Origin of the sequence: Paenibacillus sp. F411 (assembly GCF_017582705.1) — a bacterium.
In the GTDB taxonomy this organism is placed as follows: Bacteria; Bacillota; Bacilli; order Paenibacillales; family Paenibacillaceae; genus Paenibacillus_AQ; species Paenibacillus_AQ algicola.
Genome location: NZ_JAGFIP010000012.1, coordinates 1 through 57,671, shown reverse-complemented (window position 1 = coordinate 57,671; position 57,671 = coordinate 1). Strand labels below are relative to the sequence as shown.

General features: G+C 48.2%; 56 protein-coding genes, 2 tRNA genes and 1 pseudogene (1 of these 59 running past the window's edge). 15 read left to right on the top strand and 44 right to left on the bottom strand.

The window, feature by feature from the left end; genetic code table 11:
* A protein-coding gene (locus JJQ72_RS13225; RefSeq protein WP_138225375.1) for a CoA-binding protein crosses the window boundary here: on the bottom strand, positions 1-394 show its 5' portion. It extends 29 nt beyond the left edge of the window; 394 of the gene's 423 nt are visible here — the first part of the coding sequence; the start codon lies at positions 392-394; its stop codon lies beyond the left edge, outside the window.
* Between the two features lie 57 nt (positions 395-451).
* The gene (aroA, locus tag JJQ72_RS13220; RefSeq protein WP_208203975.1) at positions 452-1,744 is read right to left on the bottom strand and encodes a 3-phosphoshikimate 1-carboxyvinyltransferase; all 1,293 of its coding nucleotides are present in this window, start codon (positions 1,742-1,744) and stop codon (positions 452-454) included.
* Between the two features lie 140 nt (positions 1,745-1,884).
* Here aroA and JJQ72_RS13215 point away from each other — a divergent pair, with 140 nt between their 5' ends.
* Positions 1,885-2,196: a rhodanese-like domain-containing protein gene (locus JJQ72_RS13215; protein WP_138225373.1), complete on the top strand. Its 312-nt coding sequence runs from the start codon at positions 1,885-1,887 to the stop codon at positions 2,194-2,196.
* A 76-nt stretch (positions 2,197-2,272) separates the two neighbouring features.
* Here the strand turns inward: JJQ72_RS13215 and JJQ72_RS13210 are convergent, their stop codons facing one another.
* Positions 2,273-2,788 (bottom strand): shikimate kinase, encoded by a 516-nt coding sequence (locus JJQ72_RS13210; RefSeq protein ID WP_208203974.1) that lies wholly within the window; start codon positions 2,786-2,788, stop codon positions 2,273-2,275.
* Between the two features lie 185 nt (positions 2,789-2,973).
* On the opposite strand from JJQ72_RS13210, the gene JJQ72_RS13205 reads away from it, so the two are divergent.
* A complete protein-coding gene (locus JJQ72_RS13205; protein ID WP_138225371.1) occupies positions 2,974-3,282 on the top strand; it encodes a hypothetical protein in 309 nt (102 codons plus the stop codon).
* Here the strand turns inward: JJQ72_RS13205 and gndA are convergent.
* On the bottom strand, positions 3,279-4,688 hold the full coding sequence (gene gndA / locus JJQ72_RS13200; RefSeq protein ID WP_138225370.1) for an NADP-dependent phosphogluconate dehydrogenase: 1,410 nt from the start codon (positions 4,686-4,688) through the stop codon (positions 3,279-3,281). The genes JJQ72_RS13205 and gndA overlap by 4 nt on opposite strands.
* A 212-nt stretch (positions 4,689-4,900) precedes the next feature.
* Positions 4,901-5,497 (bottom strand): hypothetical protein, encoded by a 597-nt coding sequence (locus tag JJQ72_RS13195; RefSeq protein WP_138225369.1) that lies wholly within the window; start codon positions 5,495-5,497, stop codon positions 4,901-4,903.
* 198 nt (positions 5,498-5,695) lie between these two features.
* Here JJQ72_RS13195 and JJQ72_RS13190 point away from each other — a divergent pair, with 198 nt between their 5' ends.
* Positions 5,696-6,319 (top strand): DUF1054 domain-containing protein, encoded by a 624-nt coding sequence (locus tag JJQ72_RS13190; protein ID WP_138225368.1) that lies wholly within the window; start codon positions 5,696-5,698, stop codon positions 6,317-6,319.
* A 207-nt stretch (positions 6,320-6,526) separates the two neighbouring features.
* Entirely contained in the window at positions 6,527-8,002 is a 1,476-nt protein-coding gene (locus JJQ72_RS13185; protein WP_208203973.1) for an aminotransferase class I/II-fold pyridoxal phosphate-dependent enzyme, read from the top strand.
* A 106-nt stretch (positions 8,003-8,108) separates the two neighbouring features.
* On the opposite strand, the gene JJQ72_RS13180 is transcribed toward JJQ72_RS13185, so the two are convergent.
* Together JJQ72_RS13180 and JJQ72_RS13175 are read right to left on the bottom strand one after the other, a co-directional pair.
* On the bottom strand, positions 8,109-8,402 hold the full coding sequence (locus tag JJQ72_RS13180) for a DUF1292 domain-containing protein (RefSeq protein WP_208203972.1): 294 nt from the start codon (positions 8,400-8,402) through the stop codon (positions 8,109-8,111).
* A gap of 134 nt (positions 8,403-8,536) precedes the next feature.
* Positions 8,537-9,091, bottom strand: coding sequence for a copper amine oxidase (locus JJQ72_RS13175; RefSeq protein WP_138227685.1), 555 nt, complete (start codon positions 9,089-9,091; stop codon positions 8,537-8,539).
* 193 nt (positions 9,092-9,284) lie between these two features.
* On the opposite strand from JJQ72_RS13175, the gene JJQ72_RS13170 reads away from it, so the two are divergent.
* Positions 9,285-10,022: an MBL fold metallo-hydrolase gene (locus JJQ72_RS13170; protein ID WP_138225365.1), complete on the top strand. Its 738-nt coding sequence runs from the start codon at positions 9,285-9,287 to the stop codon at positions 10,020-10,022.
* Between the two features lie 121 nt (positions 10,023-10,143).
* Here JJQ72_RS13170 and JJQ72_RS13165 read toward each other — a convergent pair whose 3' ends face one another.
* The 3 genes from JJQ72_RS13165 to JJQ72_RS13155 form a co-directional block, all read right to left on the bottom strand.
* Positions 10,144-10,587 carry a GNAT family N-acetyltransferase gene (locus JJQ72_RS13165; protein ID WP_208203971.1) on the bottom strand — a complete coding sequence of 148 codons (444 nt, stop codon included), beginning with the start codon at positions 10,585-10,587 and terminating at the stop codon, positions 10,144-10,146.
* A 297-nt stretch (positions 10,588-10,884) separates the two neighbouring features.
* Positions 10,885-11,148, bottom strand: coding sequence for a hypothetical protein (locus JJQ72_RS13160; RefSeq protein WP_208203970.1), 264 nt, complete (start codon positions 11,146-11,148; stop codon positions 10,885-10,887).
* A 99-nt stretch (positions 11,149-11,247) separates the two neighbouring features.
* Positions 11,248-11,319 (bottom strand) — tRNA-Val (locus JJQ72_RS13155).
* A gap of 109 nt (positions 11,320-11,428) precedes the next feature.
* On the opposite strand from JJQ72_RS13155, the gene JJQ72_RS13150 reads away from it, so the two are divergent.
* Positions 11,429-11,956: a L,D-transpeptidase gene (locus tag JJQ72_RS13150; RefSeq protein WP_208203969.1), complete on the top strand. Its 528-nt coding sequence runs from the start codon at positions 11,429-11,431 to the stop codon at positions 11,954-11,956.
* A 128-nt stretch (positions 11,957-12,084) separates the two neighbouring features.
* Here the strand turns inward: JJQ72_RS13150 and JJQ72_RS13145 are convergent, their stop codons facing one another.
* From JJQ72_RS13145 to JJQ72_RS13100, 10 genes are all read right to left on the bottom strand, one after another.
* Entirely contained in the window at positions 12,085-12,468 is a 384-nt protein-coding gene (locus JJQ72_RS13145; protein WP_138225361.1) for a VOC family protein, read from the bottom strand.
* A gap of 154 nt (positions 12,469-12,622) precedes the next feature.
* Complete coding sequence (locus tag JJQ72_RS13140; protein WP_208203968.1) at positions 12,623-15,361, bottom strand: alpha-mannosidase; 2,739 nt, start codon at positions 15,359-15,361, stop codon at positions 12,623-12,625.
* A gap of 20 nt (positions 15,362-15,381) precedes the next feature.
* Positions 15,382-18,510, bottom strand: coding sequence for a beta-galactosidase (locus tag JJQ72_RS13135; RefSeq protein WP_208203967.1), 3,129 nt, complete (start codon positions 18,508-18,510; stop codon positions 15,382-15,384).
* Positions 18,507-19,826, bottom strand: a complete 1,320-nt coding sequence (locus tag JJQ72_RS13130; protein ID WP_138225358.1) for a glycoside hydrolase family 125 protein — start codon at positions 19,824-19,826, stop codon at positions 18,507-18,509. The genes JJQ72_RS13135 and JJQ72_RS13130 overlap by 4 nt, the downstream gene beginning before the upstream one ends.
* 138 nt (positions 19,827-19,964) lie before the next feature.
* Positions 19,965-20,882 (bottom strand): carbohydrate ABC transporter permease, encoded by a 918-nt coding sequence (locus tag JJQ72_RS13125; protein WP_138225357.1) that lies wholly within the window; start codon positions 20,880-20,882, stop codon positions 19,965-19,967.
* Between the two features lie 47 nt (positions 20,883-20,929).
* A complete protein-coding gene (locus JJQ72_RS13120; protein WP_138225356.1) occupies positions 20,930-21,868 on the bottom strand; it encodes an ABC transporter permease in 939 nt (312 codons plus the stop codon).
* An 84-nt stretch (positions 21,869-21,952) separates the two neighbouring features.
* Positions 21,953-23,446, bottom strand: a complete 1,494-nt coding sequence (locus tag JJQ72_RS13115) for an ABC transporter substrate-binding protein (protein ID WP_208203966.1) — start codon at positions 23,444-23,446, stop codon at positions 21,953-21,955.
* Between the two features lie 133 nt (positions 23,447-23,579).
* The gene (locus JJQ72_RS13110) at positions 23,580-25,091 is read right to left on the bottom strand and encodes a response regulator transcription factor (protein ID WP_138225354.1); all 1,512 of its coding nucleotides are present in this window, start codon (positions 25,089-25,091) and stop codon (positions 23,580-23,582) included.
* A gap of 6 nt (positions 25,092-25,097) precedes the next feature.
* Positions 25,098-26,906 (bottom strand): cache domain-containing sensor histidine kinase, encoded by a 1,809-nt coding sequence (locus tag JJQ72_RS13105; protein ID WP_138225353.1) that lies wholly within the window; start codon positions 26,904-26,906, stop codon positions 25,098-25,100.
* Positions 26,907-27,052: 146 nt separating this feature from the next.
* On the bottom strand, positions 27,053-27,520 hold the full coding sequence (locus tag JJQ72_RS13100) for a general stress protein (RefSeq protein ID WP_138225352.1): 468 nt from the start codon (positions 27,518-27,520) through the stop codon (positions 27,053-27,055).
* A 140-nt stretch (positions 27,521-27,660) separates the two neighbouring features.
* On the opposite strand from JJQ72_RS13100, the gene JJQ72_RS13095 reads away from it, so the two are divergent.
* Complete coding sequence (locus JJQ72_RS13095; RefSeq protein ID WP_138225351.1) at positions 27,661-27,999, top strand: L,D-transpeptidase; 339 nt, start codon at positions 27,661-27,663, stop codon at positions 27,997-27,999.
* Between the two features lie 140 nt (positions 28,000-28,139).
* Positions 28,140-29,216, top strand: a complete 1,077-nt coding sequence (locus JJQ72_RS13090) for an AI-2E family transporter (protein WP_138225350.1) — start codon at positions 28,140-28,142, stop codon at positions 29,214-29,216.
* Positions 29,217-29,312: 96 nt separating this feature from the next.
* Here the strand turns inward: JJQ72_RS13090 and JJQ72_RS13085 are convergent, their stop codons facing one another.
* The 4 genes from JJQ72_RS13085 to JJQ72_RS13070 form a co-directional block, all read right to left on the bottom strand.
* Positions 29,313-29,708 (bottom strand): hypothetical protein, encoded by a 396-nt coding sequence (locus JJQ72_RS13085; protein WP_138225349.1) that lies wholly within the window; start codon positions 29,706-29,708, stop codon positions 29,313-29,315.
* Positions 29,709-29,714: 6 nt separating this feature from the next.
* Complete coding sequence (gene ung, locus JJQ72_RS13080) at positions 29,715-30,407, bottom strand: uracil-DNA glycosylase (protein WP_208203965.1); 693 nt, start codon at positions 30,405-30,407, stop codon at positions 29,715-29,717.
* A 110-nt stretch (positions 30,408-30,517) separates the two neighbouring features.
* Entirely contained in the window at positions 30,518-30,970 is a 453-nt protein-coding gene (locus tag JJQ72_RS13075; protein WP_175415244.1) for a hypothetical protein, read from the bottom strand.
* A gap of 157 nt (positions 30,971-31,127) precedes the next feature.
* Positions 31,128-31,505, bottom strand: coding sequence for a hypothetical protein (locus tag JJQ72_RS13070; protein WP_208203964.1), 378 nt, complete (start codon positions 31,503-31,505; stop codon positions 31,128-31,130).
* A gap of 1,310 nt (positions 31,506-32,815) precedes the next feature.
* Between JJQ72_RS13070 and JJQ72_RS13065 the strand changes: the two genes are divergently transcribed.
* The gene (locus JJQ72_RS13065) at positions 32,816-33,043 is read left to right on the top strand and encodes a DNA-binding protein (RefSeq protein WP_138225344.1); all 228 of its coding nucleotides are present in this window, start codon (positions 32,816-32,818) and stop codon (positions 33,041-33,043) included.
* Positions 33,044-33,608: 565 nt separating this feature from the next.
* Here the strand turns inward: JJQ72_RS13065 and JJQ72_RS13060 are convergent.
* The 7 genes and pseudogenes from JJQ72_RS13060 to JJQ72_RS13030 form a co-directional block, all read right to left on the bottom strand.
* Positions 33,609-34,061 (bottom strand): hypothetical protein, encoded by a 453-nt coding sequence (locus JJQ72_RS13060; protein WP_208203963.1) that lies wholly within the window; start codon positions 34,059-34,061, stop codon positions 33,609-33,611.
* A 53-nt stretch (positions 34,062-34,114) separates the two neighbouring features.
* Positions 34,115-34,294: a hypothetical protein gene (locus JJQ72_RS13055; protein WP_208203962.1), complete on the bottom strand. Its 180-nt coding sequence runs from the start codon at positions 34,292-34,294 to the stop codon at positions 34,115-34,117.
* A 567-nt stretch (positions 34,295-34,861) separates the two neighbouring features.
* Positions 34,862-35,746 (bottom strand): IS3 family transposase, encoded by an 885-nt coding sequence (locus JJQ72_RS13050; protein WP_347880753.1) that lies wholly within the window; start codon positions 35,744-35,746, stop codon positions 34,862-34,864.
* 44 nt (positions 35,747-35,790) lie between these two features.
* Positions 35,791-36,117, bottom strand: coding sequence for a transposase (locus JJQ72_RS13045; protein WP_208203960.1), 327 nt, complete (start codon positions 36,115-36,117; stop codon positions 35,791-35,793).
* Positions 36,118-36,185: 68 nt separating this feature from the next.
* Positions 36,186-36,587, bottom strand: a complete 402-nt coding sequence (locus JJQ72_RS13040; RefSeq protein WP_208203959.1) for an FRG domain-containing protein — start codon at positions 36,585-36,587, stop codon at positions 36,186-36,188.
* 641 nt (positions 36,588-37,228) lie between these two features.
* Complete coding sequence (locus tag JJQ72_RS13035; protein ID WP_208203958.1) at positions 37,229-37,741, bottom strand: hypothetical protein; 513 nt, start codon at positions 37,739-37,741, stop codon at positions 37,229-37,231.
* 667 nt (positions 37,742-38,408) lie between these two features.
* Positions 38,409-39,495 (bottom strand): annotated as a pseudogene (locus tag JJQ72_RS13030) (transposase).
* Between the two features lie 434 nt (positions 39,496-39,929).
* On the opposite strand from JJQ72_RS13030, the gene JJQ72_RS13025 reads away from it, so the two are divergent.
* Positions 39,930-40,238: a hypothetical protein gene (locus tag JJQ72_RS13025; protein ID WP_138225342.1), complete on the top strand. Its 309-nt coding sequence runs from the start codon at positions 39,930-39,932 to the stop codon at positions 40,236-40,238.
* 415 nt (positions 40,239-40,653) lie between these two features.
* Positions 40,654-41,460, top strand: a complete 807-nt coding sequence (locus JJQ72_RS13020; RefSeq protein ID WP_138225341.1) for a hypothetical protein — start codon at positions 40,654-40,656, stop codon at positions 41,458-41,460.
* A gap of 105 nt (positions 41,461-41,565) precedes the next feature.
* On the opposite strand, the gene JJQ72_RS13015 is transcribed toward JJQ72_RS13020, so the two are convergent.
* The 8 genes from JJQ72_RS13015 to JJQ72_RS12980 form a co-directional block, all read right to left on the bottom strand.
* Entirely contained in the window at positions 41,566-42,069 is a 504-nt protein-coding gene (locus tag JJQ72_RS13015; RefSeq protein ID WP_138225333.1) for a DUF4352 domain-containing protein, read from the bottom strand.
* 116 nt (positions 42,070-42,185) lie between these two features.
* Complete coding sequence (locus JJQ72_RS13010) at positions 42,186-42,821, bottom strand: hypothetical protein (RefSeq protein WP_138225332.1); 636 nt, start codon at positions 42,819-42,821, stop codon at positions 42,186-42,188.
* A 79-nt stretch (positions 42,822-42,900) separates the two neighbouring features.
* The gene (locus JJQ72_RS13005) at positions 42,901-43,650 is read right to left on the bottom strand and encodes a helix-turn-helix domain-containing protein (protein ID WP_138225331.1); all 750 of its coding nucleotides are present in this window, start codon (positions 43,648-43,650) and stop codon (positions 42,901-42,903) included.
* Entirely contained in the window at positions 43,647-44,591 is a 945-nt protein-coding gene (locus JJQ72_RS13000) for a tyrosine-type recombinase/integrase (protein WP_208203957.1), read from the bottom strand. The genes JJQ72_RS13005 and JJQ72_RS13000 overlap by 4 nt, the downstream gene beginning before the upstream one ends.
* A 145-nt stretch (positions 44,592-44,736) precedes the next feature.
* A tRNA-Leu gene (locus JJQ72_RS12995) sits at positions 44,737-44,822 on the bottom strand.
* Positions 44,823-44,897: 75 nt separating this feature from the next.
* Positions 44,898-45,734: a YitT family protein gene (locus tag JJQ72_RS12990; protein ID WP_138225329.1), complete on the bottom strand. Its 837-nt coding sequence runs from the start codon at positions 45,732-45,734 to the stop codon at positions 44,898-44,900.
* 241 nt (positions 45,735-45,975) lie between these two features.
* The gene (locus tag JJQ72_RS12985) at positions 45,976-46,836 is read right to left on the bottom strand and encodes a manganese catalase (protein WP_138225328.1); all 861 of its coding nucleotides are present in this window, start codon (positions 46,834-46,836) and stop codon (positions 45,976-45,978) included.
* Between the two features lie 131 nt (positions 46,837-46,967).
* A complete protein-coding gene (locus JJQ72_RS12980) occupies positions 46,968-47,177 on the bottom strand; it encodes a hypothetical protein (protein WP_138225327.1) in 210 nt (69 codons plus the stop codon).
* 171 nt (positions 47,178-47,348) lie between these two features.
* On the opposite strand from JJQ72_RS12980, the gene JJQ72_RS12975 reads away from it, so the two are divergent.
* The gene (locus JJQ72_RS12975; protein WP_208203956.1) at positions 47,349-47,783 is read left to right on the top strand and encodes a hypothetical protein; all 435 of its coding nucleotides are present in this window, start codon (positions 47,349-47,351) and stop codon (positions 47,781-47,783) included.
* Between the two features lie 368 nt (positions 47,784-48,151).
* Here the strand turns inward: JJQ72_RS12975 and JJQ72_RS12970 are convergent, their stop codons facing one another.
* From JJQ72_RS12970 to JJQ72_RS12960, 3 genes are all read right to left on the bottom strand, one after another.
* On the bottom strand, positions 48,152-49,834 hold the full coding sequence (locus JJQ72_RS12970; RefSeq protein WP_208203955.1) for an extracellular solute-binding protein: 1,683 nt from the start codon (positions 49,832-49,834) through the stop codon (positions 48,152-48,154).
* 62 nt (positions 49,835-49,896) lie between these two features.
* Positions 49,897-50,787: a carbohydrate ABC transporter permease gene (locus JJQ72_RS12965; protein ID WP_208203954.1), complete on the bottom strand. Its 891-nt coding sequence runs from the start codon at positions 50,785-50,787 to the stop codon at positions 49,897-49,899.
* A gap of 22 nt (positions 50,788-50,809) precedes the next feature.
* Complete coding sequence (locus JJQ72_RS12960) at positions 50,810-51,733, bottom strand: ABC transporter permease (RefSeq protein WP_208203953.1); 924 nt, start codon at positions 51,731-51,733, stop codon at positions 50,810-50,812.
* A gap of 390 nt (positions 51,734-52,123) precedes the next feature.
* Between JJQ72_RS12960 and JJQ72_RS12955 the strand changes: the two genes are divergently transcribed.
* From JJQ72_RS12955 to JJQ72_RS12945, 3 genes are all read left to right on the top strand, one after another.
* Positions 52,124-52,867, top strand: coding sequence for a cache domain-containing protein (locus tag JJQ72_RS12955; protein ID WP_208203952.1), 744 nt, complete (start codon positions 52,124-52,126; stop codon positions 52,865-52,867).
* A gap of 411 nt (positions 52,868-53,278) precedes the next feature.
* Positions 53,279-54,436, top strand: a complete 1,158-nt coding sequence (locus tag JJQ72_RS12950) for a helix-turn-helix domain-containing protein (RefSeq protein WP_208203951.1) — start codon at positions 53,279-53,281, stop codon at positions 54,434-54,436.
* Positions 54,437-54,463: 27 nt separating this feature from the next.
* A complete protein-coding gene (locus JJQ72_RS12945; protein ID WP_208203950.1) occupies positions 54,464-55,951 on the top strand; it encodes a sulfatase in 1,488 nt (495 codons plus the stop codon).
* A gap of 241 nt (positions 55,952-56,192) precedes the next feature.
* On the opposite strand, the gene JJQ72_RS12940 is transcribed toward JJQ72_RS12945, so the two are convergent.
* Both JJQ72_RS12940 and JJQ72_RS20885 read right to left on the bottom strand, forming a co-directional pair.
* The gene (locus JJQ72_RS12940) at positions 56,193-57,098 is read right to left on the bottom strand and encodes a hypothetical protein (protein WP_208203949.1); all 906 of its coding nucleotides are present in this window, start codon (positions 57,096-57,098) and stop codon (positions 56,193-56,195) included.
* A gap of 65 nt (positions 57,099-57,163) precedes the next feature.
* Positions 57,164-57,313: a transposase family protein gene (locus JJQ72_RS20885; RefSeq protein WP_208203948.1), complete on the bottom strand. Its 150-nt coding sequence runs from the start codon at positions 57,311-57,313 to the stop codon at positions 57,164-57,166.
* Positions 57,314-57,671: the final 358 nt, after the last annotated feature.

The window sequence follows — 57,671 nt, the reverse complement described above, 5'->3', positions numbered from 1 at the left end:
CGACCTTGATGCAGCGGTCCATAATGACCGTCATCCCGTTCTCCTGCGCGATCCGGGCTGCTTCTTCGCTCCAGATGCCCTGCTGAAGCCACAGCACCTTGGCGCCGATCGCTGCCGCTTCCTGAGCCACTTCAGCGCAGTACTCACTTCTGCGAAACACGTTGACGATGTCTACGGGCTCCTTAATGTCTGCCAGAGAAGGATAGCAGGTTTCTCCGAGGATGTGCTCCGCGCCGGGATTCACCGGAATGATCCGGTACCCCCGGCTTTGCATGGCCATCGACACCAGATGCGAGGTTCGATCCGGCTTGTCAGACAAGCCAACAACAGCGATGCTGCCCGCATTAGCAAGTATATTGCCAATCTCTTCCCGGGCTGGATTCTGAAATGCCACGTGTCATCCCGCCTTTCTTGCGCTCAGGCTGCGGCCTTCGCGTCCGTCGTTACGTTATTATTCTACCCATTCTACATTTGCGCCAAGCGCCTTGAGATGGTCGAAATACTGGGGATACGATTTGGCCACATGATGTGCATCCTTGATTCTCAGCGGCTGGCTTGCACGGAGGCCGACCACGGTCAGTGCCATAATGACGCGATGATCATAATGCGCATTGATCTCCACTCCGCCTTCCACGCCCTCCGGCCGGCCATGGACGATGATTTCCGACTGCCGTTCTTCGACACGGGCACCGGCTTTGGTAAGCTCGGCCAAATAATCCGTGATGCGGTCACATTCTTTGTAGCGAAGATTCTCTACATTGTAGAAACGGGATGTCCCTTCAGCAAAAACAGCTGCCGCCACCATAGCCAGCACGGCATCCGTTGCGGTATCGCCGTCAAACTCCAAGCCTTGAAGCCGGGCATTGCCCTGTACGCGTACATCGTTATTCTCATGCGTCAGCGGAACCTGCATAGCCTTCAGCACATCAATAATGGCGCGCTCTCCCTGCTTGCTGTCCGGCGACAGATTGCGAATCGTCACATCCGACTGAGTAACCGCGGCGGCCGCCAGCACGGCGGCCGAACCCGGGTAGTCGCCCTGCACAGTATACGTCTTCGCCTGGTAGGCTTGTCCGCCAGGTACACGGAACTTGCTGTAATCCTCACTCGCTTGAATCACAATTCCTGCCTGCTCCAGCACCTCCAGCGTCTGGCCGATGACTACCTTGGACTTCAGATCACCGGTCACGGTAATCTCGCTATCGCCCTCCAGCAGCGGAGTCAGGAACAGCAAGGAGCTTAAATACTGCGAGCTGACCTCGCCAGACACCGTAATCGAACCGCCCTGCGGCTTGCCGCCGCGGATGGTCATCGGCAGCCGGCCCCCGTGATGCTCAATCTCAACCCCCAGCTGACCTAAAGCGTCAATCAGGTCATCATGGGGACGCTTGCCCAAAGAATCCGGATACGTATTCACAAAATGTACTTCTTCGGTCAGTGCCGCAATTCCCATCAAGAAGCGAAGAACTGCTCCCGCGTTACCTACATTCAGCTCCTTCACGTTCTTGGGATGCTTGCCGAAGCCGGTAATGACCGCTTTCTCTTCATCCTCTTCAAGAACAGCCCCCAGATCCTGAATACAGCGTCTCATCGCGTCGCTGTCCTCACTGCGGGCCGGGTAATAAATGGTGCTTGTTCCTTCTGCCAGTGCGGCTACGAGCAGATAGCGGGTCGTATAGTTTTTGGAGGACAAGGCTCCAATAGAACCGCTCAATGCAGCGGTCGGTCTCACAATAACGTCCATGTTATGTAATCTCTCCTTTTGACAATAATAGTACAGGTTATAAAGGTGGCACAAGACAGGAAATTGACAGGCAAAACGCAGCTTCGGTATCATAGAACAAGCAAATAACAGACCCATTACAGAAAAGAGGTTCTTTGAATATGAGTTCTATTCCCCAGATTACTCCCTCCGAGCTGCGCAGCCGCTTGGACAATGGAGAGAAGCTTTACATGATTGATGTCCGCGAGGACGATGAAGTAGCACAGGGCATGATTCCCGGTGCGAAGCATATTCCCATGGGTGAAATCCCGGACCGAATCCAGGAAATTCCGGCTGATCAGGAAGTGATCTTCATCTGCCGCAGCGGCGGCCGCAGCCAGCGCGTATGCGATTACCTGAGCCAGCAAGGACTGGACAAGCTTGTTAATATGCAGGGCGGCATGCTGGAGTGGAACGCCGACGACAACGAATAGGGCGCGGCTACCCCAATGAATTACGCAAGGCAGGAATCTCTGGATTCCTGTCTTTTGTTATACGCTCGTATGCATCTTAAACGCGGTAATGCATTAAAATCTGCCGGCCTGCCTCTTCAGCGGAAATCCCAGTCGTATCCACCGTCAAATCCGCAAACCGGTAGCAGTCTTTCCGCTCTTCCAGGATAGTTCTGACCTTTAGCTCCAAGTCTCCTCCCGCCAGCAATGGCCTTCCCTGATCTTCCCGCACGCGTTCCACAATGCTCTCCGCCCCGGCGGTCAATGCTGCAACCCAGCCCTGGCGCTTCATCAATTCACAGTTGCTCTCTGAAAGCACAGCCCCGCCTCCGGTTGCAATAACCCGCTTGCTGCAGGACAGCACCTTCGCAAGGACGGCCGACTCCAGATTCCGAAACGCCGGCTCTCCATCCTCAGCGAATAGATCAGGAATACGCTTCCCGGCGGCCACTTCAATCTCATGATCCAGATCGACAAACTCATAACCCAGCTGTTCCGCGATCCAGCGGCCTGCGGTGCTTTTGCCAGTGCCCATCATCCCGATCAGGACGATGCTGATGTTACGCTGCTCCATAGGCTCCCCCCATCTGTTAGTCTAGCAGTTTCAAGTTTTTCATTATCATACCATAGGGCCAAAAGACTGGACAATGACCTCCGCATCTAGTTTTATACCGAGCAGGAAGTCTATCTTTCCTCGTATTGTCATATACCTAATAGCAGTAGCACTAGATTCGCTCAGAGTCAGGAGTGATTAAGAGTATGAATGAACCAGAATCTGCAGGTCCACTGGGACCGTCGAGGCGACTGAACCTTATTCAGAAGCCCACACATCCTCTATGCCGCGAAGACATCATGTGGGTGCTGCATTATGCGCATAAAAAAGTGACTTCGCTCGATCCTGCAGCGCAGGAGCTTACGAAGTCACAGTTACTGCAAAGCTATTCAGGCTATTGCCGGGCGGTCCTGCTGCTCATGGACAGCCGCGGAGCGATCCACACCTGCAGTGAGGAAATCCGCGCCTGTCTGGCTGACATCCTGAACGGCCTTAGCACTGAAAGCTGGTCTTAGTCCATCCAGTTGAAGTGGAATACGCCTTCCTTGTCCACACGCTTGAACGTGTGAGCGCCGAAGTAATCCCGCTGCGCCTGAAGCAGGTTCGCAGGCAGGTTCGCAGAGCGGTAGCTGTCGTAGTAAGCCAGCGCACTGGAGAAGCCCGGCACCGGAATACCCATGGATACAGCAGATGCTACCACTTTACGCCAAGCGCTTTGGTAGTTCTCGATGATGTCCTTGAAGAACGGATCCAGCAGCAGGTTGTTCAGCTGTGGGTCGTTATTGTAGGCATCTGTGATGTTCTGAAGGAAACGGGAACGGATGATGCAGCCGCCGCGCCAGATTTTGGCCAGCTCGCCGTATTGCAGATCCCAGTTGTACTCGTCCGAAGCCGCACGCAGCTGGGCAAAGCCCTGTGCGTAGGATACGATCTTGGAGGCAAACAGAGCTTTGCGGACATTTTCCACAAATTCAGCTTTGTCTCCGGAGAACTTCTCGGCCTGAGGACCGCTCAGAATCTGGCTCGCCTGAACACGCTCTTCTTTCATCGCGGACAGGAAGCGGGAGAATACAGACTCCGTGATCATGGACAAAGGCACGCCCAGGTCCAGGGAGCTCTGGCTTGTCCATTTGCCGGTGCCCTTCTGTCCGGCCGTATCCAGAATGAGGTCAACCATCGGCTTGCCGGTTTCCTCATCATATTTGGAGAAAATGTCAGCGGTGATCTCGATCAGGTAGCTGTCGAGCTCGCCCTTGTTCCATTCCGTGAAGATTTCATGAAGCTCCGGAGCTTCCATGCCCAGTACATCCTTCAGCAGCTGGTAAGCTTCGCAGATCAGCTGCATATCGCCGTACTCGATGCCGTTGTGGACCATCTTCACATAATGTCCTGCGCCGTCCGGCCCGATATATGTACAGCAAGGCTCGTCGTTTACTTTTGCAGAAATAGCCGTAAGGATCGGCTCTACCAGCTCATAAGCGCTCTTCTGACCGCCTGGCATGATGGAAGGCCCCTTCAGTGCTCCTTCTTCTCCGCCGGATACGCCGGCTCCGATATAACGGAAGCCCTTCGCTTCCAGCTCCTTGTTGCGGCGAACGGTATCCGGGAAGTAGGCGTTGCCGCCGTCGATAATAATATCGCCCTGATCCAGGTGAGGCAGCAGCTGCTCAATTGTAGCGTCAGTAGCTTGTCCTGCCTGTACCATAATAAGAATACGGCGCGGAGTTTCCAGCGACTCCACAAATTCCTCCACAGAGAAGGTCCCTGTCAGGTTCTTGCCTTCCGCTTCCTTCAGCAGGTCCTCCGTCTTTTGCGGGGAACGGTTATATACGGAAACCGTGAAGCCTCTGCTCTCAATATTAAGAGCCAAATTCTTGCCCATTACAGCAAGGCCAATGACACCAATCTGTTGCTTTGCCATTTGTTGGTTCTCCATCCTTTGCTCTAAATTTGTAGTCTCACAGTGCCGATTCATACACCGTTTTGTTTACAACACTCTTATATTAACGTTTTTCTGCGGAGAAGTGAACCCCTGCTGCCAAAGGCCGCGCGAAAACACCCCTGGTGACCGGAGGTGTTTTTCGTGTATTCATATTTGATGGATCATACGCATAGGCTTAACGCAGTTCAGAATTACCATTCCAGCCGGAACAGCTCCAAAGCAAGCTCCTCCAGCTTTTGCCTGCAGTCTGCCGCCGCTTTAGCATCCCCGGATTGAAGGGCATTATACAGCTTCTCAAGCTCGTCGTCCGTCTCCAGTCTGCAGAGCAGCAGCCGCTGCTCACCTTCCCTGGACTCGAACATCCGGATCATCTCCTGCTCCGTCATGGGAGTGCCTTTTTGATACAAGACTCGCTGGCGGTACCCGGAGATCTCGACCAGGCGGATGACTTCTCCGAATAAAATATTCTCAATGAGGATTTGCCGATCCTTGAATCGCTTCACAACGGCGTGGCCGCGAGTGTTCTCAATCAGCTTCTCCATCCACTCCGACAGCTTGGGGTCCTTGATCATGTAATCCCCGACCAGCTTAAAGCCGCTTCCTGTCCGCTGGAATTTCAGCTTCACGAGCTTCCTTCCGGTGCGGATCGAAATGACAAACTGGGCTTCATTCTCACTCCAGTAAAGCGAATACCCCTCCTGAATCAAATCCTTGATCAGCTCCTGGATATGCCGGCGTTCAAACCGGAGCTCCAGATTGCAATACTCTACTTCCTCGCTCTTATTCACGGCACTCCCTCCTTGGTACTCCTGCGCTTTGTCCATTTGCGGGTGCGGCCCTTATCATGTCTTACGATTTTGACGAAAGTCTTATCTATATCTTATACTTCATCTTATGTAACGGTACCTTGGTTTATTGACTATTTTTGAGCCGTTCTTAGAGGACTTCAACGTTTCACCACTAATATACAGGAAGGCTGTTGACGTATGAGCTTTACCGGATTTGATGCGAAAGATTTTGATGTATTTACTGTTCCCGGCCTGGAGGCCCGGATGGATGCGCTGATTGAAAACGTGCGCCCGAAGCTTGAAGCCCTTGGCGCAGAGCTCGCGCCTTTCGTATCGGCAATCTGCGGGGAGGAAATGTTCGTTCATGTGGCGAAGCATGCCCGGCGCACTGTCAATCCCCCTGTGGACACCTGGGTGGCCTGGGCGGCAGGGAAGCGGGGATATAAGGCGCTGCCGCATTTTGAAGTGGGCATGTTCGAGTCCCATGTGTTTGTCATTTTCGCGATTATTTACGAGAGCCCGAACAAAACGGTGTTTGCCGGGCACCTGGAGCAGCAGCTGCCGGAGATCCGCAAGCAGCTGCCACAGAGCTTTTACTGGTCCACCGATCATATGAAGCCTGAAGGCACCCCGCATGAGCAAATGGACAGCGAGGCATTTGCCGAGCTCATCCGGAAGCTGAAGCAGGTGAAGAAGGCCGAGGTGATGTGCGGGCTGCGCATTCCTCGGGAGGAGGCCTCCCGAATGAACGGCGAGGAGCTGTCCGGTGTGATTCAGAACACCTTCGAAACGTTACTGCCGCTGTACAGGCTGTCTTTCTAAATGTAGACATGCCGGGCTTGCATCCTTGCGAGCCCGGCTTTTGATTGATATTCAAGGCAGACGCCAATACTGTTACTGGGGGACAAGGACTGCAGCGAGCTCGGTCGGGGCACCACGCCTCCAAAAGCTTTGCTTGCATTCCCCCCCTATTTTGCTATACTCAATTTTGTTTAAATCTCTAGATACAGAAAGGTTGTGACAGCTTCCATGGACCATAGCGTAACACCGCTCTTTACCGCACTGAAGGAGCATGCGGGAAACAATCCGGTGCAGTTTCACATTCCAGGACATAAGAAGGGCCTGGGAACCGATCAAGAATTTCGGGCGTTTATCGGCGATAATGCCCTTTCCATAGATTTAATTAATATCGCTCCCCTCGATGATCTTCATCAGCCGACAGGCGTCATCGAGCAGGCGCAGAAGCTTGCCGCCGATGCATTTGGCGCAGACTACACCTTTTTCAGTGTCCAGGGCACGAGCGGTGCCATCATGACGATGATTATGTCCGTCTGCTCTCCCGGGGACAAAATTATCGTGCCGCGCAATGTGCATAAATCGGTGCTGTCCGCGATCATTTTCAGCGGGGCCAAGCCGGTGTTTGTGTCTCCGGCACAGGATCATAATGTGGGCATTGACCACGGCATTACGATCAGCTCGGTCCGCAAGGCTCTGAAGCGTCATCCTGACGCCAAAGCGGTGCTCGTCATCAACCCGACGTATTTCGGTGTCAGCGCGGATCTCAAGGAGATTGTGGATCTGGCGCACAGCTATCATATTCCCGTGCTGGTTGATGAAGCCCACGGGGTGCTTATTCATTTTCACGAGGACCTGCCGATGTCTGCCATGCAGGCCGGCGCCGATATGGCGGCGACCAGTGTCCACAAGCTGGGCGGCTCCATGACGCAGAGCTCCGTGCTGAATGTAAATACCAAGAACGGGTACATTAATCCGTTCCGGGTTCAGACCATTATCAGTATGCTGACGACGACCTCAACCTCGTACATTCTGCTGGCTTCCCTGGATACCTCCAGACGCAACCTGGCGCTGCACGGACGAGAGATGGCTTCCAGAGCGATTGAGATGGCCCAGCATGCCCGCCGCTCCATCAATGAGATTGAAGGTCTTTACTGCTTCGGAGACGATATTCTGGGCGGAGAGGCCACCTACAGCCTTGATCCTACCAAGGTCACGATCCATGTCCGCCATCTGGGAATTACCGGCTATGAAACAGAGAACTGGCTCAGGGAGAAATACAACATTGAGGTGGAGCTCAGTGATATGTACAATATCCTGTGCCTGATTACACCGGGTGACACGCCGGATACGGTAGAGACGCTCATAACGGCTTTGAAAGAGCTGTCTCAGGAGCATCACAATCGGAATGAAATTAACGAGCTGATCGTCAAGGTACCGGAGATTCCCCAGCTCTCACTCATTCCGCGCGACGCCTTCTACGGGGATACCGAGGTCATTCCGTTTAAAGAATCTGCCGGCCGGATTATTGCCGAATTCATTTATGTGTATCCGCCGGGAATCCCGATCCTCCTCCCTGGAGAGGTCATTTCCCAGGACAACATCGATTACATCACAGATCACGTCGATGTCGGGCTGCCGGTAAAAGGTCCGGAGGATCGCAGCATTCAGAACGTCAAGGTCATTATTGAGGCCGATGCAATCTTCTAATTGACACTCATCTTTGCCGGATGCAGGCGCGACGCCTTGCACGTAATACAAACAAACAGCGGTGCTCAGGATCATCTCCCGAGCACCGCTGTTTAGTTTGCAAGCCCTATTCCTGAGCGGCAACGAGCTCGTTATAAGCCTCTTCTACCGCGTTCCATTCGTCTTCATCTTCAATGTTATAGAGAACCATTTCCTCGTCCTCTTCTTGCATACGCAGGATCACGCCGTCTGCTCCCGGATTGTTGCGCTCCAGCAGAAGAGCGTACAGCTTCTCGCCCACGTCGAACGTTTCCACCAGAACCATTTCCATTTCCTTGCCCTGTTCATCGGTCAAGGTCAGTACGAATTCCTCGGCGTCTTGGTCATGATCATGGTCATGTCCATGTGTGTGATCACTCATTGAATGTTAAACCTCACTTCAATTAAATTATCAATCCTTGGTATGGTAACACGGAAGCCGGGACCAGGTCAATTTCAGGCAGAGCCCCGCTTGATCACTGCGAGGTCCATCGGGTGAACCTACAATGATCGGGCTTATTTCAGCACAGTAATGATTTTTTCGGCAACCTTTTCATAGCCCGAGCTTCCCGTCAGTTTGACATAGAAGCCTACCGAATATTTGCCGACGGTATCGAAATCGTACGTAAAGTCATAGGTCCGAAACCAGAAATTATCCTTACCCTGCAGGTTGCTCTGAGACTGAATATCCTTGATGCTGCCTGAAGGATCTTCAATCGCTACCTTGACGGACTCCACATCATCATGCACGGAATCCACCTGGCTGAACACGTTAAACTTTAATTTGCCCCGGTTCACGTTCCCGAATGCCGTATCTCCCTTGAACAGAAAGATATGTACATTCGGCTTCACGACCTGTACCTTGCCGGCACTTTTATCCCAGTCTGAGGCTGCATTCATATCCCGCAGCGGCACATAAATCTTATTATCAATCAGATAGGCACCATCCTTCAGCTCCCGACCGTTCATCAACACCCGGATCTTGTCCTGAATCGAATCTGCAAACAACAGCGTGCTTCCGCTCATTAACGTGATGACCAGAGCTGCGGCTGTGATTTTTTTCCAACCCAGCTTTACCCTCATGTCCATTAATCCCCTCCATTGATTCTCGCTGATACATGTGTATACTACACGACAAAAAGTAAAGTTGCGGAGAACCACATAATTTATGTGTATTTTCCCGGGAATGGTGCAGAAGACGCTGATTAGGTACAATATCAGTATGTCCAATCGCATGAAATGGATAAGAAGGAGGAGGATTCCATTGACCTTGAAATTGCAAATGCTAGGTACCGGCAGCGCTTTTTCCCGAAAGTATTTCAACAATAATGCATTGATCTTTGATGAGAACTTTACACTCATGGTCGACTGCGGCGTCACCGCACCTACGGCCCTCCATCAGCTGGGACGCTCCTGGGACTCTATTGATGCCGTGCTAATCACGCACACCCACGCCGATCATGTAGGAGGACTGGAGGAGCTCGCGTTCCAGATGAAAATGAGATACCAGCGTAAAATCCCGCTGTACCTTGCAGAGCCTCTGGCAGGCCCGCTGTGGGAACACACCCTGAAAGGCGGTCTGTACCAGGAAAAATATATTGAATCGCTGGAGGATGTGTTCACCGTCATTCCGCTGCCGGTAGGGACCCCTGCCGATCTCTCGCCCGGCATCACCGTGGAGCTGATTCATACCCGGCATATCCCCGGAAGGGACAGCTATTCCTTGTATCTCAATGGCCGCGTCTTTTATAGTGCCGATATGACCTTTGATCCCCAGCTGCTGCACCAGCTGGTCACGGAGCGCCGCTGCGATACGATTCTGCACGAGTGTCAGCTGGAGGGAGAAGGACAGGTGCATACCACGCTTTCCGAGCTGCTGAGCCTGCCGGAGGAGCTGCAGTCCAACATCCATCTCATGCATTATGCCGACAACATGGAGCAGTTCCGCAACTCCACCGGCCCGATGAAGTTTCTGGAGCAGCACCGCGTGTATGAGCTGTAGCGGCTGACTGGCTACAATCCACTAAGGCAAGAAAAGCCTGCCCTCCGCGTTAGGAGGACAGGCTTTTCTTCGGTTTCACGTCAGGCCCCTGATGCAGCACGCATGCAGTCTTGACAAGACCCTACAGCTCCTTCACCATGCGTACATGCGGAATTCCGGCATCATCGAAAGGCTCGGTAGAGGTGGTAGTATAGCCCAGCTTGGCATAGAAGCCTTCCGCTTGACACTGGGCATCCAGTACGGAGGATTCCAGCTTCAGCTCCCGCGCTGCATTTTCCATAGCCAGCACGAGCACCCGGCCGAGCCCCTGGGTACGGAACTTCTGCCGTACAGCAATTCGCTGCATTTTGGCTGCATCCTTGTTGTAACGAATGACGCGCCCGGCTGCGGCAAACTCCCCGTCATATTTAATCAGGATATGCTGGGCTTCAGCATCCAGGTTGTCGTATTCATCAATCTCCAGGTCCTCAGGAACCTTCTGCTCCTCCACGAACACTTCCTTGCGGATTGTGAGCGCAGCCCTGAGCTCTTCCTCTGTCGATACATTAATGATTTCTGCTGCCATGTTCTGCACCTCTTTCACGCCCTGCTTGTTCTATTAGCGGTCATTGTAAATGTCTGTGTATACAGCTGAACCATTATACAAAACAATTGATTTTCTGTATAGTGAAAGGAACAGCTTCATTGAAGGAGGAGATATTTATGGGTCTTGGAGGCACGATTCTGGCTGCGGTTGTCATCGCCGTGATCCTGATTGTTCCGATGTTTTACACCATCAAAAAAGGCTACTCCCGGAAATGGGACGAGGAATAGCTTCACCATTCCTCGTCCTTTCTCATTCGTACAGAGTGCCTTCATATCATTATCGTCCCTGCAGCGGGCTTGACGGCTTCAGCGTCGGCTCCTGAATCAGCCGCTCCCCTCTCCCGCCGGACGGGTACACGTCCTCACGTACCGAACGCTCATACACATCCTTATGCACCGGTGACGACGGAGCCTCCAGCAGCGGCAGCGTGTCCGCCCTGCTTGGAATATTGCACCCGGCCAGAAGCAGCATGCAGCCCAGCGCTATGACTGTACCGGCTTTGCGAGCCGACAAGCTGTCGTCTTTATTCTTCAACATCATCCCTCCTGCTCACGCTACCTGCTAAGGCTAGCATTGACTAGTAAAGGGAATTTTATAAACAAAAAAACCTTGATTTCTCAAGGTTTCCTTCTCTTCATATAGGACGGACGGGGATCGAACCCGTGACCCCTACCCTGTCAAGATAGTGCTCTCCCGCTGAGCTACCGTCCTTCAATAAAATATATAATAGCATGATCGCTATCTATAAAGCAATATATTTTTTTGAGGGCACCATTCATTTCTTCGCGCATATACTGGAGGGCGAAAGAGGTGAGTGCTCATGCTACGGCTATGGTATTACAGTCTGATCTGGGCTCTGCTCCTGGCTGCAGGAGTACCCGGTGTTTCCAGCGGCTTCGCTGCAGCAGAGGCTGCAGAAGCGTCTGCTGTTCCGAAGCTAAGCAGTACTTATGCGCTGCACGAGCAGTTCATCCTGATCGAGAAATCGACCAACACACTGACGTACTTCGAAAACGGAAAGGCGGTGAAAAGCTTTAAGGTCGCCACAGGAAAGAAGCCATCCTTCACCCCAGAGGGCTTGTTCTTGATTCACGAGAAGGTGAAGAACCGCGCCTACTACAAAGAGAAGATCAAGGGTGGAGCCCCTGACAATCCGCTCGGTGCGCGCTGGCTCGGCCTGAATGTCAAAATAAACGGCAAGCTCAGCTACGCCTACGCCATCCACGGCACGAACAATCCCTCCTCCATCGGCACATATTCATCCGCAGGCTGTATTCGAATGCATAATGAAGATGTCATCTGGCTGTATGACACGGTGAAGATGAATACTCCTGTACTTATAAGATAAATACCTTCCCATCTTCGGAAATCGGAAAAGACTGCAGCAGCGGAGTACGACATGATCGCCTTGTACTCCAGCTGCTGACCGTCCTGCTCCTATAGAAGCCGCAAAGAAACGCGTCGCTGGCGCGCTGTTTATGAGCCGTAAGGCGCACCAAACTCCAGAATGTTCCGATCGGGATCCAGCACATAAATCTGAGCAAAGCCGGCCACACTGTCCGGCCGAGCTTCATAAGGGATGCCCTGCTCCTCCAGCCATGCTTTTGTGTCAGAGTGACTCTTGACCCAGAATGCAAAATGGCCGTCTACCGTATCAATCCCCCGCTCCCTTAATGTATCTCCGCCTGGATGCTCCAGCAAATGCAGCTGCTGATCTCCGACCGCATACCAGACTCCAGTGGAATTAAAGGGAGGCCGAGGAATCTCCTGCAGCATCAGCTTCTCTGAATAAAAGGCCCTGGCGATGTCTAAGCTTCGGACGGCCAGGCTGACATGATGTAATCCGTTGAAATGAATCATTTCTTGTCCTCCATGGATCATTGTATTCCTTTTCATTATAGCGAATTACAGGGGCGCTGTCCTTGTCCAGTGAGGGTGCAGTTACGTCCCCTTTATCCTACATAAAGAGGGCCGCCTCCCGGAGAATGCATTCTCCCGAAAGGCAGCCCTGTTTTTACTTCGAAGAAGCCTGAACACCAACCGTCACAATCTCATACGGCTTAACCGTCAGCTGCAGCGGCTGTGTGCTGCTGAAGACCTGCTGCTCTTCCTGCTTCTGCTCCAAAATCGTCGTTTGGTACGCAGCAGCTTCTGCAAGCGCGGTGCCAAGCTCCAGCTCTGCGGCTTCGCCGCCCAGGTTGAACCAGCGAAGCATCCAATCCCCGGAATCCCGGTTCATCTTCAAGGAAGAGAACGCCAGCTGCGGATGCTCCCAGGTAAACATGGAATAGCTGGCTGGCAGCTTTCCTTCATGGACCCCGGTCTGAACCGCTGCCCATGGCACCTGGAACTGGTAAGCCTGCGCAAAAGCGCCGTCCTGAATGCCGCTGCCCTGATGTGGAATGACCTCCAGATGGACGGTGGACTCCCCGATGCATTGAGCTTCCGGCGTCGGGAAGTAGCCCCAGTCGCCCAGCTCGCCTACGGCGCGAAGCAGCGTAACGGCAATCGTATTGCGGCCGTCCCGCAGCACTTCATATTCGTTAAGGCCCAGGTTCGCTACCGTCAGGCCGGCACCCTCACCGCTGACATCCACGAAGGCCTGCTGATGTGCTGTATTGCTTGGATTCTCCCACTCTGCTGCCGGCTCGTTGCTGCGCTCCGCCACCTCAAACATAGAGTCCGCCCGGTGAACCGCGGTCTGCAGATCTGTCGGGAACCACACACGCAAGCGATGATCCTTACTCTGATTATTGAAGGTAACCGACATTTGCACGCCTTTAGCGTCACGCTCCAGTGTAATCACCGTCTTCAGCTTCAGCGTAACGGTCTCGCTTGCACGCTGTGCTTTCCGCTCCGGATAATAAATGAGCTCAATCTGCTCCTGCAGCAGCTTGTCATCCGCCGATACCGGTATATCCCACTCATGCATCACTAGAAGGGAAGCACGGAACGGAGTATCCTCAATGACCGTAATTTGTGCTTCAAGCCCTTTTGTACTCAGAGCTTCTTCCCCTTCCGGCTGCTTGAACATATACTCGTTACCAATGTCGCCTGTGTTCTCAAATATCCCTTGATCACGGTATACCTGTCCACTCAGCTTATCGGTCAGGGTAAAGGAGCCGTCTGCATTCAGCTCGACCTTCAAGGCATCATTCTCCATGATCCGGTCGCTGCGGAATAGCGAGCTGTCATGAGACGAGGCGGCTGCGCCTTTGACCAGCGCCAGCGTTTGATAGCCCAGTGCCGGTACATTGGCAGCGTAAAGGGTAACCTTCACCCGGCGGCACATATACGGCTGACGGAAGCGGTCATCCGGCAGATCATAGCCGAATTGCAGCCCCAGATCCTCCAGCGTAAAGAGAACCGGCCGTCCTTGCTCGTCCACAACCGTCATCCCGGAAAGATCTACCTGCTTCATGCGCTCTGCGGTTTCCTTCAAAGAATAGCCATCGCGGAAATAGAGCCGCTCGGCATCCAGCGTTACCGTCACGGTACCGGTTCTCTTCCAGCCTGTGGTGTTAAAGACGACGAATGGCACCGCGCCCTCACCCCATTGGGAGAATGCCGAGGTATCAATGACGTTCGCGATCGCGGCCTTGCTGTCGTCCGCGATATTCTCCGCTACATGGCGGCTCTTCTCGAAACGGGTCACCATCTCGCGGTGCACCTCATCGACACTGCAGCCGCAAATGCTGTCATGCGGATGATTCTGCATCAGTGTCTTCCACGCATAGGTAAACAGATGATGCGGGTATTCTTGTCCTGCCAGGCTTGCCATAGAAGCGAGCGGCTCCGCTACCTTCTCCAGCATGCTCTGTCCGGTCTGGTTCATCTGCTTCAGATATACCCGGGCGGAGGCTGTATTTACCAAGGTCCCCCAGCCGTCGGTACGCTGGCTGCGCAGCTCGCCTTCTACGGTGGACAGCTCTTGGCCCAGATGCTGCCGCAGCTCATCCAGATACTGATCAAAGGTAGAGTGTACAAATTCCGTATCATGATACAGCTTGCCCGCCGTCTGGATCGCTTCCGGCAGATCGGTCTGGATCGGCTGATGGTCACAGCCGTTCATGTATAGCAGCTGACCCGTCGATGCATATTTCTCCGCATCTGCCAGCTTTCTTTCCCAGTAAGCCTTCGCTTCCTCTTCATCTGCCGGCACCTCATTACCGTTGCTGTACCAGTTGGCAAACAGAATTCCGAGTACCTTCGAGCCGTCCGGACCCTGCCAGGTCAGCTCGGAGAAGGAGGATTCATAGCCGCCGTCCGATACGGTATTATTGAATCCGGTAGGCTTGACGCCGCGCCCGAAGAACGCGTTGTCGATGCCGGACTGCACCATCAGCTGCGGCGTTTGGCCGGCTAAGCCGAAGGTATCTGGAAAGTATCCGATTTTGGACACCGAACCGTATTTAGCCGCATCCTCATGGCCAATCTGCATATTCCGCACGTTCGCTTCACTGCTTGTCAGAAATGCATCCTGCAAAATATACCATGGACCGATCTGAATGCGGCCATCATGAATGAGCTGATCCAGCTGCTCTTTTTTCTCCGGCCGCACCTGCAGGTAGTCATCCAGAATAATCGTCTGGCCGTCCAGGAAAAAGTACCGGTATTCCGGTTCCTTTTCCATGGTCTCCAGCAGGGTATCCATCAGCTCGATCAGACGAACGTGATGCTTCTCATAAGGCAAGTACCACTCTCTGTCCCAGTGGGTATGCGAAATAATATGTGCTTTTCTGGACTGCGTCATTGTGAATTCATCCCCCTTGGTTAGCCTTTAACGACCGCAACATGAACTTCTGCCGGGCGGTACACGGATATCAGGCTTCCGTCCTGATCCACGGCAAACAATACGCTGCGATCGGTTTCCAGATTGAAGAAATAGGTGCAGCCTGTTCGGGGATCGCGAACCTCCACCGGAACATCAAACGACTGCTCTGAGCTGAACACATACAGCGAGCCCTCGGCAAAACGCAGCACGGTTCCATATACACCGGCCATCTGACCGCCATGAATCCACTCCAGCTCGGACTTGGCGCAAGCCTGCTTCAGCATATAGCTGTACAGAGCCGCCACCGGCTCTATGCGATCATTCAGCTCCACAGGCAGTGGACACCAGATCAGGCGACCGGTCCCCATCTGAACACTGTGCAGACCCGTAAGCCCCTGATCAAGCTTACCCCCACTGCGGACTTCCTTGCTGACCTGAGCGATTTTGCGGCTGCCGTAGGACACCGGGTAAACGGTGTTTCCAATTTCAAGAGCTTCCTCACGGCGGACATTCACCATTTTGGCTTGGCCCAGCTCATTCTCAAGGCGACCGACCTGACGCCAGTAAGCATCGAGGCTAAGCGGTCCTGTCAGGAGAAGTACAGCTCCGGTCTCTTCCACGATCGACACCAGCTCTGCAAAGGCCTGGTCATCCAGGTTATGAGCGCTCGGCAGCAGGATCCATTTGACCGGCTGCTTCCGCAGCGAGCTGAGATCATATTCGCCCACGGCGCGGAAAGGCATGTTCAGCTCATAAGCCAGAACGCGCGTAGCCGTGGTGGTTGCCTCTATGGCCAGCTTCCGGTTGGAGAAATCATTGGAGTATGGGAAGACGACAGCGCCCTCCTCCAGCTCGCGACCCTTGAACAGATCCCGGATGCCATTCATAAAGACTCCGAAGTCATAGGATACATCGGCCTCCGGCTTCTCCGTTCCGTCCGCGCGAACCGCCCCAATGTGGGATTCATTCGCATTATCCATATAGAAATTCGTATTCCAGATCCATTGCACCGCTCCGGCACCGCCGGTTGAGAAGGCATAGGCATATTTACGCTCCAGTATGTTTCGCAGCTCTGCCTCACTGCGCTTTGCGCGGCCTTCCGGAGTCTCCACATACATGATGCCGGTTTCCTGAATGAGATTCGGCTTATCCGGCGTTTTGGCGAAGATCCCATCCCACACCAGATTATCGTTCAGCCACCAGGAATGCACGGTTGTATAGTCGGCGGCTTCGGCGTAGAAGAACGGAGATGGACGCTGGGCGCCCAGCGCCTCATCCTGTCCTACTGTGACCAAATGATCCGGACATTCGTCCTTGATCGCATCATACAGCTCCTTGGCCCAGCGGTTGTGCATGTCCATCGAAAAGAGTGCGTAATCCAGCCAGCGTGTTCCCTTCTTGGCCTGATGCATATCCTGAACGTCGAAATTAATCTCCTCCGCCTCCGGCGGAACCACATTGTCGAAATCCGGCAGCTGCACCGGAGTCATATTCCAGCGCTCCTGCAGCACCTCAATCTCACCATGACGCTCGCGCAGCCATTCAATGTAAGCCTGGCGCTCAAATTCATCTCTGGCCGAACGCGGACCATCCGAGAAGATGCGCGGCGGATCAAACATGGACGGCTCGTTGATCAGATCCCAGTCTACATGCTTGGTGTTCTTGTGACGCGATACGATCGAGCGGATAAAGCGCTTCTGAGCCTCAACGCTTCGGGGATCCAGATAAGGATTCTTGCCCTCCCACGTTTCCGGGGTAAAGGAGAAGAACGTAAAGGTCACCTGCAGATCATGCTTTTTCGCAGTCAGGAAGAAGGCGTCAATGGAACGCATGACCTCCTCGGACGCGTGTCCATCCACCTGCATAACATTGCGGTAAGCCGTCCACAAGCCGGTACGGATCCAGTTGATGCCGGCTCGCTTCATCTGGGCCATATCGCGGTCCCACACATCCGTATTGGGCAGGAACAAATATTTACGCGCCACATCTGATGTCATGTAGGTCATCCCCACCACCGGCAGCGGCCGTCCGTCTTTGATAAAGTAGTCCCGGTCACAGGTGATCGGCGTGCCCTCTGACAGCAGCTCTGCATCCAAGCGCCAGAAGCCCTGACGGAGTGTCCGCGTTTCACCGTGAGGACCGGCGGCGCTGCAAATGACGCGGTAGGCGCCCGGTATCAGCTCCATCGGAACAGGAATACGGATAAAGTCCATCTGGCCGCTCACTTCGACGGTCAGCTCATGCTGCCATACTTGAGATGACTGCTCTGTATGCTGAACCGTGATCCGGAACGTCCAGGATTCCTTTTCTCCTGCCGTCAGGCGCTTGGACAGCCGCTGCGTTTGCAGTGTCAGCTGTGCCCGCTCTCCAGCTTCGAAGGAAGCGTAGTTCGGCTTGATCCACAGCTCGGTAATGCCTCGCGCTGCATAGTCACACCAGGAGCCCAGCGCCTTCAGACCTTCTTCTCCCCATAAACCGCGGCCGGCCGGCTGATTCACAAAAATCCAGCGGCTGCCGATAAAAGGACCGCCCGTATTCTCCCACAGCACGACCGGTGCCGATACCTCTCTGCCATTGTCCATGATTCCCTTAACCAGCGGGTAAATCCGGGTATCCATCGGTCCAGCCGAGCCCATCTGCTCCGGCAAATCACTGCATTTCGTGACATGCGGGACGAGATTCCAGGTCGGCTCTACCGGAAGCCATGCGTCACTGCCGCTAAAAACAGAAATATCCTGATGGCTGATCAAGCGCGAGACACGCGCACTGTCAACCGGCAGGGTTTCATGAATGTGAAGCTGCTGATGATAAGCGGTTTGCTCCGGCTCACAGACCCAGCTCTCACGCTCTTGCCGGACCGGAATTTTGAACGGTGCGCCGCCGATGGATAGCAGCCCGCCGCCATTTTTCAAATATGCAAGAATGGCAGGCCAGGCCTGCTTCGGGAAATAAGGCGCATGCAGATTGACGAAGCAGCTGCCTTCCCCGGCAGAGGCCAGGGCCTCTGACAGCGTGGAAGCGTCCTGCACCAAGCCCAGCGCCTGCAAGCCTTCCGCTGCAGCAGGAAGACTGCTGTCAGCGGCGGCAGGAAACGCGGGATCATACAAAAAGATCACGTTATTCTTCATAGAATCCCATCCTTCATCGCTTTGTACACGAGCTGGGAGAACAGGCTGTTCGACCAGGCAAACCATTTTCTTGTAAATACAGCCGGATCATCGACATGGAAGCCCTCATGCATGTACCCGGTATCTGCGTCTGTAGCCTCCAGCATGGAGATCATCTCCAGTCTTTCCTCGTCGGTCGATGCCGTTATGCCCTGCATGGAGAGTGCCATATGCCATACATAATCCGGCGGCGTGTGCGGACTTCCGATGCCTCTGGCCACTTTACCCTCGAAGTAGAACGGGTTCTCCTTGCTCAGCGCGAACCGTCTCGTGTTCTGGTAGATCGGATCATCAGCACTCACATAGCCCAGGTAAGGAATAGACATGAGACCTGGCGTCCCGGCATCATCCATCAGGGAGTAGTTGCCGAAGCCGTCCGTTTCGTAAGCATAGATCGGACCGAATTCCGGATGACGATAAATGCCGTAGAGCTTGATGCCGTGGTCAATCTCCGCTTCCAGCTGCTTCAGATCTGCCAGCAGCGCCATATCGCGGAAGATCCATTCTGCAAATTCCTGCATATGGCGCAGCGCAACGACAGCGAACATATTGCCTGGAATGTTGTAATGGAAGTCGCAGGCATCATCACTGGAGCGGAAGCCGGACCAGACCATGCCCGTATAGTTCACCGGCATGCCGAGACCGCCATTGCGGATGGAATCCTCCGGAATGCCGTTGTTGCGCATAAAGCGGTACGGGGACTGCTCGAAATGATGCTGCTCTACCTTGAACAGCTCGATCACCTTTAGCATCGCCTGCTTGAAGCCGGCATCGAACACATCGGTCAGGCCCGTTTCCTTCCAGTACAGATATGCCAGACGAATCGAGAAGCATAAGGAGTCAATTTCAAATTTACGCTCCCAGACCCAAGGAGACATTTCTGTAACATCTGTCGTATTCCAGTGCCAGTCATTGGCTGATTCGTTAAAAGCATTCGCATAAGGATCAATCATAATGTAATTCATGTGCCGCTTGATCAGTCCGCTCAGAATGCGCTGAAGATCAGGGTCATTCTTCGCAAACGGAATGTAGTGCACGACCTGTTCTACCGAATCCCGCAGCCACATGGCCGGAATATCACCGGTAATCACGAAGGTTGTTCCGTCCTCCATCAGCTTCGTCGTCGTCTCCAGCGTATTAGGAAAAGTGTTCTTGAACAGCTGCAGCAGCTTCGGACGGTGAGAAAGCTTGTCCTCTGCTTCCTTTAGCACATCCTGGATGGACTGGGGAAGCTCCAGTGTCGGCATCGGTATTTTGGGAAGTCTGAATTGTTCCATGCTATAGATTCGCTCCTTTGACGGCTTGAAATTAGGATTAGGCAGCATCTGTTTCTTCATTCGTTTATTCGAAAGACCTTCGGTTAAGCATCGGCCTGATCGAAGGTTTATTGGCCTCCATTACTTATCCATATTGAATTATTCCTTTACAGCACCAATAGTCAGACCTTGAATGAAGTAACGCTGGAAGAACGGATAAGCCAGCACAATCGGTCCGGTTGCCAGCACGACCATTGCCATCCGGGACGTATCCTGCGGCAAGGACTGCAGGGCTGCCATGCTCAATGAAGAGTTCTGGGAATTTTGCAAAATAAACTGCATGCTTGTCTCAATCCGCATCAGCATGGATTGCAGTGGAACCAGATCCGGATCATCGATGTACAGCAAAGCGTTGAACCAGTCGTTCCAGTAGCCCAGGGTGCTGAACAGGCCGATTGTGGCAAGGCCCGGCAGCGACAGCGGGATCACCAGCTTGTAGAAAATTTTGAACTCGCTCGCTCCGTCAATCTTGCCGGACTCGATAATAGCATCCGGGACACTAGTGCTGTAGAACGTCCTGAGGATCATAATGTAGAACGCATTGACCGCCAGCGGCCAGATGAGCGCCCAGATGGAATCCTTCAGGCCCAGCAGCTGCGTCGCTACGATGTAGGTCGGAACGAGACCACCGTTAAAGAGCATCGTGAAGAAGGCGAAGAAGGAGAAGAAGTTGCGGTATCTGAAGCTTTTTCTAGATACAGCGTAAGAGTACAGTGCGATCACGAACAAGCTGATCAATGTACCCACAACCGTTACAAAGATGGTGACACCGTAAGAGCGCAGCAGTGCGTCTCCGGTCTGAAATACATATTTATAGGCTTCCAGGCTCCATTGCTCCGGAATGATCTGATAGCCGTTGGTGGCAAGAGATTTCTCATCGGTAAATGAGATAATAAGAACGAACAGGAATGGGAACACACACAGAAAGGCAAAGATGCCGGCAATCAGGTTTGCTCCGATATTCCATCCCTTCGACAGCTGGTGAAAATCCTGTGGTTTAGCGTTGCTTTTAGACACGGCGCGAACCTCCCTTGAATTAAACTCGGAACATGCATGGGTAAAGCCTAGAACAAAGCGTTATCTTTATCGTACTTGCGGACAATATAGTTAGATGTAATGACCAGGACGAAGCCGACAACGGACTGATACAAGCCAGCAGCGGTCGTCATGCCGATTTCACCGGTTGTTTTAAGTCCGCGATATACGTAAGTGTCAATAACGTTGGTAACGGAATACAATGTTCCGGAATCCCGCGGTACCTGGTAGAACAGACCAAAGTCAGCGTAGAAAATTCTGCCGATTGCAAGCAGTGTCAGAATGGTCATGAGCGGCTTCAGCATCGGAAGCGTAATCGCTTTGATCTGCTGCCACTTGTTAGCACCGTCAATCATAGCAGCCTCATACAGCGATTTATCAATGCCCATGATCGCGGCCAGATAAACGACACTGTTATAGCCGATCGCTTTCCAGAGACTGACGAGAGTTAGGATAATCGGCCAATATTTGGCTTCGGAGTACCACTGAATCGGCTCGGCTCCGAACCAGCCAAGAATTTGGTTCAGCATCCCTTTGTCATAGCTCAGGAAGCTGAATACGAAGTAGCCGACGATAACCCAGGACAAGAAGTAAGGCAGAAACATACCGGTCTGGTACACTTTCGCCAATCGCTTATTCACGATTTCAGAAAGTACGATCGCCAGGGCTACGGAGAGCACCAGGCCCAGCACAATAAAGACAAAATTGTACAACACCGTGTTTCTTGTGATGATATATGCATCATTCGTACTAAACAGGAACTTGAAATTATCAAACCCTACCCATTCGCTATTGAATATGCTGGCCAGAAACCCGTCCCGGCTAAAGCGATATTCCTTGAAGGCAATAATCGTTCCGAACATGGGCAGGTATGAGAAAAAGAGAAACCAGATCGCACCCGGCAGCACCATCAACAGCATTGCCTTGTTGGTCATAATATTTTTTAAAAAGCGCCCAATCGCTCCCATGCTTGCGTCCTCCTCTGTATGAAAGAATAGGAGGGGCGGTTTATACAACCGCCGCCCCTCCTATACTAGTGTTGTCTTCAATAATTACTTGCTCGCTTTCCACTCGTCGATTTGCTTTTGAGCTTCAGCGATGACTTTGTCCATACCTGCGGACTTCAGTCTTTCGATTGCTTTTGGAATGAATTCTTCCGGACTTACTGTACCCGTCATCAACGGGGACCAGAACTCTTCCTTCACGTTGTTCAGTGCAGCCAGCTCAGTGGACACATTCGAAGGATCGAAGTTGAAGCCGAGAAGCGGGCTTGCTGTACCAGCGTCATTGAACTTTTTAAACTCTTCCCACTTGTTCTCAGGGTCTGCAGGGTTCAGGTATGTCAGCATGATGTTACCCAGAGCAAAGGTAGGCATATCGTAGTTCTTGGATTCTGGCAGGTTCTCCATCACGTTCTCGCTCACTTTCTTGTAGTGAACGCCTTCGATGCCGGAGTCAACCATGTTACGCAGTGCTACGTCCGTGTTAAGCAGGTTCAGGAACTTCATGGCCTCTTCCGGATGCTCGGAGTTGGCAGAGATGGCCTGCAGAGATCCCATGACGGACCAGTTGTAGATGGTTGCTTCGCTCGCAGGGGTGGATACTACAGGGTATCCATAGCCTTGGCTCCACAGGTTGTCTGCAAATGGCTGGGAAGTTGCACGGTCCATGAACCAGTTGCCGGATGTGAACAGATCCTGGGTAGACGTTGTTGTTGCAGCTTCAGGCGAGATGTAACCAGCCTTGTAGTACTTGTTCATCGTTTGCAGATCTTCCATCAGGTCCGGCTGATCCAGCACGTTGATGACCTTCAGCTCTGGATCGTTCATGTCCACAGCCATTGGCAGATTCTGAATAATGTAGTCGTATGGCAGCGTGTTCAGCGGAGAGTAGTCCTTGCCTACCGCAAATGGAACAACATTAGGCTCGTTTTCCTTCACAGCTTTCAGCAGCGGCTCCATATCTTCCAGCTTTTCCAAGCCTTCAATGCTCAGGTTGTGCTTGTCAAGGAGCGTTTTGTTAAAGCGCCATACCTCTTGGGCAGGAAGCTCTTTGTTTGCAGGAATACCGTAGTTATGTCCATCGACCTTGGAGCCTTCCAGGAACGCTGGGTCCAGCACTTCCTTGATGCCTTGGCCATGGTCTTCAATGAGCTGATCCAGCTCCATGAATGCGCCTTTTCTTGCATTTTGAACGTAGTCAAATGCCCAAGAGCTTGTGAACAGGATGTCCATTGGCTCACCGGAAGCCGCCATAACCTGCATTTTTTGCGTATAGTCACCATAGTCGATCATCTTGATGTCAACGGTAACGCCAATTTTCTCGGCCGTGTACTTATTGATTTCCTCTTCCACCATATCAATGTCCTTCTGTGGAGCACCGATGGTGTACCAGATCAGTTCAGTCGCTTCAGCGGGCTTCTCGGACTCGTTGCCTGCGCTTTCATTTCCAGCTTCGTTGTTGCTTCCTCCGCAAGCGGAAAGCAGCATGGATGCGGACAGCATTACTGTCAGTGGCAACAGCCATTTCTTTTTTGTTTTGCTCATGTTTTACGTCCTCCCTTTTATGTCTCTCATTGCTTGCTACACCTATAAGGTTACCGGATGAAAACATTTTCATATAGGCGAAAAATTAAAGGTATTATGGTGAAAATAAAGAAAAACTGCTCTGAACCTTACATCAGAGCAGTCCTCGAAAGTCACCGGGTGACATGCCAGCGAACTTTTTGAATTGTTTATAAAAATATCCTGTTTCCCAATATCCTACCTGTTTTGATATATCCTGCACCTTAAGAGGCGTCGTTCTAAGCAGCTCCTTGGCCTTCTCGATGCGATATCGGTTAATGTATTCAGCGAAGGTTTCACCGGTTTCTTTATGAAACAGATGCCCCAGATAGACGGGATGGATATGATACTGCGCACCCAGCAGCTTCAGGGACAGGTCCTCGTGATACGCCTCATGGATATGCTGCAGAATCTGCTGGATGACAGGGCTTTTCACATCACTGTTCAGTGCGTCTACCAGATCGCTGACTGCAGCCTTGATGACCGAAATCAACTCATCGATCGCTCCCGCAGCTACAATCCCGTTTAACGTTCTTTTCAAAAAATCCGGGGCTGCGCTGTACTGAATATCACTCAGCTCCATTTTGAACCTGACGATCAGCTCCACCGCTGCACTATGCAGTATACCCGGAACGATCCCCGGCGTATTCCGCAGCGACGCAAAGTCATGATCGATCTGCCGGAACAGCTCCTCCTTGTTCCGGGCCGCAATCGCCTTCGCATAGTCAGGCCAGTGCAGCTGAAACGCCTTGGCGGTCTCTTCCTTCCGCTGCTGAATATCTACATAGTCCACATAAGAAGGCTGCTGCAGCACAAGAAAATATTCCTGCGCCTCCTTGGCGTGCAAATAGCTGTCCGTTCTGCCTTCACCTAAGTCCTCCACGCTTCCCAAAGAGATCGAGATCACTTCATCATAGCAGCGCTCCCTGATTTGCCGCAGCTGGCGGATCGCCCGCGGCTTCTCCAGCTCCGGGTCCTGCATCGTGAAGATGACAACAAAATCTCCATCATCATCGACAAAATAAAGCACCTGCTCCTGCTGCTCCGCCAGCTCTCTGAGCACCCGCTCCAGCCTGACGCTTTGTCCCCGTAGCACCGATACCAGCACATAAGGCTCATCAAGAGACAGCCCCAGCAGAGCGGCGCGTTCCGCCAGCTCTTCTTCACGGATTTTGCCGGTGAGCCAGCGATACAAAATATTGCTTTTTAGAACAGACATATCATATTCATCCAGCAAGTAGCTGGCCTTCACCGCATTTAGCTTGCTGATCGTAGCTGACAGCGTCTCCTCCAGCTCCTCCAGGTTGATCGGCTTCAAGAGATAATTCTCAATCCCCAGCCGCATTGCTTCCTTCAGGTAGTCGAAATCATCAAAGCCGCTCAAGATAATCACCTTGAGGTTCGGATGAACGGCTCGGGCCTCCGCAATGAGCTGCAGTCCGGTCATGACCGGCATGGAAATGTCCGTAATGAGCAGATCCGCCGGCACCTCCTTCAGCTTCTCGAGCGCCTGCCTGCCGTTTCCGGCATGTCCCACGATCTCCAGGTTAAAGCCCTGCCAATCCACAGCATCATACAATCCCTCAATGATAAACGGCTCGTCATCCACAATGAACACTTTATACATGCAGCTTCACTCCTTTGCCGTGACCGGAAACATGAGCTTCACGGTGGTCCCTTCATCCTCGGTGCTGTCTATTTCCATTCTGCTCTGCGGGCCATAGGTCAGTCTCAGGCGCTCGCTGACGCTCCGCAGCCCGAACGACTCACCCGGCGCTTCCACCGTGGAAAGACGCAGCTGCAGCGATTCCAGCTCCTGAGGACTCATGCCCTTCCCGTTATCTCTTACCGTTACCTCGACCTGATCCTCGTGACATTCCGCCAATATTTCAATGCGGTTATCCTCCCGTTCCGGAAGAATGCCGTGGACGATATAATTCTCGATCAGCGGCTGAAGAGACATCTTGATCATCGGCATCTCTTTCAGCTCTTCATCCACATGTAATTTATAAATAAACTTGTCTTTATAGCGGATCCGAAACAGCTCCAGATACAGCCTGCAGGCTTCCAGCTCATCCTTGAGCGTGTAATTCTCTTTCTTCTGCACCATGTTCTTGAACAGGACCGACAAGCTGTAGATCATATCTCCGACATCTCTCGCTCCACGGGACAGCGCCCTCATCCGGATGACCTCCAGCGTATTGTAAAGAAAGTGAGGATTGATTCTGGCCTGCAGCGCCGACAGCTCGGCATTCTTCTCATTAATTTCGGCTTTATAAACCTTATCGATATATTGAACAAGCTCATCTAACATCTCATTAAAGCTATGGGCGATCTGCCCCAGCTGATCTTCCTTGGTATCCTGTATTCGGGCTACAAAATCTCCCGTCTCTACCTTGCGCATAAACCGGATTATGTTATTCGTTCTTTTGGAATAGTTCACAATCAGGAGAGCGGGCAGGCTGATTGCAATCAGGATCCCAATGGAGGCGACCAGCACAATCGTATCCCGAATCCCCTGATAGCCTTCGGCCATTTCAGCCACGGGGGCTACCCCAACGACGGTGAAGCCGCCCTGGTTGTTGGACAGAGTGACCGTATAGGACTCCTCTTCCAGCTGGACGGTTGCTTCTGAATTAACCAGCCGATCCGCATAGGGATATCGTTCCCCATTGTACCGGCCGGAGGAATCATACATTACCTTGCCGTCAGCCGACAGCATCATGACATATCCCTTAATCCCTGGCGCATAGCTCTCCAGCAAACGATCCAAATCCTCTGCCTGGTAATAGACAAGCAGCTGTCCCAGGTTCTTATAGGTTCTCATATCATTGATCGGCATGCGAATGGAATACACCGGCGTCTCCTGATCCTTGACCAGGTTCCTCACCCATTCATTCGGTACCGAGACACTCGGACTCTCCAGCGCCATCGCATCCGGAATGTAGGAGCGGCTCTGATTCGCCTGGTACAGCTTGGACATTCCGCCCTGGGTGTACACATACATATACTGCTTCTCTGCACTATAGAGCATTAAATTACGAATGCCGGGATCATCGTCCAGCGCCTGCCGGAAGTAGTGAAGCACGCTTTCGCTGTTCCCGATCGGAGACTGGGTCATCCGGTCGATCCGCTTGGCCATATATTCATCGAAATCATTAATTAAAAAGTAAGAGGTATCCTGTCCCAAGGATGCACTCCGATACAGATCATTCGTATAGGATTGCACATTTATGTACTTCTGGTGCACGTAACGCTCAACCCGCTCTACCGCTTCCCGCTGATTCCCCAGCTCGTTGCGAATGACGGACTCAGACATCAAATTAAACATCAGGTAGGACAAGGTGACAATCGTCGTTACCGCAATGACCACGAACAGCAGCAGCATCTTGGTAAACATATTATTTTTCACATACGTGCGATACACGCTGCCGGCAGACATGGGTCCGTCCTCCTTAGCATGAGTTTGTTACAATTCGTACCCCATATCATACCACGAATTTCCCCGCTGTCCCGCTGTTATTATCAGGAAAAAAAATAAAAGATGTCCTTCTCAGAAGGACATCTGCCAGAGCCAAGCGTATAGTCTTAGCGATTTACTACACTGTTGCGGTTGAATATTTCGCTGACTCTTCGGCGATATGCGGGCTCACAGGCAAGCAGTACGAGGACCTGATCCTGCTCAATCTGCTTCTCATACCAGCTTGCTTCATCTTCCGGTATGCCCATTCCGGCCAAAGCCTTGGCGAGCGAGTCCTCACCGCCTCCGATGCCGGCCCCTGCAGCTCGTTCGGCAGCAGGCCCTGACACCGCCGCCGGCTCCGGCAGCACTTGAAAGCCTGCAGCAACCTCGCGGAGGATACCAATCACCATTTTTGATGAATCCCCGGTCTGAGGCGGCTGGGTGCCTGTAAGCTGACTCAGCTTCTCCAGCATTTTGACACGCCTTGAAACGACCGAGATGTCTTCGGCCTGAATTCCCGCTTCCTTCAGCTGCCGAACCGTGTTGTACAGATCCGCCTCGGAGTCAAACACCCCTGCCATCAGTATATTCATGCCCCTATCATCTCCCTGAGTCTGAGTTAACAAGTATTAACCATAAGCGGCGGCACGCCAAACGCACAGATGGGAATACCGGAGTGGCATTCTCCAGATTAAGTATTACTGCATAAGATGAAGTTAAGGGAGGGAACAAAATGCCCAAATACCGCATCATTGTCGATCTATCCGACTTCGCGCTGTACCTGCTGGACGGAGACATCGTCATCCGGCAATTTCCGGTGGCGATCGGGAAGCTGGCAACGCAAACACCGCCCGGCGAGTATACCATCGTCAATAAGCAGCCCAATCCGGGAGGTCCTTACGGCTCGTATTGGCTTGGGCTTTCCAAGCCGCACTATGGCATTCACGGTACGGACGATCCAGGCTCGATCGGCAGAGCCGTGTCGGCAGGCTGCGTCCGGATGTATAACGAAGACGTTAACACCTTGGCTGCGCTTGTTCCTATCCACACCCAGGTTACAATTCGGCCGTAAGCTAGCGGTTGGCAAAGGCAAAGAATGGACCCGGGACAGATGTTGTCCAGGTCTGGCAATATGGTTAATGAGAACTGTCAAGTGAGACGAGCCGCTTGATGCGGCGGCTCCAGATTACATACCCGGGAGGGATTTTCGCAATGCTTCAGAACAAGTATTTCCGCACCTGTCTTGGCATTATCGCCTTTTTACTTATTGTATATCTGCTTACGAAGATCAGCTTCCTGTTTCGGCCCTTTGTCGATATCTTCAATCTTCTGCTTGTACCTATTGCACTGGCCGGCTTCTTCTATTATTTACTGCGGCCGGTCGTGGATTATTTAGAGAAGCGGAAGATCAAGCGGGCACTTGCCGTACTGATGATCTATTTCGTCTTCGCAGCCCTGTTCGCCCTCTTTATTGTCACCGTTTGGCCGACGCTGCGCGAGCAGATTGAGAATTTCATCTCCAATGCACCAAATCTCGTACAGGATGTCCAGAAGCAAATGGATGAGCTGAAGAAGAACTCCATCATCGGCCAGTACATTCCTTCCGAGTCGGAGCTGTACAATCGAGTGTCTGAGTATGCCAATCAGGCTGTGGACTGGGTTACCAACTCCATGAGCAATGTCATCTCCGCTGTGTCGAATTTCTTCATTATCGTTGCGACCGTGCCGATCATTCTCTACTATATGCTGAAGGAAAGCGGCAAGCTGCCTCCGAAAATCCTTGGCATGCTGCCCCGCCGCTACCGGCGTGAGGGCCATGAGGTGCTCGGTGAAATGGATAACGCCCTCAGCAGCTTTATTATCGGCAAGGTTATCCTGAACCTGGTGCTCAGTGTTCTGATTTATATCGGCTTTCTGATCATCGGCCTGCCGTACTCTCTGCTGCTGACACTGATCTCCTTCGTGCTGAACTTCATACCTTATGTGGGAGCGATCCTGGCAACGATCCCCGTCGTGATCGTCGGCTTCATTGAATCCCCCGGCACGGCGATCTGGTCTGTGGTTGTCATTATTGCCGCCCAGCAAATCCAGGATAACATCCTGACACCAGTCATTTATGGCAAGCAGCTGGATATCCATCCCTTAACAACTGTCGTGCTCATTCTGGTGGGAGGGAACTTCTACGGTATGCTCGGCGTACTGCTGGCTATTCCTGCTTATATGGTGATCAAGATTCTAATTGTACGTATTTACGAGCTATTCCTTGCCGAGAAAGTCGAAAACGCCTGACCTATCCCAAAAAACACCCTGATCTCAACGCCAAGCAGCGGCAGCGCTCTTGGCCTGAGAATCAGGGTGTTTCATTGTCAGTGGCTAACGCAATGGTTAAGCCTTGCCACGAAGAGACCGCACGACGAAGCAGTGTTCGTCCTTACGCAGGCGAAGCCCATTCGATAACGTAACCGTATCCCGGTCGTGGGCAGTCAGCGTCTCCTGGTAGGCTGTTAACGTATCTCCCTTCCACACCATAACACTGGAGCGGAAATATACGGCATTATCAAACTGGATGGAATGCTGGATGATATATCCGATTCCGTTCAAGGCAGGAGCATGATCGCTTGGCTCTACCTTGGCTACTAAATGAAAGGGAATGCTGACTTCCCCGGGAGAAAGAATCATCCGCTCCTGGACGGTATCCCAGGATTTCAGCACGCCTTCAGTCAAGGTCTTATCCTTATCCCGCTGCTGTACTGCAATGCGTCGGCCCACCCAATGCTTCAAAGACAATCACCCCCGATGATGTGTTTCGTCCGGAAGCTCCGGCAGCTTCCAGTCGATAATCTCCATGTCGTGCTCCTTCAAGAAAGCATTGGCTTTCGAGAACGGCCGGCTGCCCAAGAACCCTCTATGCGCTGCCAAGGGGCTTGGATGCGTCGATTCCAGCACCAAATGGCGCGTCCGGTCGATGAAGGAGCCTTTTTTCTGTGCGTAGCTGCCCCATAGCATAAATACCAGCGGCTCCTGCCGCTCATTCAGCTTGTGAAACACGGCATCCGTAAAGCTCTCCCATCCTAACCCTTTATGGGAATTCGGCTGTCCTTCCCTAACCGTCAATACCGCATTCAGCAGCACCACACCTTGCTTCGCCCAGTGCATCAGCGACCCATGATGAGGAGCAGGCACCCCCAGATCCTGATTCAGCTCTTTATAAATATTATGTAATGATGGCGGAATCCGGATGCCCGCACGAACCGAGAAGCTTAAGCCTTCAGCCTGCCCTGCTCCGTGATACGGATCCTGACCCAGAATGACTACCCGGGCATCCCGGCAGGCCGTCTCTTTCAGAGCTCGAAAAATATCTTCTTTCGGCGGATACACCCTGTGTTCCTTGTATTCTACAGCCAGCTTCATACGCAGCTCTTGAAAATATGGCTTGCTGATCTCGTCCTTTAGCTGCTCGTCCCAGTCGTTGTTAAACAAAGTCCAGCGTCCTCCCCGTCATTTGCTGCTGTCAAAGGTTTGTATACCGATACTACAACGTTTTGGCATAAAAATAAACCGGCTTTTTTCCTAATTTCAGGGAAAACCGGTTATTTCGATGCTTCGCTTCCACGCTCTATACGGCGAACTGTGGTCAAATCCGGATCATAAGAGTCGCCAGGCGCCCGGCTTTCGATCTCAGCTATAACATACTCTCCTACCATAAAGCGCTCATGCTCCCGGACTGGCAGCCAGAAGCCGTCTACAAGGATCTGCCCGGTCTCAGAAGAAATGTCTTCAATCTTTCCTTGTACGATAAAGTGACTGTCCCCTTTCGCACACCCTGCGAGCATCATAGCGACCGCCAGCACCATGAGGCTGGTTGAAAGCCTAGTCATAACATTGTTTTGTATTTCTTCCAGCTTGCTGTCGTTTTCTTGAAGTATAACAACTTCTTTCTGAAGCGCTTTATAGACAGAATATACGGATGTACCGATCAAGATCATAATAATGCCAGCAATCGGGAGAAGAAGACGCAAAATGGCTATGTTGTAATAATACATTTCGGGGGTGTCCGATCTCGTTGTTTGAGGAATAAAGAGCAGTAAGCCGCTGATTATTAGTATCATTCCAACTACAATAATGCTGGCACAAAACCGTTTCACATGGGGTTGAGTACAATCTCATCAACTCCTTATGTTATTAAGAAGATTTGCGCTTTCACTCACTCCGGATAAGCATCGAGCGCACGGGTGAGTTTCCAATCTTATTATCATTTGTTATCATGCGAAGGGAGTTCTCATTAATCCTATTCGGCAATGGTCCCCTCAACGGCACTTTTTGTAACTTTCTTCCTAATATTGCGTCTTTTATAAACGCAATGAAACCAAAATAGTTGCGCTGCATAACAATCCCATCAAGGTGCTCAAGCAGCCGCTGCAGCATGCCAAATTCTCTGAGCAGCCATGGCATTACTTCTGCGTCAGGGCGGCGCGTCCGCCTTTCAGAAGATCTCCAACGGATGGAGAAGGAAGTAATTTGCTTGCCACGCAAACCAGAAAGCTGTTCATGGCAGCTAGGCGCTAACGAGAATGCCACCGGCCTCCTCCGTGAGTTTTTCCCGCAGGGACACGATTTCTCTTCTGACCTTTTTTTATTCGTTCCTATAACTTAATCTATTTCAAATGAGTCTTATAGTAATGAAAGTCAAAAGGTGAGTAGCATTGAATTTTACGGAAAGGTTGTGAAATTTTGAACATTGCGGGAAGCAAATTATTATACCTACTTGGACTTGCAAGTGTAATCAGTTTGCTTTTGACCATTTTCTTCATGATTTTCCAAAGCGATTTTGAACTGTCGACTGAATACTTCAGTGATGTAATCCAATTCACGACGATCGGCTACACTTCGCTTATCTACATCTTAGTGCCCCTATTCTTTTATTTGTATAGGGATGCTAGAGTAATAAATCTAATCATCATCGCTGCTGCAGTATTAGTTGTGCTCGCAGTTATCGAACAGATCATGGTAAGTCTAGATATCCATTCAGTCGGGTCGTACCGTATCTCTTCTGCATATTTATCGTATGGATTGTTTATAACGGGGATGATGATTTATAAGAAGCTCAATCCTTCTAAAAATGCTATGTCCGTCTTTGCAGCACTATATCCGATCAGCCTTATCGCTTTTTTGTTTATTATCTGATGCATATGACCCGTTTGACCATATTCCAGATATACCGACCTGTACTATCAAACCAACCAGTATTAGTATCTCGCTCCATGACTTGAGTCCTGTCTTCCTTCTTGCAGCGAATTTGTTCAGAACCAGAACCGTCCAAGAAGATTGCATCAAAGCAGCCCTCTGCAATAAACTGTAAGCGTACAACTTTTGTGCCACATAAGCACTTCCATCCTTCTTGATTGTACAAATTGATCCAAGCAGACTCGAAAAGATTGCTTTGATTTGAGCCCGCTGGCAGACTGAGGTAATGTCTAGCTGGATCAAGCAACACCTTAACATTCCCACACGATTTGGCAAAAACACAACATTAACCGAAGTGTTCAGATACGTCACTCTGCGGACAAATCGTAGTCCGAGTTAATTACAGATCTTGGTTAATCGATAGGCCTGATTTGATATAATAAATTTATAGTGGGAGGTGAACAAGATGCAATGAACGAGAAAAGAAGAAAGACGAGATGGATGAACCGGTCAGGAGCCTGCAACGGGCTTCCAGAAGGGCTCGTGCATATAAGGTGTCATTCTTCTTTACTCGACCATATCTCAGGGAGCTGATCAAATGAACGTCCACAAGATGAATAAAGCAACGATGATTCTCAGCGTTGCTTCTATGATCATCAGCCTTACAACAATAGCCATACTCATTGTAAAATGGTGATATCAAAATGACTTACAATTTCGCATCCAAAGAAGAATTGGCTGACTGGATCTCTAATGAACTTGTCAGCACTGCCGAAGCCATCGAGATCCTTGAGAGCACACGCCAGAACCTTCACTCGTTTGTAAAACGCGGAAAGCTTACGCCAGTTAAAGAAACCAACCGTGAACGATTATTCTGGCGATCTGACGTCCTCGCTCGCAAAGAAGAAGCTGCCGTTTATAACCGGAAATAACCCGCCTCAATGGCGGGTTTTTTATCTCAGAGATTCTTTCATTCCGGATCGGGCAAACACTACTATCGCAAAAATCCGTTCCTAACAGCAAAAAGGCTGATGAAAAACCAATCAAACTCGGTGATGGCAATGCGTATTAAGACTTTTAACTCCTGAATTAATGCAGTTGATTAGGGTAATTCGGTTTCAATCAGAACGATTTCATACGCTTGTTGATAGTTCTCAAGCATGTGTTCTCCTAATCTTTCTACTATGTTTCATAGTGATAGTTTTGGGAGATTACATAATCTATTTTACAGACTCCGTCCAAACAAACCAAGCTTCGCAACGTGTGCAATACATCCCTTTCGGATGACCTCTTGATCGAATCCACAGCATGGACAGCATTGACTATCGCTCAGTAGTAAAGCTTTTATATGTAGTTTATCTCGTCAAGCACTGAATTCGGTTTTGAACCAATTTTTTCTACAATATCTCTTCATAACCCGAATGTCTCATATGTATTGTGCATTTTTAAGATAGATATAGAAAAAGAAGAGCAGCATACACTGCTCCACTTTTCAACTTACTCTGGATTGAAAACCGATATTGATTCAAAATAAAAGTTTTTCATTTCTTCATGCTGGTTTTCAGGGGTCATTTCCTTGAACCATTGTTCAAGTGTATCTTCTTCTTTAAGATTATATGGTCTCCAAAAAGCTATCCCTAAATCACTGAAGCGATAGCTAAGTCCTGCCAGACTTTCTTCATCTTCATCGTACACGTTATTCTTAGTTAGCATTTCCACTATATCTGATGCTTTAGTTTCAAAGACTTCTAAATTCAAATCTGGGATAAGACATTGATAAAAATCTTTAGCGCCATTTGCTACTTCAATAAAACTCACTTTCTCGTAATCATCGTATTCAATATTATAGAATATGGGACTGTTCTCAATCAATGTTTCAGTCTCACTTTTGTCCATTCCCAGATTAACTTTACCAATCGCCTTCCCTGGAATGATTAACAATTGCATCATTGTAGGCACCCCTTATTTAGTACTGGTAAAACCAAAATATCTTTCAGCTAATATTATTGCTTCAATGTAGCGCCAAGCAGACCACTTACCTCCAACTGTACTAAATCCTGAAATTTTCTCGCTTTTAACAAAGCTATTTCTTGTGATCTAAAACTTTTAGCCGCAGTTGAACTGCCCCAGGATTCTTCCCAAATAAAAATGGTACTCGGTTTGATCTTTAAGATTCTTGTCATAAATAAAAGCCCCTCTCTGCACTTTTTAGTTACAAGTGCCGAAAGGGACTATTACTTGCTAGTCCTGTGTACTAAGAAATTAACTCTCGGTACACAGGACCTTGCTCATTCTAAAGATAGACTCATAAGGACCTCCATAATAAACCCTTATAAAGCTTGTATGCCGAGGACGGGGGTCGAACCCGTACGGTAGTCACCTACCGCAGGATTTTAAGAGGCTTTCGCCTCTTAAAGCGCTACCTGTACGGCTGCCATGCGCTAATCAACGTTATTTAGGCGGTAGGTACACGAGGACCTCTCCGTTAATTTTATCGGGATGTGATTCGCATTTACTCGATACTGTGCGCTTATCACGTTATGAGTATAGCGGAAATATATTCCGTATGCAAACAAAAAAAAGGCGCAGTCCTAACGGAATCTAATCCGCTAAGACTGCGCCTATATTTACGTTAACCCTCGGGTAAAAAACGGTTTAACCCCTTTAATCCGGACCACGCACCTCTTATTCGACCAATTGCATAGAATTGCTTAAGGTTGTTGCGGTTTTCGTCATTTTTCTTCCGGCGGTTACACTTTGATGACCTTGGGCTCCACCATCCCTTGTTGAATTGCCTCTCGGTATTCGTACTGCGACAGATCGTATAAGCTACCATGGATTCGCTTGTGATTGTAGTTGTGGATAAAGCTGCTGACGATTTCATACGCTTGTTGATAGTTCTCAAACTCGTGCCGCTGATAACACTCCGATTCCAGAATCGCATGGAAGGATTCGATATGCGCATTCTTGTTTGGCGTCTTGGGTGGAATGCGTTCGTGAACGATTTGAAACTGTGCACAGGCCTCCGCAAAGCGATGGCTAATGAACTGGGGACCATTGTCAGAGCGAATGACAGGCCGATTCGTGTTGTCAAAGAGCTGGCGCTTCATCAGCGCTTCCTGCGTGATTTGAACCAAGTCCTTGGCCTCGCAGGACAGGCCGTGATGATAGGCGACGATCGCCCGGTCGAACACATCGATGATGCTCAGCAGGAAGAAGAAGCGCCCTTCGCCTTCGACCCACCCATACTTAATATCCGTTTCCCAGAGCTGATTGGAGCCTGTGAGCAGCCGGTTATTGGCCAGGCGCTTCGGATGCTTGATCTTCAGCTGCCGCTGGGGCCGCAGGACGTTCATCGCCTTGCACAGGCGGTAGACTTTCTTCTTGTTGATCACCAGACGATGCTCACGCTGCAGCATCTTTGTCAGCTTTCGGTACCCGTAGACGGACGTATACTCGTCCGCCAGTAGTTCCATGATCCACTCGCTCACTTGTTCATCGCTAATCCGCTTGCCGTCTTGCGTGGTTGAATAACCAGGCGCGGGGCGACCGCTCCTGTGGATAGGTTCGTGATGTTCAGATCGATTCACATGTGCATAATACGTCGAACGCTGCACGTCTAAAATGCGCAGCACCAGACGAATGGCATGCCCCAACTGAATGTACTTCTGAGCAATGGCTATTTTATCCTCAAGTTTGGATTCGTTTTTTTTAACAGGTCACGGAGGATTTCTCGCTCCAGCGCCTGCTCGGCATACAGCTTCTTCAGCTTCTCATGCTCCTTCTCCAAGGTGGCATAATCCGATGCCGTTGGGATGAAGGCGCTTTGCTTCAATGCGGATCCGTCCAGTTGTTCCAGATCCATGCGGCTGAGCTCCTTCGCCCAGCGAAGCACCATCTTGGGATCCAATTCATGCTGCCGGGCGACGGTCGTCATGTTCCCGACCTCTCTACCCTTGGCGACCACCATCTTTTTGAAATTTAGATCGTACCGTTTTCTCTCCATTTGCGTTCCCCTCCGACTGATTTCAGTGTATCGGAATAAGGGGTGTATTGTCCAAGTTCATTTGGGGGCTAAATAGGTTGACCGTTCATTGAATTCAACTTATTTGGAGACAATAACCATATTTCAGCGTCACTTTCTTGGCTCCAACCACGGAAAGCAAAAAAAAGTGCAGTAGCAAACGACTCTGACCAATCAAGCAGCCTTGTTTCAACGCCGTGATGTTGCATAACAAACAACAATTCCCAATCCAAGAGTTTATGGTCGAGATGCCCATGTCTCCTAACGTGTAGGTATCTAAACCTCTCATACAGCAAGTACTCATCCAAATCCCTAGGGATATCACTTCTAAACAATCCTGAATTCAATTTGTAAGTAGCATCAGAATGCCCTCTAAACCAGACGACATGGTTATCGTTACAAAAGTCATCTACTTGATTCAAAATATCCATCCATTCACTTGAATAAGCCATTTAACCCTTTACCCCTCGCTTCGAACCGCTTATTTAGGCGTACCTCTCGCGTGGAAAAACTGCTTACCCCAAGCCTTTAACGCTATCCTCCCTACGTCCGCTGTTCGTGTAACTACATCGTTCCGTTTTTGTAGCATTTAGCTTGCTTTCGTTATTTTTAACTTAAGCCTTAACGGTAACAATCCGCCCCTTGCGTACACGATACTAAACCATCCTGAAACGCATCGCTTATTCATAATTGAAACAGCTCCGGTAAATCAGCCGTGTCATTCTATAATCCGTATCCTATTATGCCAACAAGGGAGAACGCGAAATTATGACTTCTATGAAAAAAGTCACTCATTAGCTAGAGAGCGACTTTTGTGGTTATTTATTTTTGCTGATCATTTTCCCATTTGTCATAATCCTTGTCTTATCGGTCAAGATTACCGTCTTGTTTGAAATATTCTTCGGGATCTGGTCGTGAATTGTAATCATAATTGCCATTAGGGTCATTCGGATGATTATCGTTCGGCATACTAAATCAACCTCCTTCCATAATATGAACTTCTCTCATATTTTATTATTACTAAGATGTTCATCTCAATACATAAAATACCTATGTAAACATTATTTGGATCTCATCAATGAATATTATAAAATCAGTTAAATAAATAAGACTTATCGTGCTCCTCTAAATTTACAATCCCGTCATATCGAGCAAGTATATTTTTGCCGTCCCAACCGGGTGGCATCTTTGTTCGTATTAAACCTTTTTCTTCTTCGCTATGTACGGTTGCTGTCCAAAGATACTTATCGAGAATTTCATATATAAAATCACTGCTTTGTAATAAGCCATTTTGAGCGACTATTTCACATTGATCCTTTATAAACCTGGTTTTCGGTACTATATGTTCGTATGACAATCCCTTTAAGCTGCCCGATTTTAACAATATCAAGGCTCTTGGGCTTACAAAGTCTGTGGTGTAACGGCGATCTTTCCGAGACTTTGGCATATATTCTTGCAATAAGGTAATGTGCAAATTAGCAACAAATTTAGTTCTTGCCTCTCTCATTCCCTTCATATAGGATTCATTCTCAAATGGTAAGGATTTTAGAAAATAAAAATAACTATCAGCCAACATCCTTAATACAAATTCTCTATTAGGTAGCATGTTCAGTCCACCTTCTTTCGATCTAATATCATTATTCCACTACCTCAGTTATATTTTATAAATAAGTACATAACTTACCACCTTACGTCCACTCCTTTGCCCGCTATAATCGGTGTAGAGGTGTTTATATGTTTATTGATCCGATGTTACTCGCAACCGCGCAAGCACCGTTCTCGGATTCGCGCTATATATTCGAACTTAAAGTATCTCTATAAATCAACGTGTACATTATTAAAAAAACAATCCCAATCCTTTTGTACCATGTATAATTAGCTAAACTTAAATTTGCACATAAATATCATACTGTACAAAATATCCGAATTGAGTAGCCTTGAATCCTTACTTCTACAACAGAAAAATGCTTTTATAACCCAATCAATCTCCAATCAAATTTCTGAAGCTTCAGGTTTCATAAATGGTGACTATTATGATAGCAGAACTAAGATAGAGACAATAGTGAAGGCCTTGTACGGCAAAAAGGCACTTGCTCATGGAGCAATAGTGAAATAAGTCTAGTGAATCGATATGAAGCGCTTATTTTAATTGAGCATTTTGCATAATTCCTTTTTTGACCTCAAGACAGTATGATCTAATAGCGCTCAACTTTGTTAGAGCACTCCGATTCTAAAAAAGGGCAGACCTGCAGAATTTTTGACTTTGCTCATTTTTAAGCTGCTGTTTGGTTCTTTTTACAAGCTGCAGAAAGTGCAGAGACAAGCAGTACAATCGCGTTTAGATACTGGTGAGTCGTCACTTTCTGAATCCTCCAGACATGCATCTCGTCTGCCGTACGTAAGATAGGTTTTCATTCTGGAGTTACATCGCTCTACGCTGGTGCGTTCGTTCCTTCCAGCGCTTTGTATCCCGATGCGGGCTGCAATATCACCGGAGGTCATCCTTTGCATCTACTTTAACTACCATGCCGTAGTTAGAAGATGAGCAGGCGGTCATACCCAGGGGACAATCCACCTTGCCGGTGGCGTGAGGGCATCGGAACTTCAAATAATCGCCATCGGCGCCCCAATACGTCATCGCAAATCCCATCGAACACCGAGGTGTTCCGTTGGTTGTCATCCCGACAGGAGGCTCTTTCTCGCCTCGGGGATTGAGAGGAATAATGGCTTGCGCCTTCACGTTTCGGGCGGCTTCATAGACCTTCATTTGGTCGTACCACGCATCAAGGATGAAGAATTTCGTGCGTTTATCGACAGCGAATTTCTCGATCAGACCGGGAGCCATTTCCCCGTCGTTCACATGTGCGGGCGTGACTTCGAGAGCTAATGGAAGCTCGCTTTTCTTCTTAGGCTGTTTTTTTTCGTAAGCATGGATAGCGGCGCTATCGATCGCAACGTGACTTCCGTCGATGATGCCGTCTTGCCTACAACGTTTGACCAAGTCTTCAGACAGCTGCTTAGCCAGATCTTCTTCGTCAGTTCGGCAAAAACTCGGCTTAATGTAGCGATAGACTGAGCTTCGCGATCAAGCGGAAGTCCACATTGACAACGAAATCGAAGATCGGTATCCAATCGATGATGCAAATCGGTAAATGTCTGAATGTGCTCGAGAGGAGCAGCGAGAAGTGCACGCAAAATGCCTTCTCTACAATGCCCATTAGCCCCTCGGGGTGAACGACTTATCAGCTCTTTAGCGTACGGACGAAGATCCAAAGTTCTAAAAAATATAGGCAATCGATCTTTTGAATGCATTTTTAACAGATCTTCAAAGGAAAATAGACTTTCTTGGAGAATATACAATTACAAGTGACTTCACTTCCTTGGCTCGTTTTCTGGTTTGGTCACTTGAAAACTTCTCCAAGTTGGGGTGAAGTCCTTTTTTTATGTTTGAAACTCCTTGTTTATCAAGGGCTCAGATTAATGCAAAATGCTCAATTAAATAAATTCCAAGTGGTTTTAAAAAACCGATAAGGAGCTCTATTGCAGCGAACGAACGGTAGTAGCAACGGCTCCAAGTAGGACAGGCAGGGCGACTAGTCTGGCTTGGGTCTGCAGATGGGCTGCCTAGTTTATTAAAAAATAGTTTTTTAAAAAAACGTAACCTTTGTGTTTGGAATTGTTTATTAATATGAATATCCATCCTTAAAGAAAGGAGAACACAATTAACTAGGGAAGGTGAGACTTTCGCAGACCAAATTTTCACGAAAAATTATGAAATGAGAGGATGTATCTTGATGTTTAATGCGAAAAGATTACTTTCGTTCTTGTTGGCATTTGCTCTAGTTTTTTCGGCTATGGGAGTCGTTTCAGCCGATGTTTCACCTGAGGAAAAACACTTACAGACAGCAATCACAGAAGGGCGATCTACCACCCCAATTTCAGAGCTAAGTGAAGAAGAAGCCAATCGAGTAATCGAGAAGCTCAATGAAACTGCTGAGGTAATCGAAGTTGAGGTTACTAGACCAAGTACGACACCTGGAGCAAGTCAACATACGGGTTTTACAAAGTTAATGGTGCAACCGGCCATGTTTCCGTACACTTAGAAGTATGGGTTGAAGGTGGTGACATAGCTACCTTAATCAACAGGGTCAGGGGCTATGCAGCTTTTGCGACAAATGTTGAAGGCGTACGAGAAGATATTAATTACGTTCCTTTCCCACCAAATAAGGTGGTGTATGTTACAGAAGAATCAGATATACGTATAGATTTTGATACTGATCTGGTATTGTGGGAGGGTTATGCGACTGTTTCTTTATTAGGTGGATGGTCTGACGCAGATATTTTCTTCGATAACGAAAGGTACTTATAACCCATTTTGTTACTACTTAAAGTAATGAGATCATGACGCGTGAACAAAAGTGTATTATTGGCGTGCAGCGCACAAGACTGCACGCCCATTTTTATTCGGCCATTCGTTGACCTGGTTTGATAAATCCTATTTAAGGGAGTTTTATTAAAATGAAGATTCTTTCTAAAATCGATAGGCAGGCATCTAACGATCAATATGATGTTGCTTCTTTGCATCAAGATACGATTAAACAGGAAGTGCATTCTGTCAGAGACAATAAAATAGTAACCCGAACAATTGTTGATGGTGATATAGAGTTCACGGAATCAGTATTCGACCCAAAGGTAATAGCAGATGTTATCGTTGAAAACATAAACATTCAATTATCATTATATCAATTTTATGTCTATTACAGTGGAGTTAAGAATAAAGAAGCGCATAAAAAGGAGAAATTAGTTTATGAGCTTCGTTATCCTAATGAGGGAAGCAAGGTAAGTAATGAGTTATTATCTAGTTTGCTTACTGTCTTTGATTCCTTGAATGTGGTTTACAAAAAAAATATGATGATTATTGCTGCGATGCTATCCGATATAGATACAAAAATAAAAATCTATGATCTATATAAAAAATTATATGAGAAATCTCTGTTGAATCCATTTATTGTAGCATTTACAAACGAAATGAAAGTAGGGGAAATGGAAATCATGGGGAGTGCTGTCTTTCAATATGAGCCTTTCCTCGACGATATAGAATCGATTATTTTGAATCAGAAAGAAATAATGTTCATTGATTATATTGAGCAACAATTGAACCTATCCGATTATTTCATGTTTTATTGCTATGGTTGGAATGAGGATGAAGTTGCGGCCAGTGTATTACTGAAAAAGCTAGCCAAATATTTTAAAAGAATATTTTTAACTTCAAAGCCTGATCCATTCTCTTCGGAGCTTCTCATGATATATGCGGAACGTAAGTGATACTTTAATAATGCCCCTTTGGACGAGTTAGAAGCGCTAATTCAAGGGTAATATTCGTTATAGTGTACTGAATACGTATAGAGCCAGGCCCACCCCTAGCTATGTTTACAATCCGATATTTACTTTCGTATAGCCTGCGCCATCACCGTACATCGCGCCAAGCACATCCGTATTCACCAGCGCCTGCAGTCCGCTCGCATCCTCCGGCACCTTAAACGTTATGCGCCCTTCCGCTTCGATTCCGGGATTGAGCGTACCTTCCGCCAGGTAATCCGTATCGTAATCATATGTGCGACCGCTGTCGTCGCGTAGCTTCATTGTGCCGGTATATAACGTCTTAGCTTCGTCGGACTCGTTTACCGCGCGCACATTCACCGTTACAAGTTGCCCGTCGCGTTCTGCGCCTGTTACCTTATATGAGAATGCGCCGTCGATAAGCGTTTCGTTAAGCGCGTACGTTTTCGGCAATGCCGGCGGGACGCTCGTCCGATCCGTATTGTTATTACTAATCCACGTCATAATTACCGTAACGATCGCGATACCAAGCAGAATATATCCGAGGACTGCGAAATCCTTCTTCGTAAATTTAACGTCATTATTCTCGTCCATAATACGCCTCCATCGCGTTAGTATAAAAAGAAAAAGCGCACACCAGCGAAGTTACATTATCCAATTAGTATATAGATTGAGCGCCCGACCACTACGAGCCGGGCGCTTAGATCTGCCTATTTATTTTCTCCAATAAGTTTAAATTCTCCGCTTTGCTTTGTTCCAATCTCATAGTTCTTAACTGTGACACTAACGTAAGTGTTATCGTCCCAAAGTGGTAAGTTTTCAGTGCTGGCATATCTCTCAATAACCGCGTCTATTATGGCATCAGATTTCGCTCTAACCTCACGATCAGTTAATTCATATGCGCCTTTACCTTCGTAAACATATGCCATATCCGGTTGGTTATCAACGTCAATTACTACGTTATTTAGATTTCCGTTTTCTCCTACATTGAAATATACTTTCTCAACTATAAAATCATCTGTCACTACTGCACCTTCAATAGAGTGAGATATAGTATTCATTAAGACCACGTTTCTAATTAATTCAAAAGCCTCTCTCATGCTCTCCTGGTCTTTTTTTAAGCTCGTATTTTCAGCCTTATATGTTTCATTCTGTTTAGTTAATGCAGCCAAATCTTCGTTTAAGGTTTCAATCTTGGCTGATACACCATACCAAACCACGACCAACCCTATAATAGATACTATAACCAAGACTAACGAGACTAGCGGTAACACTCGCTTATCGTTCTTTGGCTGCATAACCTGCTGTTGTTGACTTAGCGATTCTACCTCAACATTATCCAACATAATAACCACCCTTCATAAACAAAAATATGGTTATATTTTACTATGCAAAGGTACAATTTACCAAGCACTTTATTTTTCTTTATCCGGAGCATTTCCGCTTGAACTGTTCCGCGGTCCACTCCGCCACTGCCTCCGCATAGCAATCGTAGAAGACGCCCACCGGCGAATATACGCTTTCCTTCGGCAACCCTGTCCGCAGATCAACGGCCTTCTGGAAATAACGATCCGCGGCTAATCCTATAGCCTCCGGCTCTAATTGACCGCTAAACCTACGCGTCAGCATCGCGTATATATCGGCAAAGTATTGGTCGTATAGAGTCGCGGTATCGTTCAGCGGCAGTTTTCGTAATGCTTTCGATAGCGATTTAAGAATATCGGCAGTGGCGCTCTTATTCATTTTTTTCTTAGAGTCATTAATATTTAAATCATTAATTACTTGTGTCGAATTATCCGCGTCCGGCTTAGCCATGTCGGGAAAATCCGTAAGAGGAAAGTCAGGACCTGGCTCATCAATGATCGGCCGCTCATATACGATTGTTTCCATCCCTTCAATCTTCTTCGTATCTTCATTACGTTTCTGACTACGCTCGACATATCCGCATTCTTCAAGCTGCTTAAGTGCGGAATACACGGCGTCCCTTCCGTCTTTCGACCGTTTAACGAGATCCGTAACATATACCTGCCAGTTTGACGGCTTAGACAACAGATACGCAAGTAACCCTTTCGACTTCCACGTTAAACGCTCGTCCGATAAGAACCACGGATCTATGATTGCGTAGCCGCTATCACGCTTCTGGACGCGGACGATGCCGCCTGATGGCTTCGTCATGTTATCGCACCTCTCCGCTTAGTTTTAGCGGTCAGCTTCTGTACCGGACTCGCCTTTGAATGCTGCGCTTTGAGATCGTCATTGACTAGCGCAATATACCGCCTTGTCATTTCCATAGTCGCATGGCCGAGCGCTCGCTGTGTCGCAAAGGCATTCGCGCCGTTTCGTAAGAACTCAAGCGCAAATACATGGCGCAGATCATACGGACGGATATGCTTTCCGATCTGTTTACCGTATAACTCCAAGCGGTCGCCCCAGGTGTGGCGATTTAATTTCCGCCCTTCATACGTGCAGAATATCGGAACATCATCCGACCACTCTTCCGCTCTGACGGATATAAGTTTGCGAATAGATTTAATTGTGATATCGCAAATAGGTAAAGTACGCGCGATTCTACTTTTCGCTACCTTTGACGGCACGTAAATTTCTTGCGCGGAATAGTTGAAATCTTGCGGCAGCAAGGACAGCGCCTCAGACGGACGTATGCCGGTGTCCAGCGTCAAAAGGATTAACGTGTAATCTCGCAAGCCTGCGAATGTCTTCTGGTCTGGCGCGTCCAGCAGCGACTTTAAAACGTCTGTTTCGACTGCTACCGCCCGATTCTCTATCTTGCGTTTCTTTAGATTGGCGAGTGGATTTGCGGAGATATACCCTTGTCCTACGCAGTATTTAAAGAATGTGCGAAGATAGGTTAAACGGCTGTTAAACGTGGCCGGCTTAATATCATCGGACATATGCGTAAATACAGCTTCCTTAAGCGCCTCCATCGAATCCCAGGCGTTAGGATACCGCTTGAATAGTAAATTGACGGTTCGATCGTAATCGTGCGCCGTCTGTTCGCTGATTCCGTCTAACTGCTTATGGCGCTGGAACTCCGATAGGACCTCGCGCCAATGCGGACAGGCGGATTCTTCCGGTTCTATAATCCGTAATCTGGACAAAACAAAAACGCCTCCTTATTCGGAGACGTCTTCGAGTACCTTGCGCGAGTCCTGCGTACCTGCGGAATGTTCCGTTACAGATACGAAGGACCTCACCGCTATTCCGCCCAATTTTCCGTTGATGTGAGCGCATTTTTCCGCGTAATGCCGAGGACGGGGGTCGAACCCGTACGGTAGTCACCTACCGCAGGATTTTAAGTCCTGTGCGTCTGCCAATTCCGCCACCCCGGCATGATATATCGTCTTGGCGACAAGAACGATAATAACATGCTTGGCAGCTCATTGTCAACGACAAATGATTGGCAGCTATTTAGAAATATCAATAAAGCCTTCCCCGAACACATCCCGCACGTCATGAATACTGACGAAGGCATTCTTGTCCTCGGCGCGGACAATTTTTTTCAGCATGGCGATTTCCTGCTTGCTGATGACGATATACAGCACATCCTTGGGCTGGCCTGTATAATAGCCATATCCCCTCAGTACGGTCACTCCCCGATCCAGCAATTCCATCACCCGAACGGCAATCCGGTCATGATGGCTGGATATAATTGTGACCGCTTTTTTCGGATTCAAGCCCTCAATAATAAATTCCATAGCTTTCGTTCCGATGTACAAAAGGACCACGGTGAACATCACCTTCTCCACACCAATAACAAATACTGAAATTGCCGCCACAATCAGGTCAAAAAACAGCAACGCATAGCTCACATTCCAATCCCAATACTTCGTCGCCAGCCGCGCCAAAATCGTCGTGCCGGCCGTCGTACCGCCTACCCGGATGATCAGCCCGATCCCGACACCTGCCAGCAGGCCCGCAAAAATAGCGTTAATAACCGGCTCACTCGAAGCTATCCGCCAATGCTCCGTCAAATGGAGAAACAGCGCATTAAAGCCCACCGCAATGATCGTGTACACGGTAGTTGTTTTATCCAGCAGCTTGTAACCGACCAGCAGCAAGATCCCATTCAACACGATGCTAACCACCGCAGGTGACCAGCCCAGCAAATAGTAAAGGATAATCGAGATCCCGGTCACTCCGCCCTCCCCAAAATCATTCGGGATGACGAATACATTCACAGCCAGCGCGAACAAAAATCCGCCGATGATCAGCATCAGCATATCGTATAGTCTTTTTTTCATCCTCTTTCATTCCTCCACCTGGCGATAAATCACCATAAAAAAAGCGATTAAAGGAATAAGCATCCCTTTAATCGCTCAAAGTGCATCGCTGCAGTCTTTAGCTCTTTTAACAATCTCCATTATAGTAATCGTGCTCCAGTTTGTAAACAACAAAAAGACACTGCGATATCCGCAGCATCTATGGTATATGCTCTAAAGTATAAACCATCAGGATCTCTATGTATGGCCAGGCACGAAATGTCTAAGCCATTGGCGGCTGATGGGGTCCCGGATTCTGATCCCTCAACACGTGAGGAGGCGTATCAAAAACATATGGCGGTGCTGGTGGAAGCTGTGGTGCAGGCGCAAGCGGCTCCGGATGTGCAACGTATTGAAATGTTCCTCCATCCGGTGCCGTACCCTGAGCCCATGGCCCGCAGGCGCTGGCGTCTCCCCGGGAGAAGTTATACAGCACATGGGACACCGCTTGAATCTCGCATTCCTTCGGGAAGGTAGACGGAACAATTACCCCTTCCTTCTCCTCCAGCTCCCGAATTGCAGCAATCCACTGATTCTGATGCATGGTGTCTCTCGCCAGAAGCCAAGACAGCATATCACGCACGCCACGGTCATTCGTCATCTGGTACAATCGGGATACCTGAAGACGCCCCTGGGACTCGGCCGTTAGATTCATGCGGAAATCAGCTAACAAATTCCCGCTCGCGGCAATGTATTTACCATTCCAGGGGTAACCGTTGCTGTCAGACGGCGCCGCACCCAGACCCGTAACGATGGCATGCTGTGGATTACTTCCCCCGATAATGGCAGCCACTACCGGATCTCCCATCGCCTGCTCCAGCGTTTCCATGGGTGCATTCTCCAGCAGCCGGGCGATCATGGTAGCAAGCATCTCAACATGAGCCAGCTCTTCCGTCGCGGTATCCATCAGCAAATCCTTATACTTGCCGTCCCCACGCACGTTCCAGCCCTGAAATAAATACTGCATCGCCACCGTGATTTCTCCAAATTGACCTCCCAATACCTCCTGCAGCCTTCTCGCAAATACCGGATCCGGGCAGTCTGGCTTAGCATGATATTGCAGCTCTTTAATATGAAAGAACAAGGATCGTCACCTCTTTGTAGAGTTATACCTGACTGTATGTGGCGAATGTCGTCGGTATGATACCTTTACTGCAAAATAACAATCCAAAACCATCAACTCCTTGTACCCGAAACAAGGTCCAAGCCTTACATTCAAGAAGCGCGGTTCGTGCCTTTCTTACGACGCATAGCCAAAATGTTCTCTGTTCGAAACACCCTTGGAGCACCTGACTTCAAGCAATCTGCCCGTACCAGATGGCCCCTAACGCCAAGCACTTCGATCTCCCGCTGCGTGATCGCTCCCAGCCGGTCTATATAAATAATTTCAACAATATCTCCAATGTACTTGCGTATATTATTCATGAACAGCCCCTCCTCATCCAATAAAAGAGAACACTTGTTTGTGTTATATACTTATTATACCCGAACACTAGTTCTTTAATCAATGGCTAAATATCGATGTGACGGTGCACTAAGGAAATATATGGAACTTTATCAACGCGCCTACGTAGTCCTTTTTACGAGGTGATTGAGATGTTTTCCATGGTTCTGGGATTAACACTGTTGTATGTTGGAATTCAAATATTTCGCCATCCTGATGCTGATCTTCTTCGCTGGTTCTCCCAAATTCCGGAGGAAGTAGTTCGAAGCAAAGAAGAATTGCTAAAAGAACGAATCGGTGCTCTGCTCACCATTTTTTTAGGCATTGTGATGTCACTGTCAGGAGCGCTTTCTTTTTTCGATGCTTCCAGTCTCGGGCTATTTATCTATAGTTTCATATTGGGCTTGATTACAGTAATATTTGGCATTTATGCGGCCAGAAATCCGGAATGGGGCTGGCTGCAAATGCTCGGATTGGATACAGAAAACGACGATTTGCATCGTTGGTTTATCCGAATCATTGCTAAAGGCGTTGTGATATTTGGGCTCCTGTGTATGCTGCTAAGCGCCCAGTTTCTTTTTGCATAAAATATGTTCACGCTGAATGTCATCCTTCATAGGAATCAAATCTTTTTCGAAATGAGGTGTAGCTGCTTGAAGAAGATCGAACATTTATTGCATTTGTGTATTGGAGGCACTGTACTTTTCGGAGGAATTTTTGTGTCAAGATATTTTATAAAGAAAGAATTTAGTGGAATTGAGCTAGGTCTAGCCAGTATCTTGCTTCTTGCTATCCTATTTATTAGATATTGGAAAAAGATGAGGAGATAAGCAGCGGCGCCTACGGTCAATAACTGTTAACAATCCGGATTAAACAAGATCGTAATTTCATAAAAAGACCTGCCAGGAGCGAAATAATCGCTGCTCTGACAGGCTTGAAGCTCTCAAAAAATTTATTATTTCCATTGTCTATCGTAAGCACTCTGAGCAATCTCCAGGTACCTCGTTATTCCCATTTTATCAAGCTCTTTCAGATAACCGTCCCAATCCTTTTCCAGGTCTAACCCACCAAGAATGAATCGAGCTATGCTCTCCTCCACATACGGATTAATAATCGAACCAAGCTGAGCAAATTCCTCTGCCTCTGAAGTTTCTAAGGAAAGCGGCGGAACCACGCGTTGTTTGAATGGCTCATAATGATCTATTGTCGCTTTCGTCAGCAAATATTGTAATTCCCATGGATTACTAGGGTCGTATACCGTCCCTTCCGTCCATTCTCGTGGCCAGTACCCTGGATTGGTGAAGTTCCAATGCGATTTTTGATCAGAGCCCCACTGCAGAATCGCCTTGTATGCAGCCGGTTTTCCATTTACTCCAATGCTGCCATCTGGCGCTTTCTCCCAGTCGACCTCTGGAACCCCCAACCTGCTGCGAGCCGTTACTTCTTCATTGTAAAATTGATCAGCCCATTTCACGGCAATGTCTGCACATTCGTCTTGACATGCATTCGTTAGAATCATCATGTGAGAAGCCTGTACATAACCATAAGGGTCCCAAATACTTTGCTGCACACCGGACGGTCCCTTTAGAGGCGGAATGGCGACAAAATCCTTAAATCGTTCCCCATTCACGTTGGCGAATACATGGGGCCCTCCGGAAGGTATGGCTCCTACAATGGGCACCTCCCCACCTTCCACCAATTGTTTGACCTGCTCTTGCTTCTGCGTAAAGCTGACGGGATCGAGCAGTTTCTCATCGGCCAGATTCTTCATATAGCTAAGGCCCTCTCGCCATTCCGAGGTTGTGTAGGCAGAGGTGATAGTGTCTTCCTTCAAAATGAATCGATTACCTCCAGGATTTAGCACAAATGCGCTCATTATAAACATGTCAACGTTTTGATTCCAGCCCGTAACAGAGCCGATGAGCGGAATTTCGTCAGCCTTTCCATTCTTATTCGGGTCCTGTTCCTTGAACATCTTCAGCATATTATAAAACTCGTCCGTCGTAGTAGGCACAGCTAATCCAAGGTTATCGAGGAAGACCTGGTTAACCCACATCTTCCTAGCCATGGTACAGTTATAACACTCCACTATTTTGGGCAAGCCATAGATATTTCCATCCGGAGCTGTAATCATTTTTTTTGCGCCTTCAACCTTATCAATAACCTGCACAAACTCAACGGAATGCTTATTGATGAGCTCATTCAACGGTTGAAAGACACCTTGAGGACCATACTTTGATACTAAATCATTATTCACGCCGCCCATAATAATATCCGGCAAGTCAGAACCACTGGCGAATAGCAGGTTGAGTCTTGTATTCCAATCCGTATGAGGAACCAGTGTCCAATTGATCTGCACATTGGTCTTCTCCTCAAGAAATTTAGTGAATTCGTTATTGATATAATCAAGAACAGCTGAATCTTGTTGAATCATGACATTCAGCGTCGCCTTTTGTGGTACGATTGGAAATTCACCTTTAGCTGACACTTTCGCGGATTCTGCTTTTGTTGAGTCGTTCTGCTCTCTTCCCTTATCCGTTGGTTGCGGTTGAGTCTCTTCACCTGTCTTTGAACACGCTGCCAACATTACACTAAATACAAGAAGAAGGGCAAGTAACACGCGGTAGCCTTTTTTCATAATTCCGCTTTCCTCCCTTATATATCTTTTTTTATTGCCGTTTTACTGACCAATCATCGATACTACCCTTTTACCGAACCAATCATCACGCCCTTCACGAAATACTTTTGTACAAACGGATACGCAATCCACACCGGTAAACTCGCTACGATAATGAGGGAATACTTTAGCAGGTCAGCCAAGCCCTCTCTCTGTGCCATCAGTTCTGGATCCGTGATCATGCTAGGGTCTATTGAATTGCTCACCAGGATGTCACGTAATATAATTTGCAGCGGAAAGAGATTACGGTCGCTCAGATAAATTAATGCATCAAAGAAGGAGTTCCAATGGTGCACTGCATAAAACAATACAAGCACCGCAGTAATCGCTTTGGAAAGCGGCAACACAATGTGATACATAAAGCGTAGATGATTGCACCCATCTAGCTGAGCCGCTTCATACAATTCATCGGAAATCGTTGACTGATAATAGGTTCTTGCGATAATGATGTTGAATACACTGATTGCACTTGGCAGAAGCATCGCCCAGCGAGTATCAATAAGACCATAATCTTTGACCGTAAGATAAGTTGGAATAAGCCCTGCTTGGAACAGCATGGTGAACACAAACAACAGCATCATGAGATTGCGTCCCCGAAACTCTTTCCTTGACAACGGATACGCTGCCAGAATAGTCATGCCAACATTAATGATTGTACCCGCTGCTGTATAGAAAATCGTATTGCCGTATCCCGTCATAATTTGATTGTTTTTGAAGATTGCCTTATATCCCTCTAATGAGAAATCAACCGGCCAAAGCCATACCTTTCCCGATATGACTGCTGTGGTTGAGCTGATCGAGGAGCTGATAATATAAATGATGGGATACAAAACAACCAATAATGCTACTAACAGAAAAACATCGATGGCCGCAAAGAAGAAACGATCCCCTCGAGACATTCGAATTTGCTTCATTTCATCACCCTTCCTTCAAGCTCTACCATAGGCTGGTTTGATTCATGCGTTTGGCCGCTTGATTGACTGTCAATAATAAGATAAAGCTCACAAGTGAATTAAACAGGCCAATAGTGGTGGAGAAGGAGAAATCCGCAGCCGAGGAAGCAAGGCCTATTTTATAAACATAGGTTGAAATGACCTCGGACGAAGCAAGATTTAATGGATTTTGCATCAAAAGCACCTTTTCGAATCCGACGTTCATGATTTGACCTGCCTGAAGAATTAAAAGAATTACCATTGTAGGAAGGATACATGGTATATCAATATGCAAAATTCGTTGGAACCGGCTGGCTCCATCGATTGTGGCTGCCTCATGCAAGGATTGATCTACGCTCGCGAGAGTGGCCAAATAAATAATCGTTCCCCAACCAGCATTCTGCCATATTCCCGACCACACGAAAATTGATTTGAAATACTCGGGTACACCGATGAAATCCAGCTCCTCTAGCCCGAAAGGCTGCATAGCTGCATTGATCAGCCCGGTTTTCGGATTAAGGAATTGCAGGATGATGCCGACCATGACCACAGTGGATATGAAATGCGGCATATAAATGACAAATTGAACAACCTTCTTAAACTTTTCGCGCAACGTCGCATTTAACGCTAATGCCAAAAGGATGGGAATTGGAAAGCCGACAGCCAGCTCATAAAAGCTGATACCTAAAGTATTCCAAATTAATCTCCAAAATAAATATGAATCGAAGAATCGTTCAAAGTTTGCAAATCCAACCCAGGGACTGCCCCATATACCTTCTGACCACATAAACTTCTTAAATGCGATCTGAATGCCATACATGGGTATATACCGGAACATGATCAACCAAATAACAGGCAACAAAATAATGAGGTACAGTTGATAATCGTTTTTAAGCGTTTTTATTATTGCCTTCGATTTCAAAGACATCCCTCCTGACGTCTGTGTCCAATTTCATTCAACGTACCAAGCTTCGTTCATCCGAAATCCCCTCCACCCCCCATCTGTTTCAGATCTGTTCTTCATACGTCTTCGCTGGCTTTAAAGCGTTTTCATCAATGTCTTTGATGTTAAGACATCCCTCCTCCTGTCATTTATGTCATTTGCGTTCATCGTACCTGCGTCAAGCTCATTCTGAAAAGTGACAAGTTTCAAAAATCCGCATTTATTCCTTATTACGACGCTTGCACTAGTATCAGACATATATAGCTGCAGCACCTAGCGGAATAATGCACGGTTCAGGAAAATTTGTTACTATACTACTTATCGCTATCCAAGTATGATCATACGTAAGCGCTTTCTTTAAAGGGGTGAGTATAAATGGTCGGCTTCAAAAGAATGATCAAATCGCACACAATCTTTATTCGGTTTGTCATCTCGTATTTTTTGGTGCTATCCGTAACGGTAATTATTGGAGCCATTTATTATCACCAGCTGCTAAACATTTACACCAAAGACTCTGTTAAGAGCGGTCTCCTCTCGTTAAATAATGGTATTCAATTAGTACAGGCCCGTTTTGCCGAGGTTGACAACATGGTCACTCAGATGATGCTCGACAAGGAAGTTGCAACGTTATTTCAAAGAAATGATCAGCCAATTGTGAACAGTGATTATTATCAATTTAGGCTGATTCAACAGAAACTAAAGTCTTATTCATTAACCAACACCTTTATCGATGAGATGTACTTATTAATGGATGACATAAGTGTCATCATTTCCAGCAAGTATGTAGCAGACCACCTACCAGAGTTTACAGCACACTTTATGAATTACGAAGACTTAACCTACGCAAGCTGGAAGCAACAAGTGATGGACGAATACCATTACATGGATGTGTGGCCCTCCCGTCTTGTGACAAAGGAACATATCAAGGAAGCATACATCACTTACGTCCATTCGTATCCCACAGGTAGATTTAATTCCGATCAAGGCGCAATAGTTATTCACATCAAAGAGGAAGCGTTCACCCAGTATTTTCGCAACATGAGCATGATGCAAAACGGGCTGTTTCTTGCGTTCGATCAGAATAATGATATTCTTGCATCCTACAACTACAATTCTTAACAGAAAGACATCATCAACCAACTTGACGATAACAACCTGAAAGAACTTGAGATAGACGGAGAACGCTTCGTCGTTATCCGCACACAATCGGAATATCGCGGATGGACGTACGTCGCTGCCATTCCGCTAGCCCACTTCGAGAAGCAGACCGCTTCCATAAAAAAAACATTTTATGTCGCCTTCTCGCTCATGCTACTGACTGGAGGCATCATCGCCCTCTATATGGCATATCGGAACAGCGCTCCACTGAGAAAGGTGATAGAACGACTGAGTAACGCTCATACCGAGCAAGACAAAAGGACTTCTAGAGGATTCAATTTTCTCGAAGGCACGGTATCTCAGCTCATTGATTATAACGACCACCTGAGACAGCAGCTAGAGCGTGAGCAGCCCTTCATTCGAGCAAGCTTCATGGAAAGACTATTACGAGGCGGCTTCGCCAATGCAATGGAGATTGACCGAGCGCTTAGCCACGCCAAAATAACTATGAAGGGCAACCGCTATGTGGTGATTCAGATGCAGGTCAAGGGTTATTTTGACGACTATACAGTAGAAGGCTTAAAAGATCTGGACATTGTGAAGCTAGTCGCGACATCAGGTTTGCAGGGATCATCGCACAATCAGATTCAGGTTCATTGGATATCAGAGGATAAGATTGCAATTGTATACGTATTGGATGAAGAAGTGGAGCATCAGATTGAGTCTGCTACAAAGGTGTTGCTAAGCGCGACGGCTGATAACTTATTAGAGGAATACGATGCGCGCGTATTATTCGGGATCGGAGGTGTCACAACTAGCTTGATGGGGATCGCCCGCGCCTTTGAGGAAGCAGGCCAAGCACTGCAATATGGAGCCGTCCAGAAGGGACAATACTTAGTCTGGCATCACCATCTGCCTCCATATACGCTTGGCTATTATTATCCGCTTGATCATGAGTCCCGGCTCATCCATTGTGTCAAGAATGGCAATGCACCTGCAATGCTTAGAGAGCTACGCGAATGCTCCACGCAGAATCTTGAACGGCGCAAACTCTCTGTATCTGAGCGAACACAGCTGTATTATGAGATACGCGGCACGGTCATGAAACTCAGTCAAGAGATATTGGAAGCAGGGCACCCCCATCAGGGCACTCTTGATGAATATTGGTTACTGATGGATCAACAGGAAAACACAGAGGGACAATTCCAAGTATGGGAGACCATATTTACCTTTCTCTGTGAGATAGTAAATCAAAAGAAAACAAGCCAGCATCATAAGCTTATCGATCAGATTGTTGCGTTCATCCAGAAGCATTATGCCGATTTCGACCTAGGTCTTTATCGAGTAGCCTCAGAGTTTGATCTTACAGAAAAATATCTCTCTCAGTTTTTCAAAACTCATACCGGCGAGAATTTCACCAATTATGTTGAGCGCATTCGAATGGATCAAGCGCTTGAGCTGATGAAATCGACATCACTTACGATCCACGAGATTTCTTCCCTTATTGGGTATGATCAGAACAATACTTTCTACCGCGCATTCAAGAGAAGATTCGGCGTTAGTCCAACGACGTATCGCAATCAGCCTTGATGACAACTAACCAAAAGGAGATGTATTATGCGAACTATTTTTATTTTAATGGACAGTCTGAACCGTCATATGCTCAAGTCTTACAACCCACATTCTTGGGTAAAAACCCCTAATATCGATCGGCTAGCAGATCAATCCATCTCATTCGACAATCACTGGGCCGGATCCCTTCCATGTATGCCTGCGAGAAGGGATTTGTTCACGGGATGCTTTAACTTTTTGGAACGAGGCTGGGGGCCCATTGAACCTTTTGACATAACCTTTCAGAAGAGGCTTAGAGCCTATGGTATATTCACTCATCTCGTTACGGATCATTACCATTACTTCGAACTTGGGGGAGAAAATTATTGTCAGCAGTTTAATACTTGGGATTTCATTCGGGGCCAAGAGTATGATCCTTGGGTTTCGCGAGTAGATCAGCCTGCACTGCCCGAAAGCCATTATGGGAAAATATCCGCTCAATATGAGCTGAATTGCAGCCGATTCCATTCAGATGCAGACTACCCTAGTCCACGTACCTTCGCTTCTGCTTGTGAGTGGCTGGAATCTAACCGTGAAGCTCAAAGCTTCTTCCTGATGGTTGAAGCGTTTGATCCTCATGAGCCATTCGACTGCACAAAAGAATTCCTTGATCTATACGAGAACGAGGATGAGTATACGGGTCCACATTACAACTGGTCGGGATATAAGCCTGTAGATGTACCATATGCTGCTATCACTCACCTGCGCAAGCGATATGCGGCTACATTATCAATGAACGACAAGTGGTTAGGCAAGCTTCTTGATACAATCGATCAACTGGATATGGACAAGGATACCACGATTATTCTAACGACAGATCATGGACATCTGCTAGGCGAGCATAACTTTATTGGCAAGAACGAGCCTCATGTATATAATGAGATCGCCCACCTGCCTCTTTTCATAAGGCTGCCTGGCGGGGAGCGAGCACAAGAGCATGTGTCTACCCTAACTCAGACCGTTGATCTGATGCCTACGATATTGGATTTGTATGGCATTCCACTGCCGGAACGCCTGCATGGACGATCCATACATCCGATATTAATAGGCGGTGATCAAGAAGAGTCTGTGCGTGATTATGCAATATACGGCTATCACGGTAAAGCCGTCAACATCACAGATGGAGTCTATACATACTTTCGCGCACCAGTAATCGGCAATTCTCCTTGCTTCAGCTATTGCGGTATTCCGACCACTTTATGGAGCTTCCTAGCGACGGAGCGTGCAAGCCAGTTTGAGGTAGGAAGATTTCTTACTTATACCGACCATCCTGTATATAAGATTCCTATGCATGGCACCAAACATGAACTTATAGAGGTATCGCAATTATTCCACATCCAGCGGGACTACGGGCAACGATCGCCTATTCATGATAAAGACGAAGAAGAAAAATGGATGAAGCGACTGTCCCTTGCGTTGCACGAATATAGTGCACCAGAGGAGCAATGGAAGCGACTCGGATTGGAGCGACAGCATCCAGTTTCTAACACCTGACCAGTTGAGCGCAAAAGGCAATCCACGTCCACTTAACGAGTGAGTGTGGATTGCCTGTATAAAAACTATTTTCTTATCGCCTCCTCTTATAGTTCGTTCCCAATCATTCACTCCAGACGCACTTCTTACATGTATTCTACTGCTTGGATCGCGTGTCTTTTTTTTGGGCAGGCGGAGACTGATACGCCCTTCTGAAATGAAAATCCACAATAAAGCAGCGGCGCCTACAGTCAGTAACTATTTAACAATCCGCATTAAACAAGATAGGTTCAAGCACCCAATCCTTTTCTCCCCATGTATTTGTATTTCTAACTACATTAATTAGATAATTTTCATTCACAAAAAAATCTATAACACGTCTACTTACCAAAGTATTTCTATATACATAATCTGAGCTTTTGTTTTCATAAGTAAAATTAAAATCCAATACTTCCTTAATATCATTAGGGTTATAGTAATATGGCGGAAAACGATGGCCACCAAGTTTGCATTCCGTGCAACGTCTATCTTGGTTCAAGATATAAGGATCTGATAAAAAATCATCTGGAATGCACTGTTTAGGCAGAACGTTCGTAGGCATTATTTGATAACCCCGTATTTTCGCCTCTTTTCTGCCTTTATGTAAAACTTGAATTAGGTTATAGCCTGTTAGATCAGACTCGCGCAATAAATTTGCTAAATTCTCTGATACGACAAAAAAATGATTAACAAACATTATAGGATTTTTCATCAACTTGTTTACATCTATAGTTATATTCTGATCTTCCATGTACTTCTTGCGATTGCATAAATCACAGAATTTTTCAAGTTTAATTTTAGGTTTTTGGAGATATAAGTCTGCTTTATTTCCAATAGACCGGATGTTGAAGAGAGGGGACCTTTTGAATTCTTCTTCTTCATAAACGATAGAAAAGCCAAAAGAGTCATTAGTGATATAGGGAACAACTCCATTTAGATCCTTAATAAATCCCCCAATTGTATGACTGTCATACGTCATTGTAATTAGATAAGAATAATGATGACTATCTCCAACAGTAAGATCCAAAAATTCCGTTACAGTTGCTCCATGATCCTTTATAACTTTTTCTACTTTGTGCTTGTCCTCAGTAGAATATACTATAGCACTCGTTACAGCGAAAAGATTCAAAATTATTAACCTCCTTTCAATCGTAACGAAAGATCCGCCTCATGCGGGTATCATGCTCTCGAAGCTCACGGGCGGCAGCATTTACAGGCATTATAGGTTTTCCAATTCCAGAAATCAAGATGCCGCCAATGTCTCTGGCCAGTATCATGAACCTTGCTTGATGCCCCGCAGTTGGGACAAGCGAACTCAGCGCCTTTCTCGAAATCGACAAACAAATGCCAGGCTTCATCCTGATCATCCTATTCAATGTGCGTGAGTTCCCATGGTTTCTCAAGCGCCATTGCAACTCGAAACATCTCTGTATTGAGGTAAGCGGTGCTCTTCTCCTTCAAGTGAGCGATAGACATGAAAACTGTACTCAATTCCATCAACTACACAAGCAGGGGTTATCTTTCAGATTATCTTATTATAAATTATTTAATACTTGGAATCTTTCGTCGAATGTTGGATAAAAAGCATGGAATACTGGAACACTCATCTCATTATTATCATTGATGTTCCAAAATACTGTTAACCATTCTTCAAAGTTTGGTAAAGTTTTGACAATGACATTAGTAGCCTGGCTAATGAACC

Bases quoted from the DNA above. Each gene is read 5' to 3' on its own strand.
- aroA (WP_208203975.1), bottom strand. From the start codon at position 1,744: ATGGACGTTATTGTGAGACCGACCGCTGCATTGAGCGGTTCTATTGGA.
- JJQ72_RS13215 (WP_138225373.1), top strand. From the start codon at position 1,885: ATGAGTTCTATTCCCCAGATTACTCCCTCCGAGCTGCGCAGCCGCTTG.
- JJQ72_RS13210 (WP_208203974.1), bottom strand. From the start codon at position 2,788: ATGGAGCAGCGTAACATCAGCATCGTCCTGATCGGGATGATGGGCACT.
- JJQ72_RS13205 (WP_138225371.1), top strand. From the start codon at position 2,974: ATGAATGAACCAGAATCTGCAGGTCCACTGGGACCGTCGAGGCGACTG.
- gndA (WP_138225370.1), bottom strand. From the start codon at position 4,688: ATGGCAAAGCAACAGATTGGTGTCATTGGCCTTGCTGTAATGGGCAAG.
- JJQ72_RS13190 (WP_138225368.1), top strand. From the start codon at position 5,696: ATGAGCTTTACCGGATTTGATGCGAAAGATTTTGATGTATTTACTGTT.
- JJQ72_RS13185 (WP_208203973.1), top strand. From the start codon at position 6,527: ATGGACCATAGCGTAACACCGCTCTTTACCGCACTGAAGGAGCATGCG.
- JJQ72_RS13180 (WP_208203972.1), bottom strand. From the start codon at position 8,402: ATGAGTGATCACACACATGGACATGACCATGATCATGACCAAGACGCC.
- JJQ72_RS13165 (WP_208203971.1), bottom strand. From the start codon at position 10,587: ATGGCAGCAGAAATCATTAATGTATCGACAGAGGAAGAGCTCAGGGCT.
- JJQ72_RS13160 (WP_208203970.1), bottom strand. From the start codon at position 11,148: ATGATGTTGAAGAATAAAGACGACAGCTTGTCGGCTCGCAAAGCCGGT.
- JJQ72_RS13150 (WP_208203969.1), top strand. From the start codon at position 11,429: ATGCTACGGCTATGGTATTACAGTCTGATCTGGGCTCTGCTCCTGGCT.
- JJQ72_RS13145 (WP_138225361.1), bottom strand. From the start codon at position 12,468: ATGATTCATTTCAACGGATTACATCATGTCAGCCTGGCCGTCCGAAGC.
- JJQ72_RS13140 (WP_208203968.1), bottom strand. From the start codon at position 15,361: ATGACGCAGTCCAGAAAAGCACATATTATTTCGCATACCCACTGGGAC.
- JJQ72_RS13135 (WP_208203967.1), bottom strand. From the start codon at position 18,510: ATGAAGAATAACGTGATCTTTTTGTATGATCCCGCGTTTCCTGCCGCC.
- JJQ72_RS13130 (WP_138225358.1), bottom strand. From the start codon at position 19,826: ATGGAACAATTCAGACTTCCCAAAATACCGATGCCGACACTGGAGCTT.
- JJQ72_RS13120 (WP_138225356.1), bottom strand. From the start codon at position 21,868: ATGGGAGCGATTGGGCGCTTTTTAAAAAATATTATGACCAACAAGGCA.
- JJQ72_RS13115 (WP_208203966.1), bottom strand. From the start codon at position 23,446: ATGAGCAAAACAAAAAAGAAATGGCTGTTGCCACTGACAGTAATGCTG.
- JJQ72_RS13110 (WP_138225354.1), bottom strand. From the start codon at position 25,091: ATGTATAAAGTGTTCATTGTGGATGACGAGCCGTTTATCATTGAGGGA.
- JJQ72_RS13105 (WP_138225353.1), bottom strand. From the start codon at position 26,906: ATGTCTGCCGGCAGCGTGTATCGCACGTATGTGAAAAATAATATGTTT.
- JJQ72_RS13100 (WP_138225352.1), bottom strand. From the start codon at position 27,520: ATGAATATACTGATGGCAGGGGTGTTTGACTCCGAGGCGGATCTGTAC.
- JJQ72_RS13095 (WP_138225351.1), top strand. From the start codon at position 27,661: ATGCCCAAATACCGCATCATTGTCGATCTATCCGACTTCGCGCTGTAC.
- JJQ72_RS13090 (WP_138225350.1), top strand. From the start codon at position 28,140: ATGCTTCAGAACAAGTATTTCCGCACCTGTCTTGGCATTATCGCCTTT.
- JJQ72_RS13075 (WP_175415244.1), bottom strand. From the start codon at position 30,970: ATGTATTATTACAACATAGCCATTTTGCGTCTTCTTCTCCCGATTGCT.
- JJQ72_RS13065 (WP_138225344.1), top strand. From the start codon at position 32,816: ATGACTTACAATTTCGCATCCAAAGAAGAATTGGCTGACTGGATCTCT.
- JJQ72_RS13060 (WP_208203963.1), bottom strand. From the start codon at position 34,061: ATGATGCAATTGTTAATCATTCCAGGGAAGGCGATTGGTAAAGTTAAT.
- JJQ72_RS13055 (WP_208203962.1), bottom strand. From the start codon at position 34,294: ATGACAAGAATCTTAAAGATCAAACCGAGTACCATTTTTATTTGGGAA.
- JJQ72_RS13045 (WP_208203960.1), bottom strand. From the start codon at position 36,117: ATGGAGAGAAAACGGTACGATCTAAATTTCAAAAAGATGGTGGTCGCC.
- JJQ72_RS13040 (WP_208203959.1), bottom strand. From the start codon at position 36,587: ATGGCTTATTCAAGTGAATGGATGGATATTTTGAATCAAGTAGATGAC.
- JJQ72_RS13035 (WP_208203958.1), bottom strand. From the start codon at position 37,741: ATGCTACCTAATAGAGAATTTGTATTAAGGATGTTGGCTGATAGTTAT.
- JJQ72_RS13025 (WP_138225342.1), top strand. From the start codon at position 39,930: ATGTTTAATGCGAAAAGATTACTTTCGTTCTTGTTGGCATTTGCTCTA.
- JJQ72_RS13020 (WP_138225341.1), top strand. From the start codon at position 40,654: ATGAAGATTCTTTCTAAAATCGATAGGCAGGCATCTAACGATCAATAT.
- JJQ72_RS13015 (WP_138225333.1), bottom strand. From the start codon at position 42,069: ATGGACGAGAATAATGACGTTAAATTTACGAAGAAGGATTTCGCAGTC.
- JJQ72_RS13010 (WP_138225332.1), bottom strand. From the start codon at position 42,821: ATGTTGGATAATGTTGAGGTAGAATCGCTAAGTCAACAACAGCAGGTT.
- JJQ72_RS13005 (WP_138225331.1), bottom strand. From the start codon at position 43,650: ATGACGAAGCCATCAGGCGGCATCGTCCGCGTCCAGAAGCGTGATAGC.
- JJQ72_RS12990 (WP_138225329.1), bottom strand. From the start codon at position 45,734: ATGAAAAAAAGACTATACGATATGCTGATGCTGATCATCGGCGGATTT.
- JJQ72_RS12980 (WP_138225327.1), bottom strand. From the start codon at position 47,177: ATGAATAATATACGCAAGTACATTGGAGATATTGTTGAAATTATTTAT.
- JJQ72_RS12975 (WP_208203956.1), top strand. From the start codon at position 47,349: ATGTTTTCCATGGTTCTGGGATTAACACTGTTGTATGTTGGAATTCAA.
- JJQ72_RS12970 (WP_208203955.1), bottom strand. From the start codon at position 49,834: ATGAAAAAAGGCTACCGCGTGTTACTTGCCCTTCTTCTTGTATTTAGT.
- JJQ72_RS12965 (WP_208203954.1), bottom strand. From the start codon at position 50,787: ATGAAGCAAATTCGAATGTCTCGAGGGGATCGTTTCTTCTTTGCGGCC.
- JJQ72_RS12960 (WP_208203953.1), bottom strand. From the start codon at position 51,733: ATGTCTTTGAAATCGAAGGCAATAATAAAAACGCTTAAAAACGATTAT.
- JJQ72_RS12955 (WP_208203952.1), top strand. From the start codon at position 52,124: ATGGTCGGCTTCAAAAGAATGATCAAATCGCACACAATCTTTATTCGG.
- JJQ72_RS12950 (WP_208203951.1), top strand. From the start codon at position 53,279: ATGGAAAGACTATTACGAGGCGGCTTCGCCAATGCAATGGAGATTGAC.
- JJQ72_RS12945 (WP_208203950.1), top strand. From the start codon at position 54,464: ATGCGAACTATTTTTATTTTAATGGACAGTCTGAACCGTCATATGCTC.